This window comes from Pseudomonas sp. SJZ080 (assembly GCF_007828295.1).
Lineage (GTDB): Bacteria > Pseudomonadota > Gammaproteobacteria > Pseudomonadales > Pseudomonadaceae > Aquipseudomonas > Aquipseudomonas migulae_A.
Window position 1 is genome coordinate 401451 of the sequence record NZ_VIUK01000002.1, and the last position, 57354, is coordinate 458804.

51 protein-coding genes and 4 pseudogenes (2 of these 55 running past the window's edge) are annotated in these 57354 nt (G+C 59.6%); 24 read left to right on the forward strand and 31 right to left on the reverse strand.

Features of this window, described 5'->3' with window-relative positions; genetic code table 11:
* Positions 1-822 carry the 5' portion of a tyramine oxidase subunit B gene (locus tag FBY04_RS04265; protein ID WP_111449697.1) on the reverse strand. The gene continues 318 nt to the left of window position 1, outside the view, so the window shows 822 of its 1140 coding nt (coding positions 1-822); it begins with the start codon at positions 820-822; its stop codon lies beyond the left edge, outside the window.
* Positions 823-1007: 185 nt separating this feature from the next.
* Between FBY04_RS04265 and FBY04_RS04270 the strand changes: the two genes are divergently transcribed.
* Entirely contained in the window at positions 1008-1835 is an 828-nt protein-coding gene (locus FBY04_RS04270; protein WP_145314602.1) for a helix-turn-helix domain-containing protein, read from the forward strand.
* A 193-nt stretch (positions 1836-2028) separates the two neighbouring features.
* Here FBY04_RS04270 and FBY04_RS04275 read toward each other — a convergent pair whose 3' ends face one another.
* From FBY04_RS04275 to FBY04_RS04315, 9 genes and pseudogenes are all read right to left on the reverse strand, one after another.
* Positions 2029-2970 carry a helix-turn-helix domain-containing protein gene (locus tag FBY04_RS04275; protein WP_145314603.1) on the reverse strand — a complete coding sequence of 314 codons (942 nt, stop codon included), beginning with the start codon at positions 2968-2970 and terminating at the stop codon, positions 2029-2031.
* 75 nt (positions 2971-3045) lie between these two features.
* Positions 3046-3825: a 2-keto-4-pentenoate hydratase gene (locus tag FBY04_RS04280; protein WP_145314604.1), complete on the reverse strand. Its 780-nt coding sequence runs from the start codon at positions 3823-3825 to the stop codon at positions 3046-3048.
* A complete protein-coding gene (locus tag FBY04_RS04285; protein ID WP_145314605.1) occupies positions 3822-5429 on the reverse strand; it encodes a bifunctional 3-(3-hydroxy-phenyl)propionate/3-hydroxycinnamic acid hydroxylase in 1608 nt (535 codons plus the stop codon). The genes FBY04_RS04280 and FBY04_RS04285 overlap by 4 nt, the downstream gene beginning before the upstream one ends.
* 62 nt (positions 5430-5491) lie before the next feature.
* Positions 5492-6094, reverse strand: coding sequence for an amino acid synthesis family protein (locus FBY04_RS04290; protein ID WP_145314606.1), 603 nt, complete (start codon positions 6092-6094; stop codon positions 5492-5494).
* Positions 6095-6104: 10 nt separating this feature from the next.
* Positions 6105-6563 carry a VOC family protein gene (locus FBY04_RS04295; RefSeq protein WP_018927858.1) on the reverse strand — a complete coding sequence of 153 codons (459 nt, stop codon included), beginning with the start codon at positions 6561-6563 and terminating at the stop codon, positions 6105-6107.
* Between the two features lie 11 nt (positions 6564-6574).
* Positions 6575-7615, reverse strand: coding sequence for a YCF48-related protein (locus FBY04_RS04300; RefSeq protein WP_145314607.1), 1041 nt, complete (start codon positions 7613-7615; stop codon positions 6575-6577).
* A 12-nt stretch (positions 7616-7627) separates the two neighbouring features.
* Positions 7628-8422, reverse strand: coding sequence for an SDR family NAD(P)-dependent oxidoreductase (locus tag FBY04_RS04305; RefSeq protein WP_145314608.1), 795 nt, complete (start codon positions 8420-8422; stop codon positions 7628-7630).
* 26 nt (positions 8423-8448) lie between these two features.
* Positions 8449-9941 (reverse strand): annotated as a pseudogene (locus FBY04_RS04310) (aldehyde dehydrogenase family protein).
* Positions 9942-9949: 8 nt separating this feature from the next.
* Entirely contained in the window at positions 9950-11491 is a 1542-nt protein-coding gene (locus FBY04_RS04315; protein ID WP_145314609.1) for an acetolactate synthase large subunit, read from the reverse strand.
* Between the two features lie 248 nt (positions 11492-11739).
* Here FBY04_RS04315 and FBY04_RS04320 point away from each other — a divergent pair, with 248 nt between their 5' ends.
* A complete protein-coding gene (locus FBY04_RS04320) occupies positions 11740-12498 on the forward strand; it encodes an IclR family transcriptional regulator (protein ID WP_145314610.1) in 759 nt (252 codons plus the stop codon).
* Positions 12499-12547: 49 nt separating this feature from the next.
* Here the strand turns inward: FBY04_RS04320 and FBY04_RS04325 are convergent, their stop codons facing one another.
* The 3 genes from FBY04_RS04325 to FBY04_RS04335 all read right to left on the reverse strand — a co-directional run bounded on the left by FBY04_RS04325 (position 12548) and on the right by FBY04_RS04335 (position 16848).
* On the reverse strand, positions 12548-13873 hold the full coding sequence (locus FBY04_RS04325) for a hypothetical protein (protein WP_178118251.1): 1326 nt from the start codon (positions 13871-13873) through the stop codon (positions 12548-12550).
* 3 nt (positions 13874-13876) lie between these two features.
* Positions 13877-15310 carry an aldehyde dehydrogenase family protein gene (locus FBY04_RS04330; protein ID WP_145314611.1) on the reverse strand — a complete coding sequence of 478 codons (1434 nt, stop codon included), beginning with the start codon at positions 15308-15310 and terminating at the stop codon, positions 13877-13879.
* A gap of 89 nt (positions 15311-15399) precedes the next feature.
* Complete coding sequence (locus FBY04_RS04335) at positions 15400-16848, reverse strand: APC family permease (protein WP_145314612.1); 1449 nt, start codon at positions 16846-16848, stop codon at positions 15400-15402.
* A 343-nt stretch (positions 16849-17191) separates the two neighbouring features.
* Here FBY04_RS04335 and FBY04_RS33130 point away from each other — a divergent pair.
* From FBY04_RS33130 to FBY04_RS04345, 3 genes and pseudogenes are all read left to right on the forward strand, one after another.
* Positions 17192-18385 (forward strand): annotated as a pseudogene (locus FBY04_RS33130) (HAMP domain-containing protein); the annotation flags it as partial.
* 327 nt (positions 18386-18712) lie between these two features.
* A pseudogene (locus FBY04_RS33135) lies at positions 18713-19243 on the forward strand (methyl-accepting chemotaxis protein); the annotation flags it as partial.
* Positions 19244-19330: 87 nt separating this feature from the next.
* Positions 19331-20839, forward strand: a complete 1509-nt coding sequence (locus FBY04_RS04345) for an MFS transporter (RefSeq protein WP_145314614.1) — start codon at positions 19331-19333, stop codon at positions 20837-20839.
* Between the two features lie 41 nt (positions 20840-20880).
* On the opposite strand, the gene FBY04_RS04350 is transcribed toward FBY04_RS04345, so the two are convergent.
* From FBY04_RS04350 to FBY04_RS04360, 3 genes are all read right to left on the reverse strand, one after another.
* Positions 20881-22329 carry an APC family permease gene (locus tag FBY04_RS04350; RefSeq protein ID WP_145314615.1) on the reverse strand — a complete coding sequence of 483 codons (1449 nt, stop codon included), beginning with the start codon at positions 22327-22329 and terminating at the stop codon, positions 20881-20883.
* Positions 22330-22518: 189 nt separating this feature from the next.
* On the reverse strand, positions 22519-23259 hold the full coding sequence (locus tag FBY04_RS04355; protein WP_145314616.1) for an IclR family transcriptional regulator: 741 nt from the start codon (positions 23257-23259) through the stop codon (positions 22519-22521).
* Between the two features lie 60 nt (positions 23260-23319).
* Positions 23320-24294, reverse strand: coding sequence for a helix-turn-helix domain-containing protein (locus tag FBY04_RS04360; RefSeq protein WP_145314617.1), 975 nt, complete (start codon positions 24292-24294; stop codon positions 23320-23322).
* 217 nt (positions 24295-24511) lie between these two features.
* On the opposite strand from FBY04_RS04360, the gene FBY04_RS04365 reads away from it, so the two are divergent.
* From FBY04_RS04365 to FBY04_RS04375, 3 genes are all read left to right on the forward strand, one after another.
* Complete coding sequence (locus tag FBY04_RS04365; RefSeq protein WP_145314618.1) at positions 24512-25888, forward strand: aspartate aminotransferase family protein; 1377 nt, start codon at positions 24512-24514, stop codon at positions 25886-25888.
* A 33-nt stretch (positions 25889-25921) separates the two neighbouring features.
* Positions 25922-27376 (forward strand): aldehyde dehydrogenase, encoded by a 1455-nt coding sequence (locus FBY04_RS04370; protein WP_145314619.1) that lies wholly within the window; start codon positions 25922-25924, stop codon positions 27374-27376.
* 105 nt (positions 27377-27481) lie between these two features.
* The gene (locus FBY04_RS04375) at positions 27482-28045 is read left to right on the forward strand and encodes a cytochrome b (RefSeq protein ID WP_145314620.1); all 564 of its coding nucleotides are present in this window, start codon (positions 27482-27484) and stop codon (positions 28043-28045) included.
* Between the two features lie 250 nt (positions 28046-28295).
* Here the strand turns inward: FBY04_RS04375 and FBY04_RS04380 are convergent, their stop codons facing one another.
* Both FBY04_RS04380 and FBY04_RS04385 read right to left on the reverse strand, forming a co-directional pair.
* Positions 28296-28748: an IS3 family transposase gene (locus FBY04_RS04380; RefSeq protein ID WP_178118252.1), complete on the reverse strand. Its 453-nt coding sequence runs from the start codon at positions 28746-28748 to the stop codon at positions 28296-28298.
* A gap of 78 nt (positions 28749-28826) precedes the next feature.
* Positions 28827-30119, reverse strand: coding sequence for an alginate export family protein (locus FBY04_RS04385; protein WP_256666752.1), 1293 nt, complete (start codon positions 30117-30119; stop codon positions 28827-28829).
* 15 nt (positions 30120-30134) lie between these two features.
* Between FBY04_RS04385 and FBY04_RS04390 the strand changes: the two genes are divergently transcribed.
* From FBY04_RS04390 to FBY04_RS04430, 9 genes are all read left to right on the forward strand, one after another.
* Positions 30135-30293: a hypothetical protein gene (locus tag FBY04_RS04390; RefSeq protein ID WP_178118253.1), complete on the forward strand. Its 159-nt coding sequence runs from the start codon at positions 30135-30137 to the stop codon at positions 30291-30293.
* Positions 30290-31222 carry a metal ABC transporter solute-binding protein, Zn/Mn family gene (locus FBY04_RS04395; RefSeq protein ID WP_145314623.1) on the forward strand — a complete coding sequence of 311 codons (933 nt, stop codon included), beginning with the start codon at positions 30290-30292 and terminating at the stop codon, positions 31220-31222. The genes FBY04_RS04390 and FBY04_RS04395 overlap by 4 nt, the downstream gene beginning before the upstream one ends.
* A complete protein-coding gene (locus FBY04_RS04400) occupies positions 31219-31926 on the forward strand; it encodes a metal ABC transporter ATP-binding protein (protein WP_145314624.1) in 708 nt (235 codons plus the stop codon). Before FBY04_RS04395 ends, FBY04_RS04400 begins: the two co-directional genes overlap by 4 nt.
* Positions 31923-32828 carry a metal ABC transporter permease gene (locus tag FBY04_RS04405; RefSeq protein ID WP_145314625.1) on the forward strand — a complete coding sequence of 302 codons (906 nt, stop codon included), beginning with the start codon at positions 31923-31925 and terminating at the stop codon, positions 32826-32828. The genes FBY04_RS04400 and FBY04_RS04405 overlap by 4 nt, the downstream gene beginning before the upstream one ends.
* 35 nt (positions 32829-32863) lie before the next feature.
* The gene (locus FBY04_RS04410; RefSeq protein WP_145314626.1) at positions 32864-33820 is read left to right on the forward strand and encodes a metal ABC transporter solute-binding protein, Zn/Mn family; all 957 of its coding nucleotides are present in this window, start codon (positions 32864-32866) and stop codon (positions 33818-33820) included.
* Positions 33821-33850: 30 nt separating this feature from the next.
* Positions 33851-34174: a hypothetical protein gene (locus FBY04_RS04415; RefSeq protein WP_178118254.1), complete on the forward strand. Its 324-nt coding sequence runs from the start codon at positions 33851-33853 to the stop codon at positions 34172-34174.
* A gap of 8 nt (positions 34175-34182) precedes the next feature.
* Complete coding sequence (locus FBY04_RS04420) at positions 34183-35013, forward strand: DUF4198 domain-containing protein (RefSeq protein ID WP_145314628.1); 831 nt, start codon at positions 34183-34185, stop codon at positions 35011-35013.
* 63 nt (positions 35014-35076) lie between these two features.
* A complete protein-coding gene (locus tag FBY04_RS33140) occupies positions 35077-35295 on the forward strand; it encodes a hypothetical protein (protein WP_371850927.1) in 219 nt (72 codons plus the stop codon).
* Positions 35296-35506: 211 nt separating this feature from the next.
* Positions 35507-36490, forward strand: coding sequence for an LLM class oxidoreductase (locus FBY04_RS04430; RefSeq protein WP_145314629.1), 984 nt, complete (start codon positions 35507-35509; stop codon positions 36488-36490).
* Positions 36491-36541: 51 nt separating this feature from the next.
* Here FBY04_RS04430 and FBY04_RS04435 read toward each other — a convergent pair whose 3' ends face one another.
* A complete protein-coding gene (locus FBY04_RS04435; RefSeq protein ID WP_084321422.1) occupies positions 36542-36853 on the reverse strand; it encodes a putative quinol monooxygenase in 312 nt (103 codons plus the stop codon).
* An 85-nt stretch (positions 36854-36938) separates the two neighbouring features.
* The gene (locus tag FBY04_RS04440) at positions 36939-37946 is read right to left on the reverse strand and encodes a zinc-binding alcohol dehydrogenase family protein (protein ID WP_145314630.1); all 1008 of its coding nucleotides are present in this window, start codon (positions 37944-37946) and stop codon (positions 36939-36941) included.
* A 110-nt stretch (positions 37947-38056) separates the two neighbouring features.
* Between FBY04_RS04440 and FBY04_RS04445 the strand changes: the two genes are divergently transcribed.
* Entirely contained in the window at positions 38057-38947 is an 891-nt protein-coding gene (locus FBY04_RS04445; RefSeq protein WP_084321426.1) for a LysR family transcriptional regulator, read from the forward strand.
* A gap of 20 nt (positions 38948-38967) precedes the next feature.
* Here the strand turns inward: FBY04_RS04445 and FBY04_RS04450 are convergent, their stop codons facing one another.
* Positions 38968-40749, reverse strand: a complete 1782-nt coding sequence (locus FBY04_RS04450) for a monovalent cation:proton antiporter-2 (CPA2) family protein (protein ID WP_010459454.1) — start codon at positions 40747-40749, stop codon at positions 38968-38970.
* Positions 40750-41325: 576 nt separating this feature from the next.
* On the opposite strand from FBY04_RS04450, the gene FBY04_RS04455 reads away from it, so the two are divergent.
* Together FBY04_RS04455 and FBY04_RS04460 are read left to right on the forward strand one after the other, a co-directional pair.
* On the forward strand, positions 41326-42081 hold the full coding sequence (locus FBY04_RS04455) for an SPOR domain-containing protein (RefSeq protein WP_256666755.1): 756 nt from the start codon (positions 41326-41328) through the stop codon (positions 42079-42081).
* Between the two features lie 70 nt (positions 42082-42151).
* The gene (locus FBY04_RS04460; RefSeq protein ID WP_145314631.1) at positions 42152-42442 is read left to right on the forward strand and encodes a DUF6388 family protein; all 291 of its coding nucleotides are present in this window, start codon (positions 42152-42154) and stop codon (positions 42440-42442) included.
* A gap of 103 nt (positions 42443-42545) precedes the next feature.
* On the opposite strand, the gene FBY04_RS04465 is transcribed toward FBY04_RS04460, so the two are convergent.
* Both FBY04_RS04465 and FBY04_RS04470 read right to left on the reverse strand, forming a co-directional pair.
* Entirely contained in the window at positions 42546-43400 is an 855-nt protein-coding gene (locus FBY04_RS04465) for an AraC family transcriptional regulator (protein ID WP_145314632.1), read from the reverse strand.
* Between the two features lie 188 nt (positions 43401-43588).
* Positions 43589-44560, reverse strand: a complete 972-nt coding sequence (locus FBY04_RS04470; RefSeq protein WP_145314633.1) for an XdhC family protein — start codon at positions 44558-44560, stop codon at positions 43589-43591.
* Positions 44561-44650: 90 nt separating this feature from the next.
* Here FBY04_RS04470 and FBY04_RS04475 point away from each other — a divergent pair, with 90 nt between their 5' ends.
* The gene (locus tag FBY04_RS04475) at positions 44651-45436 is read left to right on the forward strand and encodes an alpha/beta fold hydrolase (RefSeq protein WP_145314634.1); all 786 of its coding nucleotides are present in this window, start codon (positions 44651-44653) and stop codon (positions 45434-45436) included.
* Here FBY04_RS04475 and FBY04_RS04480 read toward each other — a convergent pair.
* From FBY04_RS04480 to FBY04_RS04510, 7 genes are all read right to left on the reverse strand, one after another.
* A complete protein-coding gene (locus FBY04_RS04480) occupies positions 45429-46781 on the reverse strand; it encodes an MFS transporter (RefSeq protein ID WP_145314635.1) in 1353 nt (450 codons plus the stop codon). The genes FBY04_RS04475 and FBY04_RS04480 overlap by 8 nt on opposite strands.
* Positions 46782-46964: 183 nt before the next feature.
* Positions 46965-47768, reverse strand: a complete 804-nt coding sequence (locus FBY04_RS04485) for an enoyl-CoA hydratase/isomerase family protein (protein ID WP_084321440.1) — start codon at positions 47766-47768, stop codon at positions 46965-46967.
* 19 nt (positions 47769-47787) lie between these two features.
* A complete protein-coding gene (locus tag FBY04_RS04490; protein WP_145314636.1) occupies positions 47788-49326 on the reverse strand; it encodes an AMP-binding protein in 1539 nt (512 codons plus the stop codon).
* A 5-nt stretch (positions 49327-49331) separates the two neighbouring features.
* Complete coding sequence (locus tag FBY04_RS04495; protein WP_145314637.1) at positions 49332-49832, reverse strand: (2Fe-2S)-binding protein; 501 nt, start codon at positions 49830-49832, stop codon at positions 49332-49334.
* Positions 49833-49834: 2 nt separating this feature from the next.
* The gene (locus FBY04_RS04500; RefSeq protein WP_145314638.1) at positions 49835-50641 is read right to left on the reverse strand and encodes a xanthine dehydrogenase family protein subunit M; all 807 of its coding nucleotides are present in this window, start codon (positions 50639-50641) and stop codon (positions 49835-49837) included.
* Positions 50638-53637, reverse strand: coding sequence for a molybdopterin cofactor-binding domain-containing protein (locus tag FBY04_RS04505; RefSeq protein WP_145314639.1), 3000 nt, complete (start codon positions 53635-53637; stop codon positions 50638-50640). Before FBY04_RS04505 ends, FBY04_RS04500 begins: the two co-directional genes overlap by 4 nt.
* A 163-nt stretch (positions 53638-53800) precedes the next feature.
* A complete protein-coding gene (locus tag FBY04_RS04510; RefSeq protein WP_145314640.1) occupies positions 53801-56011 on the reverse strand; it encodes a bifunctional diguanylate cyclase/phosphodiesterase in 2211 nt (736 codons plus the stop codon).
* Positions 56012-56232: 221 nt separating this feature from the next.
* Here FBY04_RS04510 and FBY04_RS04515 point away from each other — a divergent pair.
* The 3 genes and pseudogenes from FBY04_RS04515 to FBY04_RS04525 form a co-directional block, all read left to right on the forward strand.
* Positions 56233-56443: pseudogene (locus FBY04_RS04515) on the forward strand (LysR substrate-binding domain-containing protein); the annotation flags it as partial.
* A 336-nt stretch (positions 56444-56779) separates the two neighbouring features.
* Positions 56780-57076 carry a hypothetical protein gene (locus FBY04_RS04520; protein WP_084321451.1) on the forward strand — a complete coding sequence of 99 codons (297 nt, stop codon included), beginning with the start codon at positions 56780-56782 and terminating at the stop codon, positions 57074-57076.
* A gap of 21 nt (positions 57077-57097) precedes the next feature.
* Positions 57098-57277, forward strand: a complete 180-nt coding sequence (locus FBY04_RS04525) for a hypothetical protein (protein ID WP_371927699.1) — start codon at positions 57098-57100, stop codon at positions 57275-57277.
* A 21-nt stretch (positions 57278-57298) separates the two neighbouring features.
* On the opposite strand, the gene FBY04_RS04530 is transcribed toward FBY04_RS04525, so the two are convergent.
* Positions 57299-57354, reverse strand: the 3' portion of a protein-coding gene (locus FBY04_RS04530; protein WP_084321453.1) for a LysR family transcriptional regulator. It continues 844 nt past the right edge of the window; only the last 56 of its 900 coding nucleotides appear in the window; its start codon lies beyond the right edge, outside the window; the stop codon is at positions 57299-57301.

Sequence of the window (57354 nt, forward strand, 5' to 3'; positions counted from 1 at the left end):
CTTGCGGACGTCGCGCTGTTCCATCCCGTCGTCAAGGGAGCAGGAGGCAGGCATCGCCAGGAAGGCACCTGGCTTGACCCATTCGCGCTTCACAATTGGGTAGGTCGTGGGATCGCCCACCTCACCGGAGCTACAATAAGTAACAAGGTCGGAGTCGCGGACCACCGCTTCAAGGGTGTCGACCACTTCGATCGTGGTTATCTGCGGATAGGTTTCCTTGACCCAGGCGATAAAGTTATCGAGGCTCTTCTGGCCACGACCTTTGATCTTCAGTGTGTCGATGTGCGGGCATACCGCGATGAATGCCGCCAGCGTAGTCTTGCCCATCACACCCGGGCCGAGCAGGCCGACGACTTTCGAGTCCTTGCGTGCCAAATGGCGCGCGCCCACGCCGGGAATCGCACCGGTGCGGTACGCGGACAGCAGGTTGGCCGACATATGGGCCAGCGGGGCGCCGGTGTCGGGGTCGTTCAAGGTAAACATCAGAATCGAGCGCGGCAGGCCTTTTTCGCGGTTGGCGATATTGGAGCCGTACCATTTCACGCCCGCGGTGCAAAAGCTGCCGCCCAGGTAGGCAGGCATGGCCATCATGCGTCGGTCAGCCGTGGGCTTGGGCATGTTCGGGAAGGGTGAGTCCTGCGGGAAGATCACCATCGCGCCATGGGAGTCATTGTTCGGACCGGCCATGCGATAGTCACCGGCATAGAGCAGGCCGAACATCTCCTCCATGGTGTTCACGCACGCCAGCATGTCAGTCACGCCCGCGCGGATCATGTCCTGCTCGGAGAGGTAGATGAAGTCGATTTTTGTATTTGTAGACATAGTTATTCTCGGGCTGAAGGTGATATCGCTGCGGTAGGCGCAGCTCCACGCTGTCGACCTCGAGTATCAGGGCGCGCTTTTCGGCGGTATTGTAAATTTCGGACATGCCCGGTTGGTCGACGCGCAATAGTTGGCGTGATTAATGCGTGAAAAATCCCGTATCGCTGCTCATCGAAGGTGCAACCATGATCAAACAGTGCGCGCCGCCTCCCAGGCACCACACTGCGAACGAACAGCCCTGGTTCGTGCTCAACTCTTCACGGTATTCGGTCATGCCCTCCGAACACCCGGCGATCTCGCATTTCTATGCTTTCGATGTGGCTCAATCAGCCAACCTGCTGGCCGTGCCGGACGGTTGCGTGGATATTGTTTTCGACTGTGATGCAACTCGCCCTACCGCCCGGATCTGTGGCACGCCGCTGGCTGCCCAAGCGGTCGAGTTACACCAGAACCATCACTACTTTGGCGTGCGCTTTTCACCGGGCGTCATTCCCGGATTTATCAATGTGCTGGCCGAAGAATTGACTGAAAGCGAACTCGACTTGCTGGAGGTCTCGGGGTTCGCCCAGCGCATCTTCGAAAGTATCGTTCAAGCACCGCTGCTGAGCGATCAGATGCGGTTGTTCAACGACTACCTCGCCCCCCGCCTGATGGGTAAAACGTCAACGCTCACGGCCATGGTCATTCAGCAGGCGCTGCGCCACCGCGGCGATATCCGTATTCAGCAACTGGAAGACCTTAGCGGGTACACCAGCCGCACGCTGCACCGACAGTTCAGTCAGGACACCGGCATGTCACCCAAGACCTTTTGCCGAATCATCCGCTGCCAGGCCGCCCTGGACACCCTCAATACCCAACACGATGTGTCGTTTTCGGAGCTGGCCCTCGACCTGGGCTTTTCCGATCAATCGCACTTCCTGCGCGACTTCAAGAAACTGGTCAGTACAACGCCCTGCGACTATCAACGCAAAATGGCCCAGAACGCCTATACCGACCGGATCAACTACGCCTGACCCTCCCCTTCAAAAGCAAACGCGCGCCTTCATCACCCCTCGGTAATTCCCTGTGTTTCGAACACGGCAAGGCATATTCAGCGAGCCGAGTTGCCAGCTTCGCTTAGCGAAACCAACAATTCATGAGCGCTTGAATATCAGCCAGGAAAAAGGAAATCGGGTGGGAGGAAAGCGTCAGCCGCACATCAGGTCTTTAACGCATTGCCCTGAGCGTTTCGGACGGTGACTCACCAAACAATTGTCGGTAATGCGAGGCAAAGTGGCTCAGATGAAAAAAGCCCATTGCCATCGCGATCTCACTGATGTTGTGAGTGCAGGCAGAGGTTGTGATCAAGCGGCGTCGCACCGCGTTGAGACGTAGATTGCGCAGGTATTCGACCGGACGCATTCCGGTCACTGCCTGAAAACTGTTCTGCAGAGTCCGGCGACTCACCCGCAGGTGTTCGCACAGGTCGAGAATGCTCAGTGGAGTATCACCACTGGCATCGATCAGCTCTTGGCAACGCTTGACCAGGTAAGCACTCACGGCGAAATTACCGCGACGACAACGTACCTCATCGGTGGCGTGGCTGAACAAATCGAGGAACGCGCCGAGCAGTTCTTCCTCCAGCATTTTCTCGGCGGTTGAGTTGATAGCGTCCGTCTGTTCCAAAAGGTGACGAAACAGCGGGTGAATGCGCTGACGTATCCGCAACAGCAACGCGTCATCCACGCTGAGTTGGGACGTGGTCTTCAGGCGCTTGAGCTGATCGTCAGACAATTCGAAGGCCGCCAGTTTGGCGAAGCGCACCGCGTCGACATTGAGCGCGAAGAAGTGCATGCCTTCAGGGGCGTGCAACACAAACTCCTCGCCGTCGCGCAACAGAACCACGCTGTGAGTGCCCACCTGTTGCCCCTGCACCACCGGCGCGCAGCCTAACGACATGGCCGCGCACAGCCGACCTTTCGGCGCATAGCCGCGCTGCACCACGCGTTTGTCCAGCACTTCCTGGAAGATTTGAAAGCGATCGGAGGACAACTGCCGCAGCTCGCTGGTCAGGCAGCCACGGCCGAGTTGGTCATACACTTGCCGCCAGCCCTGGATGGAGCCAGCGTGCTGTTGAGGGTCATTGAAGGTTCGAACTTCAGCGAGCATGGTCGTCGTTCCTCGGTGGCCCCGTTTGTTTATCGGCCTGAAAGGGACTCAGTCATCCGTGACGGCAGCTATCGTTCACACCGGGGCGGCGTCCGCCGTGAAAATCAAAGCCAGTTCCATGCCAAGCATGTGCAGGCTGTACGTGGCGGGCTGGATATTCATCGGCGGCAACAACGCCCCGGACAGCACGACTTGCCCAGCCTCCACACGTTGACCGTCGGCCAACAGACGCCGAATCAGCCAGCACAGATTGGCCAGCGGACTGTCCTCCCGATCGCGTGTATCACCACTACCGCAGAGCGCGCCGTCACACTCCAGGCGATACGCTACGTTGACGTGGTGTACAGGATCGAAAGGGATGCGCGGTCCGAGACAATAAAGCCCCGCCGCCGCGTTGTCGGCAAGAAAGGCGCCCACGCCGAAATCCCAGCCCTGCCAACGACAGTCGGCGATCTCGAACGCGGGTGCCACGTCGCCGATGGCTGCCAGAATATCCTCGTCACGGTAGTCTCCCGGCACCAAGGTACGCCCCAGCACAAATGCCAATTCGATCTCCAGCTTGGGCTGGATCAACCGCGAGAACGTCACTGCCGTATCCGGCTCGACGATCATGGCATCCATCAGGCCGCCATACACCGGTTCGTCAAGGCCAAAGCGTTTTTGCGCGGCGCTGCCGGCGAAGGCGACCTTCCACCCGCTCAATCGCTCACCTGCGGCCTCGCGGTGCTCCAGCGCTTCGCGCTGCAGCGCATAACCCGCAAGCCGATCTATCGCCTCGGGGGCCAGTGGCGCAATGGCTTGCACCGTGCGCGTTGCCTGATGCAGCCGGTCAAGTAGCGCGTTACCGCTGTTCATGACAGTTGCTCCGCCAGTTTGCGCAGCACACCTTCAAGCCTCTCTGGTGTGGTAATGGCGGCGACAAACCGGTCCGGGCGCACCACCACGATGCAGTCACGCACCTTGGAGAACCATTCTCCCAGGCGATTATCCACGTCCTCCACACTGATGGCGTCCGAGGCCGTCAACGGCTGGCCACGTCCGATGCCACTGCGCGAACGATTGACCTGAATAAAACGCGTGTCCCAGCGCGCCCAATAAGCAGCCATTTCCTCGCTGAGTTGCTCGCGCGGGTTCACCCGATAACCCAGCACCGCATAGGAATTGCCAAGCACCTCATCCAGGCGACGACGCTGGCCCTGGGCGTCTTCGATGTACGGTTGAACAAACAGCTGGCCGACCAGATCGTCCTCGCGCAACTCGGCACGCTCGTGATAGACCAAGCCCTTGGTGATGGTGGCCTTGGGTTTGAATTTGAACTCCAGCAGGTGCGAGCGCAGGTTGTCGACAGTGTTCACCGCCTGGAACAACCAGTCGCGCACGCCGGCCATCAGCGGGTTGGTCATTCCCAGTACCGCACCCATGTTGTCGGCCAGAGCCACCAGCTCGGTGGCATGCCCACGGCGCTCCTGGTCGTAGCTGGCAAGGATCGAGTGCGAGGCACGGCCCTGGATGATCGCCGCCAGTTTCCAGGCCACGTTGGCCACGTCCCTCAGCCCGGAATTGAGGCCCTGCCCGGCCCAGGGTGGAGAAATATGCGCGGCATCGCCCACCAGCGCCACACGCCCTTCGACAAACCGCACCGCGACACGGGAGTGGTGGGTATAGGCTCGGATGCGGATGATGTTCAACTGATCGACCGCGTTGCCGATATGCCCACGGATCAAGTGGCGAATGGTGCTCTCGTCACACATCTTCGCCTCATCTTCGCCCTCCAGGAGCATGAACTCCCAGCGGCGTTGCTGGTACGGCAGATAGATGCACACGAAGGGCCGTTCCGGGTCGGCATGCAGTGCGGTGTAGGGTGCATCGAGGGTGTCATTGGCCGTATCGACCACCACCCATTTGCGCGCATGTGTCAGCCCCGACAGCTCGATACCGAGCTTTTTACGCACAGTAGAGCGTCCGCCATCGGCGCCGATGACATAGTCAGCCCGCAGTTGATAAATCTCGCCTTGAGCATCGCGTACCTGCAATGTCACGCCCTGCCCGTCCTGCTCGAGCTCGAGCATTTCATGGCCTTGGCGCAACACAACGCTGGTACGCTGCTCCAGGGTTTCGCGCAACGTGCCTTCCAGCAACTGTTGCATGAAAATATTGCGCATTGGCCAGCCGTAATGGGCGGTACTCGGCTTGACCTCGGCGAAACACACACCGCGAGCATTGTAATAGCGCAGCGGTACATCGCAGATCATGTCGCGCACGGCGAGTTCGGCGATGCCGATCCCCTGCAACACGCGCAGTGCTTCATCATCCATGCCCACTGCGCGAGGGTAAGGCAGTACGCCGTCGGCAAGTTCAAGGACGACGCAGTCGATACCGTACATCCCCATATAGTGCGCGGCCGTGATCCCGTTAGGGCCGCCGCCGACAATGACAACTTGGGTCTTCTCCTGCTTCATCTCTATTCACCGCTTTCTTGTTGTGTTTTTAATCCGACGCCGCTAAATCCATGCGCCTGAAATCAGTGCAGTCCATCAATACCTTTGACGTCTGCCGCCTGCAGACCGCCCAGCCGCGCATGCAAGCGCCCGCGCGTGGCGAAGGCCCAGATCACGATCACCTCATCCGGCGCGGGGCCGTCGCCAAACATCAGGGACATGCTGTCGTAATGGGAGCGTACATACAGTGCATCCTTGTGGGCCAACGGCACATCAATGGTTGAACCCGGGGCGCCCCGTTTGCCGGTGGACGGCACCCAGGATTTTCCTCCGCCCAGCGCCAGACGCACCGGATCGGCAGCCGGGTTGGTCAGGAACGCATTGCCGTGTTCGTATTCGCCCTGGCTGCCCACCATGCAAGCTTTACCGTAGCTGACAATATCCCGTGAGCCGGCCAGCGCCTGAATGCGACGACCGAACTCTTCGCCCAGCAGCGGCGACGGTTCTATCAGCTCTGTCAGCGACTCGCTGTAGCGGCCGGCATAGGGGTTGGCGATCACGGCGGCGACGGCATATTTGAACAGCGGCTCGCCATCGGCCAACTGGCCACTTTCGTTGGCCAGGGTTTCTTCGACAAAGCTGTACCACTTGCGGATGTGATACGAAGCAAAATTCGCGGTTTTCATCTGGGTTGCCTCAAAGCGGGTCTAGTGGATCTAGATTGAAATGTCGGCTTGGCGCGCCAGCGGCCTTGAACCGGGCCTTGCCGCGCGCATCGTCGTGTTCGGTCTCAAGGAAAAATTCCATGCGATTACCGTCAGGATCGTTGAAATACACACCATGGCCGATTTCGTGATCGGTGATCTTCACCACCTCGACGCCCTTGCCCAGCAACATGCCGTAGAGCTGGCGCAAGGTGGTCATGTCCCCGGCGATTTCCAATCCATAGTGTTGCAACCCCAACCCGCCCTGATGGGCGCCGGGCTCTGCACGAAGCAAGGCGATGTCGTGATGTTTGGTGCCAAACGCCATCATGACCCAGCTTTCGCCCCGGGCACTTTCATGCATGCCCAGGATGTCGGCGTACCAACGCGCCGACACATCAGGATCACTTACCGAGAGCGATAAGTGAGTACGAAGGATTTCGACTTTCATCGCGTGATACCTCAGCTTTTTTTGACCACGGATTGATGCCCTGCCTTGATCTGCGCCACCGCTGGGGTCCAGAGCACGTCAGCGATCTCACTGAATTCGCGCCACTGTTTCTGCCAGCCATCACCACCATTTTCGGAGGTGAACAAGTGCCCATACTTGGTTCCCGCAACGATCTGCCGTGGATTTTCCGGATTGAAGGCAATGGCCCAGACGCAAGAATTGGGTTGTTGCGACAGGGGCAGCACTTCCCAGCTGAGCGCAGCATCACGGGACACCAGGATCTTGCTGGTGGTACCGGGCGTGCCATCGGAAATACTCAAGTACAGGTCGCTTTGCGTGCCCAACGGTGCGTTCATGGCGCGCATGTAGTAAAGGCCGAACGCTTCTCGACCGATAATGCCGGTCCAGGTCAGCCCTTCATCCAGGCTGCGGTAGACGGCGTTGACGCAGACCACCACGATGACTTTCTGGCCATGATTGGGCAGTACCAGAATGTTGTGGACATCCGAGTTGTAGTCCCACAGCAGCCGATCATCGACGCGTGTCCAGCTGTCGCCACCGTCACGGGAGTGGAATAACCCACCCTCCTCAAGACCAAACCATAGCTGGTTGCGGTCGGTCGGGTCATAGGCGAAAGCCAGCAGCCGTGGGCGGCTGACCCCGTCGCAGAACTCAGGGATCTCGACCGGCGCACGATCCCAACTGAGACCACCGTCCAGGGTCCGCCACAGTACGGCGCGCGAAGGTGCGCCAGTGCCGACGAAAATCCGTTGCGCGTCCTGCGGATCGACGGCGACTTTCCAGACGGTCTGACCGTTGAACGGCGAATCGACCCGCTGCCAATGGCCGCCAGTGTCGCGGCTGACACACAAACCTACGTCCGTACCGGCGTAGATCACCTCAGGCTCGTCGGGGTGCACACTCAAGGATCGGGTGATTGCGTCGAACTCCAGATCCTGGCCCAGGCCCAGGCGATGCCAGGTCCGACCCTCGTCGGCGCTGCGGATCACCGCTTGGCCTACGGTGGCCACTAAAAGGGTTCCGTTACTCATCGCTGTTGCTCCTCAGATGAAGATGCCGCGGGTCAGTCCACCGTCAATGCCGATGGATTCGCCGGTCACGGCGCTCGCCTTGGGCGACGCCAGGAAACCAATCAGCCAGCCCATTTCCATCGGTGCCAGGGTGCGGCGAATCGGCGTCGCGTCGATGTAGGCCTGCTCAACCTGTTCCGCGGTCTTGCCTTGCTTGACCGCTTCGCGCTCGTACAAATCCTGGATGTGCGGGGTGTCCACCACGCCGGGGTGGATCAGGTTGACCGTGATGCCCGAAGGGCCCAGCTGGTCGGAGAGGGTTTTGGTCATGTGGGCGATCGCCAGGTTGCGCATCCCCGAGAGGACTTTGCTGCTGCGCCCGGTGAGGCCGCCGATGTTGATGATGCGACCGAAACCGCCGGCCTTCATGTGCGGAGTCACAGCCTTGGCGCAGCGGAAGTAGCCGATCACCTTAGTGTTGAGATCCGACAGCAACTCATCGTCGCCGGCATGTTCGATGTCATTGCGCACCACTCCGGACGGCGCTGCTGCACCGTTGACCAGGATGTCGATGCGGCCGAAGTGTTTGTGCGCAGCTTCGACCATGTCAGACACGGCCGACATCTGATTGGTGTCACAGTACAGCGGCAGTACTTCGTTGCCGGTCTGCGCAGTGATCTCTTCGGCAGCCTGTTGGAGAAACTCCATGCGGCGTGCGCAGATCACCACCTTGCAGCCTTCTTCGGACAGAAAACGTGCGACTTCCTTGCCGATACCCATACCGCCGCCGGTGACGATAGCCACGCGGCCTTTCAATTCCAGATCCATAGCATTTCCTCTTGTGATTATTCAGTTCAGGCCAGATCGACGAAGACGCTCTTGGTCTCGGTGTAGGCATCGATCACGTTTTTACCCATTTCCCGGCCCCAGCCGGATTGCTTGTACCCGCCGAACGGCGAAGCCGCGTCGACCACGTTCCAGCAGTTGATCCACACCGAGCCAGCCTTGAGCTGCGCCGCCACGCGGTGCGCCGAGCGCAAGTCGCGGGTCCACAGGCCTGCCGCGAGGCCATAAGGCGAATCGTTGGCGCGCAGTACCAGGTCGTCGATTTCGGTCCAGCTCATGACGGTCAGCACCGGCCCGAAGATCTCTTCGCGGGCGACACAGGCACGTTCGGCGCGATCAAGGAACACGCTGGGCGCAATGAAGTGGCCGCGCTCCAGGTGGGCGGGACGGCCGCCACCGCAGATCAGTTCGGCGCCCTCCTCCTGACCACGTTGCAGGTAGCCTTTGACCGTGCTCAATTGGCGGCCCGACACGAGTGGGCCCATGCTGGTGGCCGGGTCCAAACCATTACCGAGCACGTGGGCGGTGGCATGCCGCTCCAGCTCTTCGAGCACCTGATCGAGCACACTGGCGTGTACGTATAAACGTGAGGCAGCCGTGCACACCTGGCCCTGGTTGTAGAAGATGCCGTCGGCGGCACCTTTGGCGGCGCGCACGATATCGGCGTCCGGCAAGATGATGTTCGGCGACTTGCCGCCCAGTTCCAGCGAGACTTTTTTCATGTTGCTGGTGGCCGCCTGAGCGATCAGCCGGCCGACCTGAGTCGAGCCGGTAAAGGCAATTTTGTCCACGTCAGGATGCTGCGCCAGCGGTGCGCCCGTTTCAGCGCCAAGGCCGGTGATCAGGTTGACCACCCCCGGTGGAAACCCGGCGGCCTCGATCAACTGCACCAGCCGAATCGCGACCAGCGGCGTTTGCTCTGCGGGCTTGAGCACCGCGACACAACCTGTCGCCAACGCTGGGCCAAGCTTCCACACGCACATGTTCAACGGGAAGTTCCACGGCACGATCAGCGCGCACACACCCACCGGTTCACGCAAGGTGTAGTTGAGCATCGGCGCACCGCTGGCCGGCGATACAGGCAGCGTGCTGCCTTCAATCTTGGTCGGCAGCCAGCAAAGTAGCGAATAATGGTCGCCGCGTTGGCCGCTTCCCCTCGAGCGGCTGAGATGGGTTTGCCGTTCTCCAGCGTGATCAACTGCGCCAGCTCCTCGCGGTGCTGATCCAGCAGATCCGCCAGACGAAACAGCAGCAGACCGCGCTGGGCGGGAGACTGCAGCGCCCAGGCGCCGCTGAACGCTGCGCGGGCTGCCGCTACGGCCGCATCCACATCGCGCGCGTCGCCCTGGGCCACTTCCGTCAGGGTTTCTTCAGTCGCCGGGTTTTCCACGGCAAACCGTCGGCCAGCGGCGGCGTCCTGCCAACTGCCACCGATAAACAGGCGTCCGGGCTGAGACAAAAAGTGTTGCACAGCGGGTAGCACTTCAAACTGTTTCATCATCGACTCCTTCACAGCGCCATTTCGATCAGGCAAGGACCGCTGTCGGCATTGGCATTGGCCAGCGCCTGTTGCAGTTCGGCATTGGTGTGCACCGTGCAGGCCGGCACACCGTAGCCCTTGGCCAGAGCCTTCCAGTCAATTCTCGGGCTATCGAGTACCGTCAGGCGCAGGGCTTCGGGGCCCATTTCAGTCATGCCGAAACGGCGCAGTTCGTTCTGCAAAATGGCGTAGCGATGGTTGGCGGCAATCAGGATCACCACCGGCAACTGCTCACGGGCGATGCTCCACAGGGTTTGAATGGTGTACTGGGCACTGCCGTCGGATTGCAGGCAGAACACGCGATTGCCCCGCTCCGCCAAGGCGGCGCCGAACCCCACCGGAATGCCCTGGCCGATCGCGCCACCGGTATTGGTCAACACCCGGTGCCGAGCGGCGCCAGCGGAGGCGGTGAAAAACGGATAGCCGCAGGTGCCGCCTTCCACGGAGACAATGCTGTCGTCCGGCAGCGATGCGGCTAAAACCTGGCCGATGGACTGAGGTGTGAGCTCGGCATGGCCTGGCGGCAGTTCGATGCCCATCGGTGTCGGCACGTAGGCCGGTGCATTGAGGGCATCGGCCAGCGCCGTCAGCGCGCCGGCTACATCGTCACCGACATCGGCCAGCGTCAGCAGACGCTCACGCTCGGCGAGGCGCGAGGGGATGCCTTCGTAGCCGAAATAACTGATGGGCTCCGGCACCCCGGCACACACGACCTGGTCGTACTGCTCGAGGATTTCAATGGCCACTTCCGGGAAGTACGGCAGGCGATCCAGATCCGGCAAACCACCACCACGGTAGCTGAGCCGTGGAAAGGTCTCGGCAAACAGGCGCACGCCAGGCAGTTGGGCCAGGCGCCCCGCTGCTTCCAGACCCGCGACCGACAACCCCTCATCCCCGACAATAAACACCAGGCGCTGCCCGTCACGCAGGGCCTGCGCCACCGTCTCGACCCGGTCACCGGCAAACCGGCGAACCGGCGCCCGCATCGGGGCGAACACACCGTTGTGCGTCACCGCACTGGCTTGCAGGTCCATCGGCAAAATCAGGCTGGCGATCTGCCCTTTGGCCTGCCAGGCCGACCGCACCGCTTCCTGCAAATCTTCGCCGATACCCGACGCCGTACGCGAGGTACGCACCCAACCGGAGACCGTCCCGGCCAAGGCCTGGATGTCACTGGCCAGCGGCGGATCGTAGTTGACATGCCATGACGCGTGATCGCCGATCACGTTGACGATGGGGGTATTGGCACGACGCGCGTTGTGCAGGTTGGCGATGCCGTTGGCAAACCCGGGGCCCAGGTGCGTCAGGGTCATCGCCGGCTTGCCGGCAATCCGGCCATACCCATCCGCCGCCCCCGTACACACCCCTTCGAACAACGACAACACCGGCTTCAGTGCAGGTGCGCTGGCCATGGCCGCCACCAATGGAATTTCGGTGGTTCCGGGGTTGGCGAAGCAGTATTCGATACCGCTTGCCGCTGCCGCATTCACTATCAGTTGCGCACCATTCATTTTCAGCCCTCTTGCTTGAGCATTTGCAGTGATGAGATTTATCACACACAAACACTCAATCAACAAGCATTAAATTCATGCTTGTCTCGTTTTGTGAGATTTACGTGATTTTATTTGCGCCAAAACGACTGCCGAGATTGCGTTTTTCTCTCACTGAGGTAGTGTTGCGCCAGCGCTTGGCGCTTCTGCAGGATGTCTGGTCTACGCCAGAACGAAGCACGCGCCCTCCCCCCGTCTTTAGGAACGAAATGAGTAGCCTGAGCAAATTGCTGAGTGTCCTGGACCTGTTCGGTCCACAGACATTGAAGATCGACCCCGACACCATTGCCGAGCGCATGGGCCTGTCACGCGCGACCGTATACCGCTACGTCAAGGATTTGTGCGACGCCGGCCTGCTGACCCGCGTGAACGCCGGCAGTTATGGTTTGGGGCCGCGAGTCATCGAACTGGACTGGATGATGCGTCAGTACGACCCTATCCTCCTTGCCGGGCGCGAGTTGATGCACGAGCTGTCCGCGCAAACCGGTCTGGCCGTGTTTGCGAGCGTTTTTTATGACGGTCGCATCATCAACACCTACATCGCCGAACCCACCGATACCTACCACTTTGCGTTCGGACGCGGGCAACCGCTGCCGTTCTTTCGCGGCGCGCAATCCAAGGTGTTGATCGCCTTTCAGAAAGGTCGCCGTTTGCAACGCTTGTTCGACGAGCACATGGCCAACGACCCGGACTGCCCTTATGACTGGCCGAGCTTCTCCAAGGCTGCGAAAAAGATTCGCAAGGACGGTTACTGCCTCACCCATGATGAACTCAACCTGGGCTTGACCGGCATCGCCGCGCCCATCATCCAGGCGGACATCGACGAAGTGGTTGGCAGCCTGTCCGCCGTCGGCAGCACTCAGAGCTTCAAGCTGCTGCGTCAGGAAACAGTGATCGAAATGGTGATGGATACCACTCGGCGCATTGCCGAAAACATGCGTAATCAGTCGAATACCACAGCGCCCTAGCCTATGGATAAGCCGCCGGTCCCTTGCCGTGGACGCGGCGGATGTGCGGTCAGAACGGAACAGCCACCGACAATTGGCTGTATACGTTGGTGCCGTTGCCGCCGACTTGATTGCCACCCGTGGTTGAGTCCTGATCGGGTTTGTAGAGGCCAATCAGCGGGGTAATGATCAAGTGCGGGTTGACTGCCCATTCCGCGTAGATATCCAGCTCACGGGCATTAAGGTTCAGCGCGTTGCTTTTACGCACCGTGTCGAAATCGAAGTACAACGCGCCCAAGGTCAGGTTTTCCAGCGGGGTTGCCTTCAGCCCGATGTGCTGAATGCTGGTATTGCTGTTGAACGGCCCGGCGTAGTTGCCGGCGACTTCGCCCTGAAACCAGGTGCCGTAGCCCATGCTCAAGCCAGTGAACAGCGGATCCCATTTCTGTGAATAGCGGGTATAGCGATAGGTCACCTTGGGCGCCCAGGCGGTATCGGCGAAGGTGTAGCCCGCTTCGCCGTACCAGGCTTTCTCAGGCCCGGCGTCCTTGTCCTGCCAGGCGTATTCGAACGCCAGGCTGACGTTCTTGATGCCTGCATCGCCTTCACCGCGAACGCTGTAGACGTTCATGCCTTTGCGCTGGCGCTGAAAGTCGCTGGCCCATTGATCGCTCACGTCGATGCCGTGTACCCAGGTCAACCCGATCGTACCCGGCTGGGTGGTGTAATCCAGCGTGCCGGCGGCCAGTTCGGTTTCGGCCTGGACGCGGTTGTCGGATTTGAGCCACACCAGGCTGCCGTGCAGGCCATCTTGCCCACCCAGGCGCAACAGCGCGGTTTGATCGAACGCATGCCGTGCAGCCAGGTAATAAGCGCCCCCACGGTTCATCCTGCCATCGGCCGGGCCCTCGCCCAGGTTCAGTCCGTCATCATTGATCAGGAACCCTCGGCCCAGCTTGACCACCTGGCGCCCGCCGGAAATATCAACCCCGTCCTTGCCTAAGGCAGGGAAAAGGTCGCCGGAGCGCCAGCCCAGGTAGGCGTCTTCGATCTTTGTTGTGCGCTCGGTTCCCAGGGAATTGCCGCCCGGGTCGCCGTCGCCCCAAGTGGCGGAGCTGACCAGGGCGAATGCCCCATATGCAGTGCCATTGCCCGCCAAGGACTGGTCGCCACTCAAGCCGTATTTGATAAAGCCTTCACGCCAGGTAGATCCCCCGGGCGTGCCGTCGTAGTTCTTGCGACTGTTGAACTGACCGAACACGGCGGTCATGTCTGCGTTGAGATGACGGCCCTCATCACTGTACAACTCATAGGCCTGGGCCTGATTGATGGCGCATAGCACCAATGTGCACACAAGCGTGCTACCGAACACGGGATGACGTGATGGATTGCGCATGGCTCAAGCTCCTTTTGGTGCGCCTTTGAAAGGGCGGACAAACAGCAGTTGCTGGCCAGTGAACTCCAGCAGCCCCTCAAGGCCGAACTCGACGCCAAACCCGGACATCTTGCTGCCGCCAAACGGCGTGTTCGGCTGAATCTGCGCGTGGCAATTGACCCAGGCAACGCCGCTCTCCAGACGGCTCGCCAATGCCTGGGCCTGCTCGACATCCGGTCCCCAGACCGATCCGCCCAGCCCCATGTCACCGGCATTGGCGCGCCGCAGCACATCCTCGACATCTTGGTACGCGATCAAGGGCAACACGGGACCAAACTGCTCCTCGTCGACCAGACGCTGGCCATCTGTGACGTCCGCGACCAGGGTGGGTAGATAGAAGAATCCGGGGCGATCCAGACGCGCGCCGCCACACAGCACGCGCGCGCCTTGTGCCCGCGCGTCAGCGACCAGCGCGTCGACAAGCTCCAATTGCTCAAGGTTTTGCACCGATCCAAAGGTGACGCCAGCTTCCAGGCCATCGCCCACCACTTGGCGCGTCGCAATCAGGGTCAGCGCATCAGCAAAGGCCTGGTACTGCGATTCGTGGATATACAGGCGCTTGAGGGCCGCGCAGGTCTGGCCCATGTTGAGAAACGCCGCCTGGAAAATCTCCTCGACCACCGCCTCGACCGGCGTACCGGGCAGAACGATTGCCGCGTCGTTACCACCCAGTTCCAGCGTCAGGCGCTTGAGGTTGTTGGCGGCGCCGCGCATGACGCTTTGTCCGGTGGCGGTCGAGCCGGTGAACACAATCTTCTGAATGCCAGTGTGCGAAGTGATTGCGCTGCCGAAACCTTGCTCACCCGTCAGGCAATTGATCACGCCGTGAGGCACATGGCGGGCGATGATCTCCACCAGGCGCAAGGTGCTCAGCGGGGTCAGGCTAGACGGCTTGCTGATCACACAGTTACCGGCTCGCAGCGCCGGCATGATGTGCCAGACGGCGATCATGAACGGCCAGTTCCACGGTGTAATCGACGCCACCACACCCAAAGGCTTGCGATGCAGCTCGATCCGCTGAGTGGGGGTCTCTTCCACCAGCTCCACGGCAATCTCCTGCCCGGCCGCATAGCGGGTCCAGGCGGCGGACCCCATGACTTCGGAAAACGCCAGTTCCAGCGGTTTACCTTGTTCCAGCACAATCAGTCGGGCCAGTGACTCTGCCTCCCGCTCGATATCCGCCGCAATTGCCAACAGGCGCTCGCAACGGTCTGCGTGGGTGCTGTGCCGCCAGCTTTTGAACGCCGCCTGTGCAGCGTCGACCGCCTGGTCGAGTTGCGCCAGCGAGCCGGCGGGGCATTGGGCGAATGCAGCACCAGTGGCCGGGTTGATCACGTCAAACTGGCCCTGTTCACCGGCGACCTGAACGCCATTGATGAGCATCTTGTAGTTGTGCATTTGAAACCTTCCTTTCACACACTGACGAGCCATGCCGAGCAACGGCAGGCGGATATTGTCTGGTTAGTCGAGCTGTAACGAGTACGGCCTTAAAGCTTGTGGCTGCCCAAGGCGTGAAACCGTTGCGGGGAGATCTTGCGCAATCTCGCAGCGAGAATGACGCCGATGATCAGGGCCGCGGGAATGATCGCGCAGAGCCCGTAGGACAACAGCTGGCTGGCCCCGGTCAGCACGTCGAAATGCACCACCGCCAGTACCAGCACGAGCACTAATGCCAAGGAGGAGAAAACAGGCAAGATACGCCCGCGCCAAATCCCGACGTTAAGCTCGGGATGACGCTGAAAGTAGACGCAGACCGCTACCGACGTCAGCGCCATCAGTAAAATGACGCAGAGGGTGGCGAGGTTGGAGAACCAGGCGAACAGTTGCAGGATCGGGTCCGCATCCAATGCAGCGAAAATCAGTACCACCACGGCGGCAATCAGGCTCTGCAACACCGAGCCCATATGAGGACTCTGGTGCACGCGGTGAGTGGTGCCCAACAGACTGTGCAACAGGCCGTCACGGCCGATCGCGTAAAAATAACGCGCCGCGGCGTTATGAAACGCCAGCAGGCCGGCATAAATACTGACCATGAACAGCACCCGGATAATCTGAGTCAGCCAGGGGCCGACAAAGTGGTCGGACATGCCGTAGATAAACGTCGTGGGATCCTGCAGGGCCTGCAGCATCGGCACGATCTTGTCCGCACCGACACCCACTACCATCGACCATACCGACAGCGCGTAGAACCCGCCGATCAGCAGCACCGAACTGTAGGTGGCAATCGGAATGGTACGTTTAGGGTTGATGGCTTCTTCACCATAAATGGTGGTGGCCTCGAAGCCGATAAATGCCGCAAAGCAAAACAGCAGGCCGATGGACGGGGTGCCGCCGAGCACATGGGCGCGGTCGAATGCATCAAGGTTGATGCCGCTGTCGCCGCCGGATTTGAGGATGGCAAAATCCAGGATCAGGATCGCCAGGTACTCGGCGATCACCACCACCGACAGCACCCGTGCCGACAGGTCGATCTTGCGATAGCCCAGAATCGCAATGCTCGCCATCGCCATCAGCGAGTAGGACCACCACGGCAACACCAGCCCGAAGACACTCTCCATGGTGCCACTGACCACCCCACCGAACATGCCATACAACCCGACCTGAAGAATGTTATAGGCAAACATTGCCAACACCCCGGCCGCGCCACCTGCCAGGCCACCCAAACCACGTGAGGTGAACGCATAAAAACCACCGGCATTGGTCAGGTGCCGGGACATGGTGGTGTAGCCCACCGAGAACGCGAGCAGCACCAGCAACGCCAGGATCAGCAACGCCGGAGTACCGGCACCGTTACCCAGCATGATGCCAATCGGGAAGCCACCGGCGATGACACTTAAAGGGCTCGCCGCCGACACCACGAAGAAGATGATGAAACCGACACCCAGGGCGCCACGCTTGAGCTCCGTGGAGCTGTTGATCGAGATAGGTACACTCATGTTGTTGACCTTATTGTATGAGGCAGTCGCTGTTGGGGTGGCCCGATTGAATTCCATCGGCACCAATTAGCGTTTTGTTTTAGTTGCGCGCTGAATTCGATCCTATGCCCGCCCCTGAACCGCTCGCTATCCCAAATCGGTAGCATCCGAGGGTCCGCCCCAAAACAGGTCGATGCGACACCTGCAATCCGGCAGTCCTTGCCGATTCGGGATAACCGGCTGGCCACTCCCTCCCGCATGCTAGCGTCACCCGCTCTATACCCAGATGCCGGCACTGATAATAAAAGCGAGGGCCTGGTCCACAGCCCATCGCAGCCAAAGCCCTCTGCAGGAAGCCTCAGTCATGCGTTTAGCTCATCTCACTATCCAATGGCGGATCACACTCCTGAGCGGGCTGTGCCTGCTGGCTGTCGTTGGCGCGCTGGTAGGCGCCTCGGTGTACCAGAACCAACAAAGTGCAAAATTGCTGAAGGAGCAGAGCAGTCACCTGCTAGGGCAAGCCGCTGTAGAGCGTTTGCAAGCCCAGGCCGTTGCCCATGGCCAACACGTCGAACGCTTTTTCAACGAAACGGCGCTGTATGGCGAAGGGTTCGCGCAACAGGTTTTGCAACTGCGCGATCAAACGCTCAATGGACGCCTCACGGCTGCGCAATTGCGCGAAGCGCTGATCAGCGTGACCCGTCAGACACTGCTCAAACGCGAAAAAGTGCTCGGCCTGTACGTCATACTTCTGCCTGACGCGTTGGCGGGCGCAGACGCCAATTTCGTCGGGCAACGAGCACTGGCGAGCAACGAAAAAGGCCGCTTTGCGCTGTATTGGTCACAGAGCCAGCCGGGACAATTGGTCCAGGATGTGCTCACCGAGACGCAAATCTTCACCGACACTGCGCCACCCGGCGGCGAACCGACAAACGTCTGGTACACCTGCCCTCAAGCTCAAAGGCGCACGTGCGTGGTGGAGCCCTACACCAGTGAGGTGGAAGGCCAGAAAGTCCTGATGAGCAGCGTTTCTGTCCCTCTGATCGCCAATGGCAAGATCCTCGGCGTGGTCGGCATGGACATTGGCCTCGATACTCTGCAAAAGCTGGCTGCCGACCTCGGCCAGGACCTGTATCAGGGCAACAGCGAAGTCGCCATTGTGTCGCCCACCGGCCAGGTGGCAGGACGCAGCGGCGAAGTCTCCGGGTCTACCCTCGATATACGCCAGGCTCTGCAAACCGTGCCAGGCAATCCACTCTGGCAACTGGAGATCAAGGTGCCCCAAGACCTGGTGCAGGCTTCCGCTCGGCACATGCAAAGCGAACTGGACAACAAAAGCCACCAGGCCAACTGGCTCAACCTTTGCCTGGGGGTACTGGCCAGCTGTCTCGGCATGCTGCTGATCTGGCTGGCCGCCTACGGGGTGACACGCCCACTGCTGAAGGTGGCGGGTCTGCTTGATGCCATCGTCGATGGTGATGGTGATCTCACCCAACGCCTGCCCGCCGGGCGGCGCGACGAACTGGGCCAATTGGCCAATGGGTTCAACCGTTTTCTGGACAAGTTGCAGCCGATTATTCGCGACATTCAAACCGCCTCCCTGGATACCCGCAACAGCGCCAATACCTCCTCGGGGATTGCCCGGGAAGTCAGCGCAGGGATGCAACGCCAGTACCGCGAAGTGGAGCTGGCCGCGACCGCCCTGCATGAAATGAGTGCCAGTGCCCAGGAAGTGGCGCGCCACTCCCACGGTGCCGCCGACGCAGCGACAGCCGCCGAAAGCGCGAGCCGATCAGGCCAAGCGGTGTTCTCCATCGCCGAAAGCGGCATCGAAAGGCTCGATCAGCGTCTGGACACCACCCTTAAGCAAGTGCATGCCCTCGCCGATAGCAGCACCCAGATCGGCCAGGTGCTGGACGTCATCAGCACCATCGCGCAGCAGACCAATTTGCTGGCGTTGAATGCGGCCATCGAAGCGGCCAGAGCGGGCGAACAGGGGCGCGGCTTCGCGGTGGTGGCCGATGAAGTCAGGCACCTGGCCAGCAACACCCAGAGCTCGGTCGAGCAGGTCCGCACGGTGATAGAGATGTTGCAGCAGTTGAGCCAGGAGGTGGTGCACAGTACCCAGCTAAGCCGTGAGCAAGCCGGCAACAGCGTGATCCAGGTGCAACAGACCCGTACGGCGCTGGAGAGTATTTCCCAGGCCGTGGATGTGATCGAACAGATGAATCAGCAGATCGCCAGCGCAGCCCTGGAACAAAGCACAGTCGTGGAAGATATCAGCCATCGGGTCAGTGACATTCGCAGCATCAGCGAAACACTGAACAAACGGATGAGCGATGCCTCAACGGCCAGTGACTCACTCCATGAAATGGCCAACCATCAACAGCAGCTTGTCGGCCATTTTCGCGTGTAAAGGGGCACGGCAGGCTACCTGCCGGTGCTGACGTCTTGACTGAGTTACAGTTGCCGGCTTTCGACCAACGTTCATCGAGCCCCCCCCATGATTCCCCCGCGACGCTGGCTGATTCTGGCCATTATTTCCAGCGCATTGCTGCTGATCGTCATTGATATGACGGTGTTGTATACCGCCCTGCCGACACTGACCCGTGAGCTCGATGCCTCGGCCTCGCAAAAGCTCTGGATCATCAACATCTATGCATTGATCGCTGCCGGGCTGCTGTTGGGCATGGGCACACTCGGTGACCGCCTCGGGCACAAACGCCTGTTTATCGGCGGACTGAGTGTGTTTGGCCTGTTCTCGCTGATCGCGGCCTTCTCGCCATCGGCCAGCGTATTGATCGGTGCCCGCGGCTTTCTGGCTGTCGGCGCGGCGATGATGATGCCGGCTACGCTGGCCATTGTGCGGTTGACGTTCGCCGACCCGCGCGAGCAAGCCATGGCATTCGGCATCTGGGCATCGGTTGCTTCAGGGGGCGCTGCGTTCGGCCCGGTAGTGGGCGGCCTGCTGCTGGAGCATTTCTGGTGGGGCTCGGTGTTTCTGATCAACGTGCCCATTGTGCTGGTGGCACTGGTCCTCGGCGCGGTGTTGATCCCGAATCACCCGGGGGATGCTCAAAAGCGATGGGACTGGCTGGGTTCGCTGCAGGTCATGATCGGGCTGATCAGCCTGGCGTATGCCGTCAAGGAACTCGGTAAACGAGCGCCCTCCTTCGACGGCATGCTGGTGGCGGTCGTGCTGGGTTCGCTATTCCTGACGCTGTTCATTCGACGCCAACGCCGTGCCGCACAGCCGATGCTCGATCTGGCGCTGTTCACTGCACCGGGCTTCAGAAATGCCGTCATTTCAGCAGTCGTGTCGGCCGCTGCGTTGATCGGCATGGAACTGGTGTTCAGCCAGCGCCTGCAACTGGTGCTCGGCATGTCGCCGCTGGAGGCGGCATTGTTTATCCTTCCTCTCCCACTGGGCTCCTTCGTCGCAGGGCCGCTTGCCGGTTACTACCTGCCGCGCCTGGGAAACCGGCGGATGCTGTTCTGGACGTTGCTGCTATCGTCCGCCGTGATGCTGAGCTATCTCTTGCTGTACAACGCTGCGGTTTACCTGCAAGTCGCCAGCCTTGCCCTATTGGGCTTGACGATTGGCGCTGCACTGACCGTTTCGTCCAGCACCATCATGCTCAGCGTGCCCGCCGATAAAGCCGGCATGGCCGCCTCCATTGAGGAAGTCTCCTTTGAACTGGGCGGTGCTGTGGGTGTGACGCTGGCGGGCAGTCTGTTATCGGCGATTTATGCGTATTCGGCGGGCCTGATGATTCCTTCATGGCTGACCCGAAACCCCGCGACATTCGAGAGTCTCGACGACGCGCTGGTCGTCGCCGAGACGTTGTCACCCGAAGGCCGCGCGATGCTGAGCGCATTCGCCCGTGCGGCGTTCGATGCAGGCTTTGTTGCCGTGCTGGCAGCGTCGGCAGTCCTGCTGTTGATCGCATCGCTGCTGGTCAAGTTGAGCAGACAGGCGCAGCCGCGCGAGGTCGCAGACCATCCTTGGTAAGCAAAGCGCAGATTTGGTTGAACGGTTTTCTGCGTGGGGCCTTAAAGCTTGTGGCTGCCCAATGCCAGGTAACGCTGCGGCGACGCCTTGCGAAGTCGAGCCGCCAGGAACACGCCACCCAGCAAGGCCGCGGGAATGATGGCGCAGAGACTGTATGACAAGGCCAGGCTAGCGCCCGTCAGTACATCGAAATGCACCACCGCGAGTACCAGGACCGCCAATAAGGCAATGAAAGAGAATCCGGGGAAAATCCGCCCACGCCAGATCCCGACCTTGAGTTCGGGGTGACGCTGGAAAAAGAAGATTACCGCTGCGGAAGTGAGTGCCATCAACAAAATCACGCACAGCGTGGCCAAGTTGGACAGCCAGGCAAACAGCTGCAGGATCGGATCGGCATCCATGGCGGCGAAAATCAGTACCACCACCGCCGAGATAAGGCTCTGCAACGCCGATCCCATATGAGGACTCTGGTGCACGCGATGGGTAGTGCCCAAGCGGTGCGGCAGCAGGCCGTCACGCCCAATCGCGTAGAAGTAACGGGCCGCGGCGTTATGAAATGCCAGCAGGCCGGCATAGATACTGACCATGAACAGCACCCGGATAATCTGAGTCAGCCAGGGGCCGACAAAGTGGTCGGACATGCCGTAGATAAACGTCGTGGGATCCTGCAAGGCCTGCAACATCGGCACGATCTTGTCCGCACCGACACCCACCACCATCGACCACACTGACAGTGCGTAGAACCCGCCGATCAGCAACACCGAGCAGTAGGTGGCAATCGGGATAGTACGCTGGGGGTTCTTGGCCTCTTCGCCGTAAATAGTCGTCGCCTCGAAGCCGATGAATGCCGCGAAGCAGAACAGCAAACCGATTGACGGTGTGCCGCTGAACACATGACTGCGATCAAACGCATCAAGGTTGATGCCGCTGTCGCCGCCGGATTTGAGGATGGAAAAATCCAGGATCAGGATCGCCAGGTACTCGGCGATCACCATCACCGACAGTAGCCGCGCCGACAGGTCGATCTTGCGATACCCCAGAATCGCAATACTCGCCATCGCCATCAGCGAGTAAGACCACCACGGCAGTACCAGGCCGAACATGCTTTCCATGGTGCCACTGACCACCCCACCGAACATGCCATACAACCCGACCTGAAGAATGTTATAGGCAAACATTGCCAACACCCCGGCCGCGCCACCTGCCAGGCCACCCAAACCACGTGAGGTGAACGCATAAAAACCACCGGCATTGATCAGGTGCCGGGACATGGTGGTGTAGCCCACCGAGAACGCGAGCAGCACCAGCAACGCCAGGATCAGCAACGCCGGTGTGCCGGCGCCATTGCCCAGCATGATGCCAATCGGGAAGCCACCGGCAATGACACTTAACGGGCTAGCCGCCGACACCACGAAAAAGATGATGAAACCAACACCCAGGGCACCACGCTTCAACTCCGTCGAACTGTTGATCGGGATAGATACGCTCATGTTCTTGACCTTATTGTATGAGGCAGTCGCTGTAGGATCGGTGGAGCAAGCCGTTCACCGTCACCGATAGAGCTTGTCGCTTTTATCGCACGCTGGATTCGATCCTATGCCTCACCGTGAACGCCCCGGTATCCCAAATCGGTAACCTGTAACGCCCTCACCTGAACAACGCCATCCTCCACCCTGATCTCACTGCGAAGCGAGACGCGCCGTCAGTTCCGACGCCGCGCCGGTCACCAGGTCGCACAGATAGCCTTGCTGAAACGCACCGAACCGCTCACTGCGCCCCACCAGGGTCATGCTCCCGAGGACGCGCTGCTTTTCGTCGAAGATCGGCGCCGCGACGCCACTGCGTCCCGGGTGCAGCTCGCTTTCGCTGATGCAGTAGCCCTGTTTGCGGATGGCGAGCAGGCTCTTGATGAACGGCTTCCACTCCAGCCCCAGATGCTGCAATTCGGATGGCTTCACGTGCGCGTCGTAAACACGTCGGATTTGACGCGGCAGCAGATAAGCCAGTACGACCCTGGAGGTCGCGCTGTGGAAAAGATCGATCGACCGCCCCCTGCCGCTACCGACCGGTCCAGCATCGGAGCCACGATGAATCAGCACGTTGACCACGGAGTCGCCATGCCACTCACTGACCAGCGCGTCCAGGCCGGTGTCGACGACCAGGTTGTCGACCAGGTCCCGGCTGCATGCCAACAACGGATCGTAGTTCGTCATCAGATGCTCCAGCGTGACGATTCGCGGGCCGAGCGCGTAACCGCGCGGCAATCGCTTCAAAAAGCCCGCATCGCCGAGTTCGCGCAGATAACGATAGGCGGTGGCGGACGTGTAGCCGAGCTCCCGGCAAATGATGTCCACATCGATGACCGGTTGTTCCGGGCGGAACAGGTCGAAGACCATGAGCAGACGGCGCAGGCTATTCATCTTTATCTACATCCTTGTGAAGCCAACGGTCACCCCACACTGCTTTCAACAGGCGGGTGTTCAGGCATGAGCGCAAACGGTGATGGCCGCGCGGGGGGTATGGGACGGCAACTCTGCGAACAGTTCCTGGTACTCCGCCGCAAAATGGCTTAGGTGAAAAAAGCCCCATTGGGCCGCGGCATCGCCGATCGAGAGGTGCGACGCGCGTGTGGACATCAAGGTCCGGCGTACACCGTTGAGCCTCACAGAGCGCAAATAATTCAGCGGCGTCGTCTCGGCAACCGAGCGAAAGCTGTTCTGCACGGTACGCCGACTGACCTGGAGTCGCTGGCACAACTCGATCACGCTGGGCACGTCGATCATCTCCGCGGTCGCCAGACGGTGGCATTTCTCGACAATGAAGCTGCGCGTGGAGCTTGCAGAGCGTTGTTGCTTGTCGCAAGCCGGGTCGGTCATGAGTTGCAGCAACTCGCCGAGCATCGCCTGTTCCAGTGCCAGCTCGCGCTCCCGATCTCGCGTGCTGTCGAGTTCTTCGTACACCAGGGCCTGGGAGAACATCGCCAGCAATCGGCGACGAGCGTCTGCAAAGCGCGGCGTGGAAACCTTGATCACCGGCTGACGCAGCAACAGGCTGACCTCCTTCGCCGAAGCCGTTTGGGCCAATGCCTGCTCGAACAATTCACGTTCAAAGGTGATCGACAGCAGCTCCATGCCCATCGGCATATGGAACATGAACTCCTCGCCACCGTGAAGAAAGAACAGACTGCTATCGTCCGCCTCCCGTCCCTGCATCCGAATCGAACCCGGGGTGGTGATCGGCACGGCAAAGCACATCTTGCCTCGGGGAGCCACGCCGTGCTGCACGACACGCTGGTTGATCTGCTCGAGAAAGACGTGGACACCCGCTGTCGACAACTGCATCAGCGAACTCTCAGCAGAGCCTGCCGTTAGCTGACTGTAGTCCTGGCTCCACTCCTGGACGGTGGCCGCATGGACATGGACGTCTCTGAAATGGCTGATGGTCTGATTTTTCATGATGTCGAAAGCCTCTGCCAATTTTCTTGTTTTTAGATCGCCTTCCCATGCGATATTCGCACATAGTGAGAATTATGCATATTTCTTTATGGGATCTTGAATTCACTACTGGAATGTGCGCTCAGGGCGGTCCATCCATGTGCCAATTCGGGCTACCGGCCACAGACACGTCGCGGAGATGATCAGCACACTTAAATCGATATTCAGAGAGAACGTCATGAGTGAAGCCAAACTTGAATCCCTCCACTTCGCGGATGCCCCTCGGATTACCTCCAGCACACTTCCGGGCCCCAAAACCAGCGAAGCCCTGGCGTTGTCGGCGCGTACCGAGTCGATGGCGCGCGGTGGCGGACGCATGCCGGTGGCCATGGATCGTGCCTTTGGCGCTACCTTCAAGGACCCTGATGGCAACACCTACATCGACTTGTCCGCCGGCGTAGGTGTCAGCAGCGTAGGCCGCTGCCACCCGAAGGTGGTGCAGGCGATCCGCGAACAGTCCGAAGTGCTGATGCATGCCCTGGAAGTCAACAGCACCCGGCGCACCGAACTGGCGGCCAAGCTCTCCGAGATCGCGCCCGACGGCTTGCGTGGCGACTGCATCACCTTCTTCACGCAAAGCGGCAGCGATGCGCTTGAAGCAGCCATCAAGTTCGCCAAACGCATCACCGGGCGGCACCAGATCATCGCCTTTCATGGTGGCTACCACGGCGTGTGGAATGCCTCGGGATCCCTGACCACAGGCACGGCCTACCGCAAGGGTTACGGTGCCCAGATGGGTGGGGTCATTCACGCCCCCTACCCTTATGCCTACCGCTTCCCTTTCGACACCACTCACAAAAGCGCCGAGCAGATCGCCGGCGAGTACGTGGACTACCTGTTGAACACCCCCTACACCGCCGCCGATGACGTGGCTGCCGTTATCGTGGAGCCGGTGCAGGGCGAAGGCGGCTACGTGCCCCCATCGCCAGAGTTCCTGCAGTTGTTGCGCAAGGCATGCGACCGTAGCGGCACGCTGCTGATCGTCGATGAAGTGCAATCCGGCGCAGGGCGCACCGGCAAGATGTGGGCGGTCGAGCACTCAGGCGTGAAACCGGACATGCTCACGTTCGGCAAAGGCATCGGCAGCGACCTGCCAATGGCAGGCCTGATCATGCGTTCGGACCTGGCGGCCGCGATTCCTGACGGATCGATGCCCAACACCTTTGCCGCCAACTCGTTGTCCGCGGCGGTGGCGCTGACCAATATCAGCATCCTGCAGGACTCGGAGCTCGATCTGCTCAACCGCGCGCACACCCTGGGGCTGGAGGCGCAGGAACGTATCCGTGGCTTCAACAGCCCGCTCGTTGGTGAAATACGCGGCCGCGGCCTGATGATCGGTATCGAACTGGTCGAAGACCCAGCCACCAAGGCTCCCCTAGCGCCCGAAAAAATCGGCCAGCTCATGGGCTATCTGCTGAACCACGGCGTGCTGATGATTCCCTGCGGTCGCTACAGCAACGTGATGCGAGTCATGCCGTCGCTGACGATCTCACGCTCGCTGTTCTTCAAGGCACTGGACATCTTCGGCGACGCCCTGGCCTCCCTCGAGGCGTGATCCGACCACTCCACATTACTCATGGATCCCAAAATGACTGAACACTTGAATCACTTCATCGAAGGCGCGTCCTTCGAAGCCTCCGACGGCCGTCGTATAAACCTCGTCAACCCCGTGACAGAACAGGTGTACGGCAGCTCCGCACAGGGCACGACTGAGGACGTGGACCGTGCAGTGACGGCCGCGCACCGCCAACTTGAGGGTGGCGCCTGGAGCCAGCTCGACGGCGCGCAGCGCGGTCAATTGCTATCGAAACTCGCTGACCTGGTTGAACGCGACAGCGAAATGCTGGCCGACATGGATGCCAACGCCATCGGTCGCTCACCCATCGAACCGCGCCGGATGGACTTGCCCAACGCGATCGCCAACCTGCGTGCCGCCGCCGGCTGGGCCAACCAGCTTGAGGGGCGCACCATTCCCACCGGTGGTTACTTCGGCACCAAGACCCTTTCGTACACGGTACGCGAGCCAGTGGGTGTGGTCGGCGCCATCGTTCCCTGGAATTCGCCGTTGATGATCACTGTCTGGAAGCTCGCCGCGTTGCTGGCGGCAGGCTGCACCGTGGTCATCAAACCTTCGGAAGAAACGCCGCAGTCTGCCCTGCACCTGGCGGTGCTGGCTCAGGAAGCGGGCTTCCCTGACGGCGTGATCAACGTGGTCACCGGCTACGGTAATGAGGTGGGTCGCGCCTTGTGCGAACACCCGCTCGTTGCCAAGATCAGCTTCACCGGCAGCCCCGAGGCCGGACGCGAAATCCAGCGCACCGCCGGTGTGCTGTTCAAGCGCGTGGCATTGGAGCTGGGCGGCAAGAGCCCACAGATTGTCTTCGACGATGCCTCTTTCGAAGACGCCCTGCGCGGGTGCGCACTCGGCCTGTTCGCCAACCAGGGCCAGGTCTGTGCAGCCGGCTCGCGCATCCTGGTGCACCGCAGCATCGCAGATCGCTTCGGCGCAGCGCTGGCCGATGCCGCAAAGGCAGTCAACGTGGGCGACCCTCGCCAACCCGGTGTACAGATGGGACCGGTGGCCAAGAAAGCGCAATTCGATCGCGTTAACCGATACATCCAACTGGGTATAGACCAAGGCGCCTCGCTGCTGGCCGGCGGTGTATCGACGCCTGAACGGGGCTGGTTTGTCCGGCCGACGATCTTCACCAACGCGAACAACGCCATGGCAATCGCCCAAGATGAAATCTTCGGGCCCGTCGGCACGCTGATCACATTCGACAGCGAAGAGGAAGCTATCGCACTGGCCAACGACTCCTCCTACGGCCTGGCGGCCACGGTCTGGACGACTGACCTGGTGCGAGCGCACCGCGTAGCCGCTGCGGTGAAGGCCGGTGCCGTGGGTATCAACTGCTGGAGCCCGCTGGACGCCAACCTGCCCTGGGGCGGCGTGAAGACCAGCGGTATCGGCCGTGAAGGCGGGTTTGCCGGCGCGGTGGCCTACACCGAAGAGAAAGTCATCACCGTGCTGCTGCCTTCCTGAGCACGATCCCTGTCCTGACCGAATCACCCTCCGGCCTCTGTGTCGCGAGGGTGACCGTTCAAAAGTGCATCCCTGATGCCGTTGATAATCAATGGAGAGACTACGATGAACCCGATAGAACAACAAACAACCGATCGGTATCCGACGTCCCTGCGAATGTTGCACTGGGTACGCGCCGTGCTCATCGCAGGCCTCCTCTGGGCAGGCTGGCATATGACCGGTCTGAATGACGAAGTGGCGAGCAAGTACGAGCTCTATTACCCGTGGCACAAATCCTTTGGACTGTTGGTGTTTCTGGTTGTCCTGACTCAGATCGCCCTGCGTTTTCAGCCCCCCGTGCTTCCGCAGCCGCTGGAAACGCTGGCGAGCTATGAAAGGTTCCTGTCAAGGCTTACGCAGCGTGTCATGTATGCGCTCGTCGTGATCGTGCCGTTGATGGGGTACTCAATGTCGAGCACCTACACAATGAGCGACGGGGTTTTCTTTTTTGGAGTCAACCTGCCAGAGCTCCTTCCGAAAAATGACAATTGGTTCGTCGTCTTCCAATGGCTGCACAAAGTGCTCGCCTACACCCTGCTCGGACTGATCCTGTTGCATGTCGTGGGCGCTTTGAAACACCGGTTTTTCGACCGGGACCCTCGTAACGATGTCCTGCGCCGCATGCTGTGACTGCGTGGAGCGTTGACGCATGCAGTGGTCAACTAATTCCAGACACCTCGATAGGTGATTTTGACGCCATCGCCCGCTCATAAACGGTCGGTGGCAGATTCCCCAGTTTCGAGTGCAGCCGTTTGTTGTTGTAAAAACCAACGATACATTCAGTGATGTCACAGATCGCCTCAGTGTGGTTGGCGTAATCGCGTCGCCATACCCGTTCAAGCTCAGAAGAGCGTTCCATCACCGAGTTGACGCTCCTATGTCAACCGACGTGCCTCGATTCATTTAAATCGGCCACTATCTTGCGTGAAAACAATTCCAACACTACCGCCAGATAGAGCCAGCCGCGGCGAGTCCGAATGTCGGTAATCTCCGCCACCCAGGCCTTGTTCGCAGCATCGGGTTCGAACTGATGGCTCAACACATTCTCGGCAATCGGCAGGTCATGGATGCTATCGGTCGTGTGCACAAACTTACGCTTCCCGGCCGAGCGCAGGTCATTGGCACGCATCAAGCGGCGGATTTTATAAAGGCCTGTTTTCATGCCTTTGGCCCGCAAGGCCTCACGCAACGGGCGACTGCCGTAGCCGCCGCCACTCGCGGTAAACGACGCCTTGAGTTGCACAATGACAGGGCAACTCTGCCGAGCAGGCGCTGCAGTGCGCTCCAGGGCCTCGTAGAAGCCGGATCGACTGATGCTCAGTAAACGCCTCATGGGTTGGACCGGAGGGGCCCGAAGGCCCCTGGTCAAAATACCTGAAACAGACTCAGTCATTACGGGAAGAGCAGCGGCTTAGAAGGCCACCCATACGATGAACTGGAAGTAAGTGTTCGTTGATGCGCTCCCACTCTGCAGACCACCGTCCCCGAGCCACTTTTCGGGCTTGTAGAAGCCGACCAGAGGCGAGAGTGTGACGTTATCCGTCACCATCCAATCCAGAAAAAGATCGACCTCACGTGCAGCGAAGTCCTGCTCATGCGTACGAGAGAGCTGGTGGTAGTTGAAGGCCATTGCGTTAAGGGTCAATGTCTCGGTCGGTTTGACGGAGAGGAGCACGTCGTTGATCACCATGTTCGAGGTCACTGAACCTGCGTAATTGGCGGCGACTTCACCTTGGTATCGCTTGCGAAAACCTCCCTGGAACAGAAAGTCGTAACCTTCGGAGTAGCGCGAATATCGATAGCTCACCGTCGGTTGCCATTTCGTATCGGCGAAGGTGTAGCCGGCGTCGAAGAACATCGCCCGCTGCGACCCTGAACGTTTTTCCTGACGCACCACTTCGAACGCAAAGTCGGCATTCTCGATCCCGGCATTGCCCTGCCCACGAATGCTGTAGACGTTCATGCCCTTGCGCTCAAGCCGATCACCAAAGGCATATCGCTCGTCAACATCAAGGCCGTGCACGTACGTCGAACCGATCGAGCCGACGGGCGTCGTGTAGTCGACGGTGGCGGCAGCCACTTCGGTCTTCGACTGCCCGGGGTTATCGGATTTGAGCCATATCAGGCTACCGTGAAGGCCCTCCTGACCACCCAGTTTCAAGACTGCCGTATTCCCGAACGCCAACCGCGGGCCAAGGTAAAAGGCGCCACCACGATTGAATCGGCCATCCCTTACGTCCTCGATAGGGTTGAAGGCCTTCCCGGGGGCGAACCCGTCATCAGTGATCAGGAAGCCGTCCACCGTAACGAGCTGGCGGCCAAAAGAGAAATCAACGCCGTCCTTGCCCAGTGCGGGAATCAGGTCACCTGACTTCCAGCCCAGGTAGGCGTCTTCCACAGCCGTTCTTCTTTCATCCCCGGCGGTGATCCCTCCCGCGTCCCCATCGCCAAATGATCCCGTACTGATCCAGCTGAGTCCGCCATAGACGGAACCGGCATTGATCTTGTCTGTCGTGCCGTTGAGACCGTATTTGGCGAAGCCTTCTTGCCACCGCATTCTGCCGGGCTCCCTCTCAGGGTCGCCGATGTAGTTTTTCTCGCTGCCAAACCAGCCAAACGCCGCCGACAGGTCGGCGTTCAGGACGGTTCCACCATCGTCTTCGCTGTAGAGCTGGTAGGCGTGTACCTGCTCGTCATCGGTCATGCACATGCCGGTGTCATGTGGGCCAACCAAGCGACGATCTGGGTCCACCGCGACCCGAACGCGCCCTACCCTGGCATCGTCAAGCCCGAATCGCTGGTCGGCGATGGCTGGCGCCAGGTCATCCCTTACAACGGTGCCAGCGAAGTCGAACGCGTAAAAGGAACTCAGCCATGACCGTTTCTACGAAACACCGCGCACTGTGGCGCCTATGCATCGCGCTATTGCTGCTGATACCCGCCATCGCACTCGCCAGCCCGGCGCCCTCTTCGGGCAAGAAGCTCAAAATCGGCGTCACACTGCATCCCTACTACAGCTTCGTGGCAAATATCGTTGGAGATCGGGCGGAGGTCGTTGCGCTCATCCCGGCGGAGGCGAATCCGCATAACTACCAGCCGCAGCCCGATGACATCACCCGCGCGATGAATATCGATGTTCTGGTCGTCAACGGCATCGGACACGATGAATGGGCCTTCCAGATCATCAAGGCCGCTGGCCGCGGGGCGACCCTGCCGATCATCCAGGCCAATGCCTCGGTTGCGCTCATTCCAATCGGCGGCGGCCAGGACGGCGTCAAGGTGGTCAATCCGCATACCTTCGTATCCACCACGGCAGCGATACAACAGGTCTTCGAGATCACTCGCCGGTTGGGGGAACTGGACCCGGACAACGCTGCGGTGTATCGACAAAACGCCCTGGCGTATGCCGCGCGTATCCGGGAGCTAAGGGCCGGTTTCATGACCCGTTTCGCCGCGCTGGATCTGTCTTCGTTCCGGTGCGCGACAACGCACGCGGGCTACGACTACATGATGCAGGAGTTCGGCCTGTTCGTGAGCGCCGTGATTGAGCCGCGTCACGGCGTCGCGCCGACTGCACGCCAGTTGGCTACCACCATCGACGCTATCAAGAAGGCCAATGTACGTGTGCTTTTCGCCGAGAAGAATTTCTCCCTCGACCTGGCCAAGCCTATCGAGGCAGCCACCGGCGTGAAGGTATTCGCGCTCTCTCACATCACCGGCAGTACCTACAGCCCGGACGAATTCGAAGTAGCAATGCGCGAAAACCTCGAGACCTTGGCCGAAGCCGTCGAGTTTACGCAGCGATGAACGCGATGAAGGAGGAACAAGCGATGCGCGGCCCCGCCATAGTGTTCGACAACGTCTCCCTGCAACTGGGAGGTACGCAAGTGCTCGACAAAGTGAGCTTCCGGGTAGAGGCCGGTGCGCTGCACTGCCTGGTAGGCCCGAACGGCGGAGGCAAGACTTCACTGGTGCGCGCACTGCTGGGCCAGATGCCGCATTCGGGGACGGTCCGGTTCGAAGGCGAGGTCACGACACCCATGGGGTATGTCCCGCAATTGCCAGACTTTGACCGCAACGTGCCGATGACGGTCAACGACATCATGGCCCTTCTCGGCCAGCGCAGGCCGGCCTTCCTGGGCTCAAGCCGATCCGCCAAGGCGGCCAATGCCCAAGCACTGGAACGTACCGGCGTGGCTGGAATAGGCGCAAAACCGTTTGGCAGCCTGTCCGGTGGCCAGCGTCAGCGAGTGCTGCTGGCGCAGGCGATCAGCCCGGCGCCCTGGCTGCTGATCCTTGACGAACCGACCGCGGGCATCGACGAACCGGGTGTGCGCCTGGTGGAGGCGCTGGTGGCCGAGCTGAACGGCCGCGGCGTCACCATCCTCTGGATCAACCATGACCTGGAACAGGTCAGGCGCATCGCTCAATCGGTGACCGTTATCAACCGGCGGGTGCTGTTTCATGGCCCGCCCGACGAGGTCGCCTACCCACTGGAGAGTACTCAATGAGCGCCCTGTACGAATTGATTCGCAACCAGCTCCAGGCGCTCGCCGCGAGTGGCATCCTGCCGCAACCATTCGAGTACGAGTTCGTGATCAATGCGCTGCTCTGTGCAGTGCTCATCGGACCGCTACTGGGCGTGCTGGGCTCGATGGTGATGATCAAGCGCATGGCGTTCTTCAGTCAGGCCGTCGGGAATGCGGCGATGACCGGCGTTGCCATTGGCGTGCTGATCGGCGAGTCCTACACCTCTCCCTACTTCTCGATGTTCGGCTTCTGCCTGCTGTTCGCCCTGACGCTGAAGTACACGCAGCACCGCACCACGCTGGCCAATGACACGCTGATCGGCGTGTTCTTGTCCATCTCGCTGGCGGTCGGGGCCTCGTTGCTGCTGTTCGTGTCGGCGAAGATCAACACGCACGTAATGGAAAGCGTGCTGTTCGGTTCCATCCTGGCGGTCGACTACACCGACATGAACGTGCTGCTTGTGGTAACGGCGACGTGTGCTCTGCTCGGACTGCCAATGTACAACGGCATGCTGTTGGCCAGCCTCAATCCGAGCCTGGCACAGGCTCGCGGCGTGCGAGTGCGAAGCGTCGAGTACCTGTTTGTCGTACTGGTCACCCTGGTGACGGTAGCCTGCCTGAAAATCATCGGCGCAGTACTCGTCAAAGCCCTTCTGCTCATACCGGCAGCGGCAGCACGCAACATCAGCCACTCGCTCCCTGGGCTGGTCACGCGCGCCATCCTGATTGCGACTTTTTCCTGCGTGGTCGGCATCCTGGCCCCCATGCAATTCCACATCCCCGTACCGACAGGTGGCGCAATCGTGATCGTCGCCGCGTTGGTGTTCGTCGTCACCACCGTCATCCGCGCTACCGGGTCCCGGTTCAGAGGTGCCAGCGTATGAAATGGCTTTGCATGTCACGTCGATCCTGGCTAGCGATGCTGGTACTGCTGCTGGGCAGCCCGCTTTTTGCCTTCGCGGATACCGGCAGGCAGCAGGTGCTTGTCGCACTGCCCGCGGTGTATGCGCTCACCTCGATGCTCAGCGACGGCACGACCCTCAAAGCCGTCCGCCTTCCGGCAGACGCTGCCGTGCCCATGGAAAGCCAGGCCAACGCGCTGTCGCGCCTGGAGCCCGCCGTGTTCCAGCAGGCCACCGCTGTGGTTACCCTGGGCAACCTCTGGCGCGCGGACCCGCTTTACACCACGGCACGTCGCCACAATCTGCGAATCGTCGAGATCGATGCCTCGCACTCATGGGACACCGTCAAGCCCGGTGTGGCCGCGGCCCGCGTGCCGTCGAATGACGTTCCCTGGGCAACCGAGCGCGACGTCGATGGCGGACTGTCGCCGTACGCCTGGCTCGGCCCCGTCAATGCCATGCGCATGTCGGCGATTATCGCTACCGACCTGGCACGCCTGTCCCCCTTGGATGCACCTCGGATAGAGCGCAACCTCGCCGCACTCGAAGACCGATTGCGCCAGCTCAAGGCCAACTACGGTGCCCGGCTGCTGGCAGTGCCGGACCTGCGCGTGCTGTCGCTGGCCGATGAATTCACCTACTTGTTCGGCGAGTTCGGGATTTTTGTCGACGGCTGGTTCGTCCGACAGGACATCGACTGGAGCGATGCCGACTGCACCGCACTGACCCGATACCTGCGCGAGCGCGACATCCACGTGGTGGTCCACAAGTGGGTTCCGGACGCCAGGATTACCAAGGCCATCGAGGACGGCGGCGCACGGTTATTGATACTGGATGCCGGCAACCCGGGAATGCTCGCCGACGCGGCCAACGGGTACGAAGCACTCCTGAGCTCGAACCTGGATTCCTTACTGACGGCCTTCGCGCCACCCGGCCCCAATACGAGCGGCGATCACAAATCGTCGCTCCAATGATCAACCTCGACCGTGGAGATCGAAGACCTTATGAAACCCCTAGGCTCAGCACATCGGATACTGATCGCCAGCACCCTGGTGTTCTGCCAGGCAGCCTTCGCCCATGGCCCCGTCTTCGACTGCTACATCGAGAGCGATGATCTGGTGAAGTGCGAGGCGGGTTACACCGACGGCAGCTCCGCTGCTGGCAGAAAAATCCATGTCCAGGACACCCGCAACAAGGTCTTGCTCGAAGGAAGCGTCGATAAAGACAACAGCTACACCTTCCAGCCTCCCGCCGGAAAATACTCCGTTGTGTTCATGGGCGGAGACAACCATCAAGCCACGATTCAGTCCTCCGACATTTCAAGGTGAAATCGACCATGCCGATCCAACGACGACTGCTCCAAGCACTTGCCGCTGTAACATTAGGCTGCCTGACAGGCGCTGCACAGGCCCATTTCCAGATGCTCTACGTCGAGGAAACGGCGCTGCCGCGTGCGGATAAACTGGAGTTCGCGCTGGTGTTCACACATCCCTTCTCCGGCGGCCCCACCATGACCATGGATGAACCCCGCGCCTTCAGCCACATCAGCTCGCACGGCGGAAAAAAAATAGATCTGCGCCAATACTTACGCCCTGTCCAGTGGCAGAGTCGCGATAACCAAACGACTGCCTATCGTGCGTCGATCCCACGGGAGTTGGTGCGTTCACTGGGTGACCATATCTTCGTACTCGAGCCCGAGCCCTACCTGGAAACCGAGGAGGACGTCTACATCCAACAGTTCACCAAGCTGATCGTGAACGTGGGCGGCGTACCCAGCGACTGGGCAGAACCACAGGGCTTACCGGTTGAGATCCAGCCCCTGAGCAAGCCCTATGCAAACTGGACCGGCGGCGTATTCCGCGCGTTGGTGCTGGCCGACGGCAAGCCCGTTCCTTTCGCCGAGATCGAAATCGAATACGTCAACCATTCCGTCGATATCAAAAACAACGCCTTCGGCAAGCAGGACTATGTCACGGCCCCCCAAGCCTCCTTCAAATCCCTGAGTACGTATTCGGATGCCCAAGGAATCGTCACCATCGGCCTGCCCCGTGCCGGCTGGTGGGGCATTGCGGCGCTCAACATTGGCACAACGAAAACCCATAAAAGCAAACCCCTGTCGCAAGACGCCATACTGTGGGTGCAGGCCAGAGACATGAAATGGCAATAGGCCGTTCGGGGGGAAGTGCTTGGATCCACGGCAGCTCGACCAAAATGTGAAGAATGAGCCTCCTTGAGGCATTCAAGCCAAACGCATGGGCTGGGTTGTGATTGCCGGGATCGAGGCGTTGTCGAACTGCCCTGCGCGAACGGCTATCTCGTGAACCCGTTCATTTGCGCCCACACCAATCGTCGTGACAACAAATATGGTTGTTCACTGCAAAACCGCCTACGCTTGTTGAATGATCCCCAAGCCTTTGCTCAGATGATGTATCGGGCTGGAGCGATCTGATTTCTTTCTACCGTCCGCTCATCGCCGAATCCGGACCTGCCCGCGCGTATCGCCAGCAACTGGCCCCTCGATCCGGTCGACCCGACCAGCATGTACGGTGCAACGGGCGAAGACTACACCCATTACCCCACCTGTCGTTCTCAAGCGACCGATGCCGCAGCACCTCTGGAAACGGGGCGCTGTTCACGTTCTCCCATTGAGGAAGATGAGTATGTATCGGCCGAGCACGATTCCTTATCAGCAGCATCGAGGGTTCAGCCGAACCTTCACTCAGGGTCATTTGAGCCTTGGATTGTTCTTTCCTTTGGAGGCCTTCGATGGGGACACTCCGAGCATGCTCAATCAGGTCGCACTGGCCAAACAAGCTGAGGCGCTGGGCTTCTGCGCGCTCTGGTTCCGCGACGTGCCGCTTCGGGACCCTGGTTTCGGCGATGTGGGCCAAGTGTTCGACCCCTGGGTTTATCTGGGCTATATGGCCGCTCATACGTCGGAGATAGCGCTTGGCACCGCCTCCATTGCCATCCCTTTACACCATCCTCTGCACACGGCCAAGGCATCAGCCAGCGTCGATCAGTTGAGCGCAGGTCGCTTGATACTGGGGGTTGCTTCCGGCGATCGTCCTGTGGAGTTTTCGGCTTTTGGCGTCGATCCCGAGAGACGCGGAGAAATCTTTCGAGAACACTACGAGGTGATTCGCCAAGCCCACAGCACCAGCTTTGAGCCCATTCGCTGGAGCGGTGGAGAGATGCGGGGCGCAGACCTCATTCCGAAACCCACAACCCAAGTCATTCCAATGCTCGTGACCGGGAATAGTCGCCAGTCACTGGATTGGATCGCACGCGAAAGCGTCGGATGGATCAACTATCCACGTATACCGAACATGCAGCGACTGATCGTGGAGGATTGGCGGCAGGAGGTCATGAAGCAATGTGGCTCCGTCTATAAGCCCTTCACTCAGTCGCTTTACATCGACCTCGATGAGAACCCGTCGACGCCGCCCACTCGCATTCATTTGGGGTTCAAACTGGGACGCTACCATCTCCGGTTTTTGCTGGAGTCGCTTGAGGAAATCGGAGTGGACCACGTTATCCTGAATCTCAAATACGGAAAGCGCCCTGCTGCGCAAGTCATTGAAGAGCTGGGCACTCACATCGTTCCGCAATTCGGAGTACAGCCGCGTCCTGAAGCGAAATGATGCGCCGGCCGCCTCCATGCCGGCCGAGGTGGTGCGGTTCAACAGGTCGAATCATCCGGCCGATACCTGCTCAAGGAATATCAGTTGCAACGGCTCTTCGAGCAGGTCATCTGCCGTGGCGGCAAAGCGCTGAAAGTAAGGCATCGAAAAATGCGCATCCAGCGCCGCCTGGTCCCTGAAAGCCTCGCGCATGTAGAACGTGCCCTGCTCGTCACGCAGCTTGAACAACACATAATCGAGATTGCCCGGCTCTGCGCGGGTCGGCTCTACCAGCGCCAGCAATTCTTGTTTCAATGCCAGTTCTTTGCCTGCCTTGGCCTTGAGCATGGCAATCGATACCAACACGTTACTGGACGTATTCACCGTCAACGCTCCAACATTAAAAAATCGAAAGTGATGCCGCAGGCGGTTCAGCGGGCCCGCAAGCGAGCACGCCTGATGAGTAAAATCAGAAACCTTCGAGAACGATCTTGCCCCGGGCCTTGCCGCTTTCGACCAGCGCATGGGCACGACGCATGTTTGCCGCATTGATCGCACCGAAGTGCTCGCCCACGGTGGTTTGCAGAACGCCTTGGTCAATCAGAGCGCTGACCCGATTGAGCAGGTGATGCTGGTTGATCATGTCCGGAGTTTCATACAGCGAGCGGGTGAACATCAGCTCCCAATGCAACGACAGCGACTTGCGCTTGAGCGGCATCACGTCGAGGCTTTCGGGATCGTCAATCACAGCCAGACGCCCTTGCGGCTTGAGTACATCGATCAGTTGTGCAAAGTGCTGTTCGGTGTGAGTCAGGCTGGCGACATAGTCGATCTCCGGCACGCCGAGGGCTTGCAACTGTGCGAGCAGTGGCTGGCTATGATCGATCACGTGATGCGCGCCCAACTGCCGCACCCAATCAGCGGTTTCCTGTCGTGAGGCAGTTCCGATGACGGTAAGGCGGGTCAACTGTCGGGCCAGTTGCACCAGCATCGAACCGACACCCCCAGCCGCTCCAGTGATCAACAGGCACTTGCCCTCCCCCGATCCCTCTGCGACCCCGAGCCGGTCAAACAACAATTCCCAGGCAGTGATCGAGGTCAACGGCAACGCTGCCGAATCGGCGGCACTCAATGACCGAGGCTTGTGCCCGACGATCCGCTCATCGACCAGATGGAATTCGCTGTAGCTGCCGGTGCGGGCAATCGAGCCGGCATAGAACACTTCATCGCCCGGCTGAAACAACGTCACTTCAGAGCCGACCTCGCGGACAATGCCTGTGGCATCCCAGCCGAGGATTTTCGGTTCTTTTGTGAAAGTTCCGGCGCGCACCTTGGTATCGACCGGATTCACTGATACCGCGCGAACTTCAACCAGCAGATCCCGTGGGCCAGGTGTGGGCACCGGGAGACTGATGTCAATCAATGCTTGTGGATTGTCGATGGGCAAAGCGTGTTCGGTGAAGGTGATGGCTTTCATGGACACTCGCTGTCTGAAGGGTTTGTGCATTCGCTTGCAGCCATCTTCGACTTCCCATGTGCAAAGAAAAACAAGCAGAATGCGCCAACACTTTCACTGCAGGAGTGAAAATGATCCGTATCGATGATCTTGGTTTATTCATCCGCAGCGCCGCGCTGGGCAGTTTCACCGCAGCGGCGCTGGAGGCTGATCTTCTGCCTGGTCAGGTCGCCGCCGCCATCAAACGTCTGGAACGCGAGCTGGACGTGCGCCTGTTCGCCCGCACCACTCGCAGCCTGCGATTGACTGCCGAGGGCGAGCAATATCTGCCCACCGCCCACGCAGTGCTTGAGACCCTGAAGCAAGGCAAGGAAAACCTGCGTGGTGAGAACGCCACGCTGCGAGGTGTACTGCAAGTGACAGCGCCGTCCGATCTGGGGCGCAACATACTGCTGCCGTGGTTGACGCAGTTCCGCCGTCAGCATCCAGAATTGACGTTGCGTTTTTTCCTGTCGGACCAGATGGCCAATCTGTTTCGCGACCCGGTGGACGTGGCGATTCGATACGGCCCGAACGAAGACGCCAACTATGTGGCACTGCCGCTTGCACCGTGGAACCAGCGGGTGCTGGTTGCCTCGCCGGAGTATGTGCAACGCTGCGGTTCTCCCCAAACGCCGGATGACTTGAGCAAGCATCCCTGCCTGCTCTATCTGCAAAATGGCCGGGTCTACGACAAGTGGAACCTTGGCGGGCAAACCGTTCAGGTTTCAGGACCGTTGTTCAGCGACGACGCCGATGTCGTGCGGCGCTGGTCATTGGAGGGTGAAGGTATCGCCAACAAATCCTGGCTGGATGTCAGTGCCGATATCGCTGCAGAGCGTCTGCTTGTGCTGCTGCCGGATTACCCTGGCGAAGCGTCGCCGTTGAGCCTGGTGTGCCCGCATCGCAAGCAGATCAGCCCTGCGGTTTCGCAGCTTTATACGTGGTTGAGGGGCCAGTTTTCTGCTCTAGAGCGCAGTTGAGCCGACACTGTGCCTGATGCTCACCGAGCCTCCCGCGCCTCAGGGTTCGGCGGCTCGATGCGCTCAATATTTCCCAGCACCAACGCTCGCCCGGCAAACAGCCCGCCCGATGTTTCCAAGGCAAAACGTTCGGCATCGCGTTTGCGCACTTCGTCGATCACCGCGTCGGCTTCGTGCTCCGACGCACCCAGAGTCACCACGGCCTGACGGCCGAGCAGCAGGGCGGCCTCAAAGGTTTCCCGCACTATGTAGTCGGCGTCGTGTTTGACCAATTCCAGCGCATGTTCGCGGTCAAAAGCGCGTACCACCAATTTCACCTGCGGGCAGAAGTGCCGCGTACTTTCGACAATGCGAGTCGCGGCTTTTTTATCGTCCACACAAACAATGATGGCGCGAGCGTGATGGGCGCCAGCGGCGTGCAATATTTCATGGCGGGCGCCATCGCCGTAATAGACCTTGAAACCATAGGGTGTCACGGCGCGGATGACCTCTGGATTTATATCGATGATGGAAATTTTCGCTCCCTGAGCGAGCGGCGCCTGGCAGGCAATCTGCCCCACACGGCCAAAACCGATGATGAGTACATTGCAGCGCAGATTCTGTGCGGCTTCCACGCCGTCCAGGGAAACGGTCCGCGCGCGAGCAAACCGTTTGTACAGCAATAAAGTCACCGGCGTTATGACCATGGAGAGCACCACAATAGCCGTCATATTGGCGTTGACTTCAGGACTGATGGCCCTGAGTTTGAGCGCTTCGGCAAACAGCACAAAAGCAAATTCGCCACCCTGCGCCATCAGCAAGGCGCGATCCAGCGCGTCGTCATGACCGCTTTTCGCGAGGCGCGCGACCGCATAAATACACAGCGCCTTGACCACCATCAGCGCCAGCACGCCGGAGATGATGAGCTTCCAGGCCTCGGCCACCAATTGCAGATCCAGCGACATGCCGACGCCGAGGAAAAACAGCCCCAGCAGCAGGCCGCGAAACGGCTCGATGTCGGCCTCCAACTGGTGGCGGAAAGTGGATTCGGACAGCAGCACACCGGCCGCGAAAGCCCCCATCGCCATTGAAAGACCGCCGAGTTCCATCAGCAACGCTGCGCCCAACACAACCAGCAGCGCAGCGGCAGTCATTACCTCGCGCGCCTTGACTTGGGCCAATACCCGAAACAGGGGATTGAGCAGCCACAATCCGATGGCCACCAATGCACCCAAGGACAGCGCTGCGATACCTATGCGTTGCCAAAGTGGAGACGTGGGTCCATTCGCCAACTCCGTGGGCGCCAGAAATGCCACCACCGCCAGCAAAGGGGCTATCAACAGGTCTTCAAACAGCAAAATGGACACGACGTGCTGCCCTCTCGGCTCGGTAATGTCACCGCGTTCCGAGAGAACTTGCATAACCAGAGCCGTGGAGGTGAGTACAAAACCCGCTGCGCAGACAAATGACACCTGCCAAGAGAATCCGAAAGCCATGCCGACAAAAGTGAGCAGACATGCACTGACCACCACCTGCAGGCTGCCCAACCCAAAGATCTGCCTACGCAGGTCCCATAGGTGAGAGGGTTTCATCTCCAGGCCAATCACAAAAAGAAACATGACCACGCCCAACTCGGCCACCTCAAGGATGGTGTGGGGATCATTGAAAAGTTGCAGTCCGAAGGGGCCAATGATCAGGCCCGCCGCCAGGTAACCGACCACTGAGCCGAGCCCGATGCGTTTGAACAGCGGCACTACCAGCACGGCGGCGGCAAGCAAAATGACGACGCCCAATAATTGTCCTGCATTGCCTTCAACGGCCATAGCATTGACCCTCATCCCACATCAGGACCGGTAATGCTTCTACGGCCAGGCGTGTTGAGCAGAGCTTTCAAGCTGAGCGCTCAGTTCTGCAAATTCTTCAGGACCAAGCACGACGTCTGGAGCGTTCACCAGGAACTCTCCAGGGTAGGAGTGGCACCTGAAGTGTAGTGCAGGACACCCGCATCGTTTGAAGGGGTGACAAAAAACTCAGTAACAACTTCCTCTCCGTACCGAAAAGGGCCGGCTAACAATCCTTTCATTTTTACCGAACGCGTAGGTAGCCTGAATCTTGGACAAGGTACTTTGCCCACGATATCAGCCTTAAATACAAGTGTTTTAATGACTCATCTTCAAATCCATCTGATACGGTTTTTTTTCGATCACCTGAGCCTTTTTCGTTAACCAACACTCTATAAAGTGCATGCCCGATGCTCTTTAAAACAACAAAAAAGCAGCCAACTAGTTTTGGCTCTTGGGCACACTGACGCGCTCGAGAATTTAGACCATCCCAGGATCAACAATAGAACCCCGCTTTATCAAAGAAATGGGCCAAATAACTATTCATTTGATTTGGAGATGGCCGCTGTGCGAAAGCTTGGCTTCGGCTTACTGGTAACTGGCGTTTTGGGGCAACTATCAGCGCTTATATGGGCCTACGTGTCTACAGGACCAACTTGTCAAAATAACGTCGACAATTCATACATCCAGCAAAAAGTGACAGCGTTCGAACAACTGGCCGATGACACCGCTAATAAAGTTGTGACAGAGTTCAGTACAAAACATTCCGATGGGGTCGTCGCACCCTTTGAGAAAAAGGGATCCCATGTACCCGATTCAATGGAGGCGGACGCCGTACAGTTTCTGATCGATCAGTCAGAAGAAATGCCAGAACTTACACTGCCTTCATTGCCCGCACAGGCACACAATTGGACGATTGTTCTCAGCGGTCTGATTACTTTTATCGGTCTGCTCCTGGCACGCTTCGCCCGCAAAAGAACCATTGATCCGCAATGGCATGTCTTTCGCACCGTGCCAGGATCGCTCATTACGCTGGAACGCCCGTGTTTGACGTGCTGCGGCTATATTCTCCACACTAAAAAAGACGCTTCAACCACGCCTTCATCCGGCCTGTGGGTGGTCGAAATCGCATTGAACACACCCCACCGCCATCACGCCGTAAAGGCCATTCAAAAGATGGAGTTGCCGGTAGCACGTAAAGAAAACAACTTTGTCGTCATCGGCCCGTATAAACAGAAGCAGGACGCAGCTCGAGTTGTGAAAGAGCTGAGTGAAAGTCATGGCGTTCGAGGATGGATGATGGCAGGAAATTGACATAGTCAGACTTGGCGCTGGGCCGACTTTGAACAACCAGCTACTTACTGCATGCAACAAGAGAGCACTCATGATCGCAAAAGAACTTAGAGCCGAACTCGCCCTGACGAAATTCCTGGACGCCAACTTATGGATCCAACTTGAACTCAGCGAATTGAACTACGACCTCGCTGTAAACTGTGGACTTTCGCCAGAAGAATATCGCCTTAAATTTCTGCAAGAAGCATTTGAAGCAGAAGCGGACGCTCACGACTGCGATTACTGGGACTTCATTCTGCAATGGACAGCCGAAACCGAGGAAGAACTTGAGTTGATGCGTGAAGAACGCATGAAAGAGATTTATGACTTTCTGGACAATTAGCTAACCCTACAACTTTCGTAACCGTTAAAAGTCGCCAGCTTCAAGATGAAAGACTAACTTCATCAACGGGAGTATTGCCCAATACCCCCGCCCTCCTCTCAGTTCAAACCGTCACATAACAATCCACTACGCGCCGATACTGGCTGGGTGAGGCTCCGATGTGCTGACGGAAAAACCGTGTGAAATGACCTTGCTCGGAGAACCCGAGATTCTCCGACAACAGGCCCAACGTTCCACTGCGCTCACGCTCCAGCCAGGCAAAAGCCCGGCGCATGCGTGCGTCGTTCAGCAAAAGGGTCGGCGTCATGCCGGTATCTTTCTTGAACAGCGCAAAGAAGTGCGCCCGCGACAGACCACAAGCCCGCGCGGCGTTGTCGATCGGGTTCGGATCATCGAGGTGCTCAAGCAACCAGGCGGTGCCACGGCGCACGCGCGCATCCCGGAACTCACCTGAGTTCGGCGCACCCAGTTGCGACAAATGCCGCCAGCTGGAAAAGTCCTCGATCAGTTCGATCAGGAAGTCGAACAGGATGAATTCCATGCGTTCTTTCGGCACGATCCCGCAGCCATGCGCTTCGGCGACCAGGATGTCGGCCAAGGTGCGATTACGACTCGACAGCTCGATGCACGACTGGGCAAAAAAGTCCGGTCGACCGCTGAGTGCCAGCGACTGCTGGGCAGTGGCCAGCCAGGCGGGCTCGATGTAGAGCGCCAGAATTACGGTGGCACCCGCACCCGGCTGCGGATCGTAGAAATGCGGCTCCCAGGCGTTGACCAGCACCGCCGTGCGATCGCTGAGCGGAACCCGCCGACCGTTAACGTTGAAGTAAGTGTCCTCACCGGACACTTTGACCAGCACATGGCATTCGGAATGGGTATGGGTGACCAGCGAACGATCCATGTTCAGCAAGGCGACCCGGCCAAACCTGCCGTGGAAAACCCGTTGAGCAATCGACATCAGATTCCTCCGCTCGCTTGAAGCGATATCGTTATCGGCCTCAATGCATATCATCGGGGCGTCTATCTATTTCTCAAGCCCGTCGATCGGTCCATGGTTCAGCAACACTTGGCTGACCACTATCGCGCGCGAATGACCGAGCGTCTACCTCGACTTTCGCAGCCCCCACGTTCGTCGGAAAAGCCGTTTTACAAGGCATGGCGCTCTTTCCCGTGATAAACGCGCAGGATATCCGCCACCACCGCCAGAGCGATTTCCGCCGGGGCCTTGCTGCCCAGATCAAGGCCGATGGGCATGTGTAAACGGGCGATCTGTTCATCCGTCAGACCACCGATGCGTTTGAGCCGCTCGGCGCGCTTGGCCGAAGTGGCCTGAGAGCCCATGGCGCCGATGTAAAACGCCGGGGTGTGAACCGCTTCCATCAGCGCCAGATCATCGATTCGCGGATCGTGAGTCAACGCCACCACCGCGGTCGCTGCGTGACAACCTCCGGCGGCGATAAACATCGAGGGCAGCACACGCTGCATTTCCACGCCTTCAAGATTTAGATGCAGCGTCTCTTCCCGGGGGTCGCAGGCGATGACTTCGCAACCGATGGCGCGGGCGAAACTGGCGCAGACTTCCGCGACCGGCGAGAGCCCCGCCAGAATCAGGCGTAACGCCGGGCCCACGCTGATGCGCACCGTCTCGTCGACGACTTGCACCCGCTCGCTGCCGTGTCCGATGTCCGGGTCCAGGCGCAACGCACCGCTGCTCAGCTCGATATGACGCTGCAGACGTCGCTGGCCGAGCAACGCCGCTTGCAGACTCTCCAGGTGCGCGATCCATTCGAGACTGGCAGCGCGGTGCTCGACCAGCACGATCAGCACACCACCACAGGGCAATCGCAGACGGTGGCGTTGCTCGACGCTGTCGCCATAACTGACGATCTGCGCCGGTTCGCGTAATTCACCGCGTGTCAGGCTTTCGAGGAACTCCTCCTCGACGCAGCCACCGGACAGCGAGCCAACGTGTTCCCCCGCACCATTGGTCACCAGCATCGCACCCGGCGCACGCGGCGCCGAGCCATAGGTGGAGAGCACCGTGCACAACCATTGGACCTGCCCGGCGCGAGCCCATTGCAGTGCCTGGTCGATCACCTGAACATCGAGATGGCGCATGTTTTCTATACCTCAAGCAAAGCGTGTTACTGCATGCGGGGTTACGTTTACGGTAACCTGCGAGCAACCTTGTTCAATCGTTGATTCAACATGTCGCCACAACAATTTTTGCAACTTGGGCCGCTGCGCCTGGAATATCGCCAAATCCCTGCGGCTGACCCATCGCGACCGACGCTTGTGCTGCTGCACGAAGGCCTCGGCAGCAGCGACCAATGGAAAGACTTCCCCCAGCGCCTGGCCCAGGCCAGCGGTTGCGGTGTGGTCACTTACAGCCGTCAGGGTTATGGGCAATCGAGTCCGGTAACCCTGCCGCGTCCGCTGAACTACCTGAGCAGCGACGGCCCTCGGGAACTGCGGCAATTGCTTGATGCCTTGCAACTGCCGCAAGTGGTCTTGCTCGGTCACAGTGACGGCGCATCCATCGTCCTTGCCTATGCCGCCGCCAACGATCCACGCGTGTTGGGCAGCATCGCACTGGCGCCTCACGTGATTGTCGAGGCCGAGAGCCTCGATGGCATTCGCCATACCACCGAGGCCTGGCATCAGGGCGAATTGCGCGAGCGCCTGGCACGCCATCATGGGACCAATGTCGACGGCGCTTTCCACGGCTGGAGCGACAGCTGGCTACACCCCGACTTTTCCCTGGACGATCTCGAAGCGCAGTTGGCTTGTATCGAAAGGCCGCTGCTGGTCATTCAGGGTCGCGACGACCACTACGCCACGCCCGAGCAACTGGTGGTCATCCAGCGACAGGTCGCTGGACCGTGCCGCTGTGTGCTGCTGGATGACTGTCGACACTTTCCTCAAACCGAAGCGCCCGAGCGGACTTTGCAGCTGATCGGCGAATTCCTGGAGCACCTCCCCGCCGTTATTTGAAGTTGCCTTGGGTTTCTGGAATCACCACGCTGCCGATCAGGTAGATCACCGACAGACCGACGGCAAACATCGCCAGCACCATGGGGATCTGCGCGGGGCTGCCGCTGACCAGGGACACAAAGGTCGGCATGGTTCCGCCGAGGGCGAAACCGATGTTCCAGGACAATCCGGTGCCGCTGGCTCGCAGCTCGGTGGAAAAGCGTTCGTTGAGAAAGATCAGAATCGGCGCGATGATCGCCCCGCCCATGAAGCCTATGCCCACGCAATACAGCGCAGTACGGGTCAGCGAACCCGATTCGGCGACACCCAGAAACATCATCGGCAGGCTCACCAGGTTGATCACACCCAGCAGCATGAAGGTCTTCTTGCGACCGATCAGGTCGCTCAGGTAACCAAAGGCCAGTGCTCCGACAATGGTTGCCACCGACCCGTACATGAGCAGCTGCGAAGTCTGCGCATGAGGCACTTTGGCGACCACGTTGAGCAATGTCGGCAGATAACCGCAGGCCAGGTAATACGTGGCACCGCCTCCGAACGTAATCAGCAGATTGACCAGCATCACGCCGCGGTACTCGCGACCGAACAGACGCTTGAGCGGCGACACGACAACTACTGCCGGCCCCTTGGTTTTACGCGCTTGTTGCAGTTGCTGCCAGACCGGGGTTTCTTCCAGGTAACGGAACATCACCAGACCGAAAAACGTGCTGAGCAGGCCGCAGAAGAACATGAAGCGCCAGCCCCAGACGTCAAATTCCTCCCCGGGAAAGATCTCCGACAACACCAGATAAGTGAATGACGCCAACAGCGCGCCCATGCCGGCGCCGGCACCACCGATCAACCCGGACATCAAGCCGCGATAGCGCGGCGAGATGGATTCGGTGCCGATGGTGTGAGTGGAGGCAACGATGCCGCCAACGAAAATGCCCTGAATCACCCGCAAGACCAAAAACAGTATCGGGGCCAATATGCCGACCTGGTGAATGGTCGGCAACGCACCAAACAGTGCCGTGGAAATACCGACGCCGACCATCGATACCATCAGCGCACGCTTGCGACCGTGTTTGTCGGCATACGCGCCGAAGATCGCCGAGCCCAGCGGACGTACCAGCAAGGCCACGGCGAACGAGGCGTACACGGCGGCCAGCGACAGTGTCGGGGTGTCCGAGGGGAAGAACAGGCGGCCGATGATCGGCGCCACGTAGAGCAGAATGAACAGGTCGAACAAATCCAGCGCCCAGCCGAACGTCGAGGCAAATGCCGCGAGCAAGGCCTTGCCCGGTGGAATCTGCGGTGTATCGATAGCGGGGCTGGCGGGTGATGCAGTTATTGTTGTTGTCGTAGTCATGGTTGCCTCACACAAACGGTGAATCGAAACGTTCTGCATCCCGGTGCGCGGGGTGCGAGTAATCAGCAGGTCAGCGGTGATGCCTTGATGTGCCCTTCGAGTTGCATTGAAGGGGCGGCAGACCCTGTTCCGTGAGGCGTACGCTGTTACCAACATACTCCCGGGCCTGCTCGCCGGTACGATTTACTCGCCGATAAACACGGCCTCACGCTTGCTGTGAAACGCTTCAACGCCTTCCTTGAAGTCCTTGGAGCTACGCAGGCGGCTGTAGCAGTGACCTTCCATTTCGATCGCGACGGTCAGCGGCGCATCTTCGTTGTCGTTGATCAGTTTTTTCGCCGTGCGCTGAGCCAGCGGCGAGAAGCGACGCAGTTCGTCGACCAACGCATCGACGGTGCTTTCCAGTTCGGTATCCGGCACGACCTCGGTCGCGATACCCCAGGCGTAGGCCTGGTCGCCGGTGATGCGTTTGGCGCGCATCACCATGTGCTTGGTGCGAGTGATGCCGATGATTTTCTGCAGGCGCGCGGAGCCACCCGAGCCCGGGATCTGCCCCAGGTTCTGCTCAGGCAAGGCGTAGCGAGTGGTTTGCGAAGCAATGCGGAAATCGCAGGCCAGGGACAGTTCGAAACCGACGCCGAATGTGTAGCCACGGTTGGCCACGATCACCGGTTTTTCGCAACGTGCCGGTGCCGCGACGTTCCAGGCCAGCTTCGATACGTGCTCTGGCGATGCTTCGAGGAAACCCTTGATGTCGCCACCGCTGGAGAAGTGTTCACCCACCGAGCGCAGCACGATGACGCGCACGCCTTTGTGTGCATCGAGGGCTTCGAAGACCAGGCGCAGTTCATCACGCTGCCCCATGGAAATGACGTTCAGCGGTGCCCGGTTGAGGATGATGTCGGCGCGCTCGCGGGACACATCGACTTCAACCTGGAAGCCATCGAACTGAGTGTCGAGAAATTGCTGGATCGCTTGCTGTTGCATGAGAGTGTCCTCTGGATGATTAGCTGATGGCCTTCAAGGCCTGTTCCTGAAATTGGGCCAGCAGTACGCGCCGCAGCACCTTGCCCACTGGAGATTTGGGAATCTGGTCGATGAACTGGTAACGCCGTGGCCGCTTGAATTTGGCCAGGCCCGAAGCGATGCAATGGGCATCGAGGTCGCCTTCCGAGACCTCGGCGCGCAGCTTGATAAATGCGGCAATGATCTTGCCCCACTGCTCGTCGGGCAGACCGACCACCACCACTTCTTCTACTGCCGGGTGCAGAGAGAGCATGTTTTCGATTTCTGCCGGGCTGACGTTTTCGCCGCCGGTGATGATCAAGTCATCGACACGACCGGTGACGAATAGATCGCCCTCCAGATCGAAGTAGCCGATGTCACCGGTGAAATACCATCCGTCACGCAATGCCTTGGCGGTCGCTTCGGGGCGGTTCAGGTAGCCTTCGAACGCCTCGTCACTCGCCAGGTCGGCGATGATCTGGCCCTCTTCCAATGGGTTGACCTGCACGTCCGCCGTTTCAGCATCGATCGGCACCACGCGCACGCGCTGGTTCATTGCACTGCGCCCTGACGAACCGGGTTTGCGGCTGGCTTGCTGGTCGATGGTGAAGGTGTAGATCTCCGAGCTGCCGTAATGATTGACGAACAATTGCGGCTGGAACGCCTGCTCGACGCGACGCATCAAACCGTCGCTCATCGGCGCACCGGCAAAGCCTATTTTCTCCACACTGGCGACTCGCTCGCGGGCAAAGGCCGGGTGTTCGATGAGCATGTGGTAGAGCGTCGGCACCAGGTACAGGTTGCTGACCTTTTCCCGCTCGATGGCCTGCAGCGTGGCTTCCACGTCGAACTTCGGCACACAGACGAAATGTCCGTCGATCAGCGCCATGGACAGCAACGAACGCACGCCCATGGTGTGGTAAAGCGGCATGACGCCCAGCGTGCACTCGTTCTGGCGGTAGAGGTTTTGCGCTACGTGGGCAACCGCCGCGGCGCGTTCGCTGCGGTGCCGACGGGGCACGCCCTTGGGCTTGCTGGTGGTTCCGGAGGTGTACAGCAGCAGTGAAAAGTCTTCGGCGTCGGCCTGCAAAATGATGCCGGAGGGGGTCTGCGAACACAGTTCCTCGAAACTCAGGTCGGTGTTGGCGGCACGCAGACCGGTGGCTATCCGTGGCAACCTTGTGGCGGCGCTGCAACCGGCCACGGCGGTCATGGTCGCGTCGTCGTAAGCCACTGCCCGAATTTGCGCATCTTCGATGCAGTAGCCCAGTTCATCGGCAGTCGAACGCCAGTTCAACGGGGTCATGACGATGCCCGCAAACTGACAGGCCCAATGCAGGGTCGCCATCTGCCAGCGGTTTTGCATCACTACCAGCAGTCGATCACCGCGTTGCAGCCCAAGGCATTGCAAGCCCCAGGCGGCACTCTGGATATCGACGAACCATTCTTCATAGGTTTTCTTCAACGCACCGTCACTGACCGCCACGGCGTGCGGCCGGCGTTCAACGGCAGCGAGGAAACTGCGTCCGAGATCGAACATTTTTGTTATACCCCTTTGTTCGTTTGGCGCTGGGCAGCGACTTCGAGCACGGCCTGGACGATGCCGGTGTAGCCGGTGCAGCGACATAGATGCCCCGAAAGCATGTCGCGTACCTGGGTCTCGTCCGGGTCGGGTACCCGTTCGAGGAAATCCACGCAGGACATGAGAATGCCCGCAGTGCAAAAGCCGCACTGCAAGGCGTGATGACGGCGAAAGGCTTGTTGCAGGTCGCTCAGTGTGTCGTCGTCAGCCAGCGACTCGACGGTCTCGATATGCCGCTCGTGCCCCTGTACCGCGAGCATCAGGCAGGAACGCATGGCGACTCCGTCCACCAGCACCGTGCAGGCACCGCAGACACCGTGTTCGCATCCGACATGGACACCGGTGGCACCGAGGTCGTGGCGCAGGAAGTCGCAGAGTTGGGTCCGCGGCTCAGCCAGGGCTTCGCGGGAGCGGCCGTTGAGTTCCAGGCGGATCGGAAAGGTTTGGTCGGCAGTTACACGCATGTTCAGACTCCTTCGATCAGCTGGTGACCCAGCTCGCGAATCAGTTGGCGGCGATAGGCAGCGCTGGCGTGCACATCGTCTTGTGCATCGAGCGACCAGGCGGTTTGATTGAGCGCGTCCGGCAGCTCCGCACCACGAGGCAGGCTGCGACGTTGCGGACGGTCCGCGACCCCGCCGATGCCGAGTTCGACCTGGTCCGCGCCGATGGCAGCGGCCAGGGAGACAATTGCAAAGTCGCCGTGGCGCATGGTGATCTCGCGGAAGCGATAGGTAATGCCTTCGCGCTTGAGCGGAAAGCGCACCTCGACGACCAGTTCATCCGCACGCTTGTCGGTGGTGAGAATGCCTTGGAAGAAGTCGGCAGCCTTGACAATGCGCTTGCCTTTTTTCGACTCCAGAACGATCTCGCCACCCAACGTCACCAGGCACAGCGGCAACTCGGCGCTCGGGTCGGCATGAGCCACCGAACCGCAGACTGTGCCGCGATTACGCGTCTGGAAGTGACCGATCCAAGGCATTGCCAGCGCCAATAAAGGCACCTCGTCCATCAGGGTCGAACGCGCCAGCAACTGCGCCTGTCGTACCCCGGCACCTACCGCCAGACAATCCTTGCGCAGTTCGATATAGGCCAGGTCAGCCACATGATTGATATCGATCAGCAACTTGGGCTGAGCCAGGCGCATGTTCAGCACCGCCATCAGCGATTGGCCACCGGCGATGATGCGAGCTTCCTGGCCGTACTCGGCGAGCAACTCAACCACCTGACGACGGTTGTCAGCCCGAACGTAATCGAAAGCAGCCGGTTTCATTGCGCACCTCCCTTGCCAAACAGCGCGCCAAGCGAGGCCCGCAATCGCGCCCACCACCCGGTGGAGATGGCTTGGCCGCTGACCCGTTGTGACAGGCGAGTAAATATTTGTCCGATGATCACTTTCGAGGCCCCTTGCAGCATTCGGCCGCCGACCGCGGCGACTTTGCCGCTGACCGCCACCTGGTATTGGTATTCCAGGCGTGTGTGGCCATTTTCCAGTTCAACGAAACGCACCTTGGCCTGCCCCTGGGCCGACCCCATCGAGCTGCTGCCGGAACCGGACAGACGCAATGAATGCGGCGGGTCCAGATCACTCAGGGCAACCTTGGCCTCGAAGCGCGCGCGGATCATGCCGACGCCGACGGTGACGTCCGCGCGGTAACGGTTTTCGCCTTCAAGCACGAGGTCGTGGCAACCGGGAATGATCGCCGCCAGCGTCTGCGGGTCGAGCAAGGTATCGAAGACCTGTTGCGGCGAAGCAGGAATCACCACCGAGTCGTTGGCCCGCAGTGCCGGTCCACCGGCAGGTGCTGCGTCGAGGTTTTCATCGGCCTCCATACCGGCGGGCCGTGGTGGCTCGTCGATGCCGATGAGCGTGCGTACTTTCGAGGGCGTCAGTGGCAGACGGATGTCCGATCGACCGAGGGCGTCGGCCACCGCGTTGGCGATACACACCGGCGTGCTCATATTGTTGCCCTCGCCCACACCCTTGGCGCCCAGTGGGGTGAAGGGCGATGGCGTTTCCATGTGCAGGATCATCGGTTCGATCACTTCCGGTGCGGTCGGCACCAGATAATCGGCGAAGGTCCCGCTCAGGAAGCTGCCGTCCTCGCCGTAGGCGAATTCTTCCATCAGCGCCGCGCCGAGGCCTTGGGTGAAGCCACCACGAATCTGGCCATCCACCAGCGCCGGGTTGAGCAGGCGGCCGGCGTCATGGCAGGTGACGTAGCGATCGATGTGGATCTCGCCGGTCATGCGGTCGATTTCCAGCCCACAGATGTCGAAGACAAAGCCGTAGCACAGCGAGCTGTTGACCTGATCCTTGTCGTCCGGTGCCTCCAATTGCGGCGGGCTCCAGAAGGCGGTTTCGCGCAGACCGCCGCTTTCACCTTCCGGCAGCAGGCCCGGCGACCAATGGGTCGCACCGGCAATCCGATGGAATGGCGCCACCGCCCCGCCATTGACCACAAAAATCTTGCCACCCGCGAAACGAATATCTTCGGGACTGGCCTGCAATTGCTCCGCGGCAATCGCGGCGAGGCGATCACGGATCTTCAGCGCGGCCTTATAGACGGCACCGGCCACAGCACCGGCGAAACGGCTGGAATAGTTGCCCGAGGCAATCGACCACGCGTCCTTCTGAGTGTCCAGCTCGACGTTGACCACGATGGATTCCAGCGCAACCCCAAGCACTTCGGCAACGACCTGAGCGACGGTGGTTTGATGGCCCTGCCCTTGCGGTGCCGAGGACACGTGCACACTGACGTCACCCAACGGGCCGACGTTAATGGTTGCGGTGGCGACAGCGCCGTTTTTCGGACCGGCCTTGCGCCGCTCTTCGGGCGTCATCGCGGTGGTGATGTAACCCATGTTGGAAATCGAGGGTTCGATGACCGCGGCATAACCAATGCCATAGATTCGGCCTTCGGCACGCGCCTGATCACGACGTTTGAGCAACTCCTCGAGTCCGCCATCAGCCGCCGCCAAGGCAATGCCTGCCTGGTAGTTGCCGGAATCGAGCAACGCACCGGCTGCCGCGCGATAAGGGAAGGCATCGGCCGGCACCAGGTTGCGGCGGATCACGTCCAACGGATCAAGCTTCAACTGCACGGCGATGTGTTGCAGCAGCCGCTCAAGGGCGAAATACACCTGCGGGCCACCAAAACCACGGTTCAGGCCGGAAGGGGTTTTGTTGGTCAACACCACGCGGTTGCGCACTTGCAAATTGCGGATCGCGTAAGCACCCGTCAGGTTGCCGTGCATACGGTAAAAAGTCGCAGGTTCAGGCGCTCTCAGGTAGGCGCCACAATCGTCGATCTGGTCATAACGCAAAGCGGTGATGTGGCCATCGGCTTCTACCGCCGCTTCAATTTCGGTCACCCGATTGGTCGCCGAAGAAGCCCCCTGAAGATGTTCCAGACGGTCCTCGACCCACTTCACTGGTGCACCGACCTTGCGTGACGCCAGGCCCATCATCACCACGTAAGGGAAGACCCCTTGCTTGATGCCAAAGCTGCCGCCGGAATCTTTCGGTGTGCGCAAACGCAAGCGGTTGCCGGGCACATTCAGTGCCCGGGCCATGACCGTGTGCAACGCATAGGGCCCCTGAAAATTGGCCAGCACGTCATAAATGCCGGTGGCGCGCTCGTACTGAGCCAGCACCACATAGCATTCGATGGGCGTGCAGGAACTGCGCGGAAACTTTACTTTGAGCGAGACCTTGTGCGGCGCCTGTTCGAAGGCCTGCTCCGGCTCGCCATAACGAAAGTGCCGCTCATTGACCACGTTGCTGCCGACTGCTTCGTGCAGGATCGGCGCCTGTTCGGCGGTGGCCAGTTCAGGATCGATGATCGGGGGCAGCGGCTCGTATTCAACGCGCACCACTTCGATGGCGTCCTCGGCCAGATAGCGGCTCTCGGCGATCACCACCGCCACCGGCTCCCCGACGTAACGCACCTTGTCGACGGCGACGCACCAGTGCTCCATCGGCTGACGCACACCCACCGGGAACGGCAGCGCCCAGCGTTTGACGTCTTCGCCGACCAGCACGCCGTGCACGCCTTTCATCAGCAGCGCACGGGAAAAGTCCACCGAGGTGATACGTGCATGAGCGTGGGGTGAGCGGATGATCGCCGCATGGAGCGTACCCGGAGGGATCGCAGCGTCATCGGCATAGCAGCCGAGGCCGCGCAACAATGCGGCGTCCTCGACACGGGTCTGACGGGCGCCGATGTGGCCGGTCTGGCTTTCGGTAGCAGGCTGGAAACTAGTCATTTTTTTCGCGGCTCTTGTTGTTGTGCAGCGCGATAGCGTTAGAGCCGAGTGTGTGAGAAAGGCGCGGGGAGCGCCTTGCCTGAGGAGAGGGAGTTCTGCGCTGGGGTCTGAAAATTTGCCTTAGCGTCTGATTTTCAGGTCTGGGTCCAGACAGAATTGGCGGTCAGGGATGGGACGCGGGATGGCTCAGGAAAGCTTCGATTTCTGCATAGGGCATCGGTTTGGCAAAGTAATACCCCTGAAAAACATCGCAGCGACTGCCCTTCAGAAAATCCACCTGAGACGCCGTTTCCACGCCTTCGGCGACCACCGTAAGGCTGAGGTGATGGGCCATGGAAATAATGCCTTGGGTGATCGCTGCATCGTGATGGTCAGTGGCGATTTCCTGGATGAACGAGCGGTCGATCTTGATCTTGTCGATGGGCAAACGCTTGAGGTAGCTGAGGCTGGAAAAACCGGTGCCAAAATCATCGAGCGCAATGAGCACCCCCAACGCCTTGAGCTGGTGCAACGTGTCGATCGCCTGTTCAGCGTTATGCAACAGAAGCGACTCGGTGATCTCCAACTCCAACTGCTCTCCACGCAGTCCATGTTTCTCCAGGCTGGCTTGGACACACTGGACGAAATGGCCACGCTGAAAATGCATCGGCGAAATATTCACCGCCATCGAAATGCCCGTGATGCCCTGCTCGCCTAGCTGGCGCAGCTGCGCGCAGGCCGTATCGAGTACCCAAAGGCTCAGCGGGATGATCTGACCACTGTCCTCTGCCACCGGCACAAACACCGCTGGTGAGATGAATCCTTTTTCCGGATGTTCCCAGCGCAACAACGCTTCGATCCCGACCACCCGACTCGTGAGCGCGTCTATCTGCGGTTGATAATGCAGCTTGAACGACTGAGTTTCGATAGCCTTTTGCAGGTCATTGCGCAGGCTCGCGTGCTCGCAAACGCGCTGATTAAGATCGCTGGTGTACCACTGAAAGTTATTGCGCCCTTGCTGCTTGGCTTTGTACATGGCCATGTCAGCCTGCTGGATCAGTTGCATCGGCTGCTCGATGTGACCATCGCTCAAGGTGATGCCGATACTTGCACTCACGTGCAGGTCAATGCCCTGGATGCAGTAGGGTCTGGCAATGCTGGCCATCAAGCGCTCGACCACCGGTACAACGTCCTCATCACGAAGCAGGTCCGGCAGCAGCACGATAAATTCGTCACCGCCCATGCGCACGACGGTATCGCCGGGACGAACCTGCCGGGTCATACGCTGCGCCACCTCAATCAGCACCTGATCGCCGAAGTAATGTCCGATCGAATCGTTGATGGATTTGAACCCATCCAGATCAATGCACATCACCGCCAGACGACGCTCACGCCGACGGCTGATGTGACAATCCAGAACAAGCCGGTCTTCAAGCGAAACACGGTTAAGCAAACCGGTCAGGCGGTCATGGCTGGCGTTGAAGCTCAATTGGCGCTCGAAATGCTTCTGCTCGCTGATGTCACGGGCAATGCCAAATACCCCGACGATCTCACCGTTGACCATGATCGGCAGATTAGAGATGTCCATGGTCAGCAGTTTTTGACTCTCGTCGAGAACCCGTGCCTCGAAGCGCTGAGGTTCTCCGGCGCGGGCTGCGGAAAAATGCTGACTGACCCGTTCCAGGTCTTCTTCGAGTACCAGATGGGAAAAGTGATGACCAATGAAGTCGGTCGCGGTGTGCGGTTTCAGCTTCAGGCCTGCCGGATTCACACTCTGGATGTTGCCGGCCAGATCGAGGGCGAACACCGGGTTGGGGTTGTAGGTAAACAATGAACGAAAACGTTGTTCGCTTTCCTCCAGACGTTGGCCGTCACGCTCATGCCGGATCGCAATGACTGCCAGCTGGGCCGCGCGGGCCAGTCGTTGAATTTGCGCCTCATCCGGCGCATTCGTGCGGTTCTGATACAGGGCAAACGTACCCAACACGCTTCCCAGATGGGAGAGCAAAGGCACCGACCAGCAGGAACGCAGGTTATGCCCCAGCGCCAGGCCTCGAAAACGCTCCCAGTTTGGATCTCGGGCGATGTCTTCGGTGACCACAAGCTCGCGCCGGAACGCTGCGGTGCCACAGGTTCCTTCATGTGGCCCAATCAGCATTCCATGAATCGCGTCACTGTATTCGACCGGGAGGCTGGGCGCCGCGCCGCTAAGCAAGCGTTTGCCCTCGGCATCAGTGAGCAGTATCGAGCAGAAGGTTTCGGGGGCCTGATCGTCAAGCATCTGGCAAATGGCGCAGAGTATGTCGACCAGATGATGATCGGTCGCGATCATACCGAGAATGTCACGTTGCGACTCAGGGAATGTCTTGCTGTGAAAACCTGGACGAGTATTCATGGTGGTTCCTGAAGACTCTCGAGGTCGTCCGGTCTTCAGAGAGCCTGGAATAGTAGGCGGCCGATCACTGTCCACTAGTGCGTCGGACGCGCACTCTATAGAGCACCGACCAACTAAAAAAAGGCTCAGATCCAACATAAAAAACAGTATCAGATTGCCGCCGTCTGGCTGACTTCGCTTTCTCGACTCGCGGCAATTTCTCGGCCAATTTCATCCACCTCCTGCCCACCCTGCGCGCAGCCGTCGCCGGCTGCGGGCTGGCTTTCCTGCCCGAAGATATGGTGCAGAAGGAAATTGCTGACGGGGGCCTGGGTGCGGGTGCTGGAGGACTGGTGCCAACCCTTTCCCGGGTATCACCTCTACTACCCTAACTGCCGAGAACATTCGTCTGCGTTTGGCGTAGTGGTTGATGCGCTACGTTACAAGCGCTGAGGAAGGGGCTATTGCTGAAGCCTGCTCTCGATTTAGGGAAGGGCTGGTTTTGGCTGTGGATTCAACCGGTCGAGAGGGACTGCTTTCGATTGTCCAGAGCGGACATTTCTTTGGTTCCCAGAAGCTACGCTGTCAGTTGCCGAGGGCTATGGATATCCAAATGTTCCTGCGGGGTCGGTTTATGGTTGAATAGTTTGCGTCTTTTGCGCCTTGCGAACAGACGCCACGTCTGCTTTTCGATTCCCCCCAGAGAGCTATTCGGCCTGTCGTATGCGCGCTAAAATGCGACTGTCAACCGCCTACTCGTTATCAGCTGATTAGAAAGATGGAGCTTTTGTGTTCGCAGCTATTCGCTTCCGCATTTACTGTTTCATCGGTGCGCTGGTATTCCTATTCGTTGCTTATGGGATGGGCCTGAATCTATATGACGCTCTGACCATTTCGGATTTCAATGCGGTAACGACATATCGTCCGCACACGATGATGGAAAACGTTGTATATGAAGAGCTGCAAAAGCGCTTCTTTTCGAATCTGTTGCTCAAGGCTTTTTCTTTCATTGTATCCGTCGCATTAACGCTCGCTATGCTATGGGGGGTACTGAGGGGACCGGGGGCCTTCAAGCGCCGGGATTAACAGCCTCCTGCTCGCCCTCTTTTGTTCGAGCCTTCAGGACGCCTGATTCGCGCCGACTGCTTGCCCCTCGACGAAACCTCGATCACCGCCCTGCAACACCTGACGGACTTCCTCCAGCGTTGGGACTTCATTCCCCAACGCTTCGATGTCCGCGACTGGATCGATCCGCGTCCGCTGGAGGAGGTTTGTCGGGTGATCTGAATCCGGTTTCACAAGACATGCTCAGGGGGCGAGTATTTCCTGAAGAAATTCTATGAACACATTGATGCGACTGGAGC

What these genes read in the sequence shown, in the direction of transcription:
- FBY04_RS04420 (WP_145314628.1), top strand. Translation starts at nt 34,183, where the DNA reads ATGCCGATCCAACGACGACTGCTCCAAGCACTTGCCGCTGTAACATTA.
- FBY04_RS04295 (WP_018927858.1), bottom strand. Translation starts at nt 6,563, where the DNA reads ATGAAAGTCGAAATCCTTCGTACTCACTTATCGCTCTCGGTAAGTGAT.
- FBY04_RS04350 (WP_145314615.1), bottom strand. Translation starts at nt 22,329, where the DNA reads ATGAGCGTATCTATCCCGATCAACAGTTCGACGGAGTTGAAGCGTGGT.
- FBY04_RS04505 (WP_145314639.1), bottom strand. Translation starts at nt 53,637, where the DNA reads ATGACTAGTTTCCAGCCTGCTACCGAAAGCCAGACCGGCCACATCGGC.
- FBY04_RS04410 (WP_145314626.1), top strand. Translation starts at nt 32,864, where the DNA reads ATGCTGGTACTGCTGCTGGGCAGCCCGCTTTTTGCCTTCGCGGATACC.
- FBY04_RS04380 (WP_178118252.1), bottom strand. Translation starts at nt 28,748, where the DNA reads ATGAGGCGTTTACTGAGCATCAGTCGATCCGGCTTCTACGAGGCCCTG.
- FBY04_RS04510 (WP_145314640.1), bottom strand. Translation starts at nt 56,011, where the DNA reads ATGAATACTCGTCCAGGTTTTCACAGCAAGACATTCCCTGAGTCGCAA.
- FBY04_RS04415 (WP_178118254.1), top strand. Translation starts at nt 33,851, where the DNA reads ATGAAACCCCTAGGCTCAGCACATCGGATACTGATCGCCAGCACCCTG.
- FBY04_RS04330 (WP_145314611.1), bottom strand. Translation starts at nt 15,310, where the DNA reads ATGCACAACTACAAGATGCTCATCAATGGCGTTCAGGTCGCCGGTGAA.
- FBY04_RS04315 (WP_145314609.1), bottom strand. Translation starts at nt 11,491, where the DNA reads ATGAATGGTGCGCAACTGATAGTGAATGCGGCAGCGGCAAGCGGTATC.
- FBY04_RS04270 (WP_145314602.1), top strand. Translation starts at nt 1,008, where the DNA reads ATGATCAAACAGTGCGCGCCGCCTCCCAGGCACCACACTGCGAACGAA.
- FBY04_RS04385 (WP_256666752.1), bottom strand. Translation starts at nt 30,119, where the DNA reads ATGACCGATGACGAGCAGGTACACGCCTACCAGCTCTACAGCGAAGAC.
- FBY04_RS04430 (WP_145314629.1), top strand. Translation starts at nt 35,507, where the DNA reads ATGTATCGGCCGAGCACGATTCCTTATCAGCAGCATCGAGGGTTCAGC.
- FBY04_RS04355 (WP_145314616.1), bottom strand. Translation starts at nt 23,259, where the DNA reads ATGAATAGCCTGCGCCGTCTGCTCATGGTCTTCGACCTGTTCCGCCCG.
- FBY04_RS04500 (WP_145314638.1), bottom strand. Translation starts at nt 50,641, where the DNA reads ATGAAACCGGCTGCTTTCGATTACGTTCGGGCTGACAACCGTCGTCAG.
- FBY04_RS04455 (WP_256666755.1), top strand. Translation starts at nt 41,326, where the DNA reads ATGGCCGCTGTGCGAAAGCTTGGCTTCGGCTTACTGGTAACTGGCGTT.
- FBY04_RS04320 (WP_145314610.1), top strand. Translation starts at nt 11,740, where the DNA reads ATGAGTAGCCTGAGCAAATTGCTGAGTGTCCTGGACCTGTTCGGTCCA.
- FBY04_RS04450 (WP_010459454.1), bottom strand. Translation starts at nt 40,749, where the DNA reads ATGGCCGTTGAAGGCAATGCAGGACAATTATTGGGCGTCGTCATTTTG.
- FBY04_RS04470 (WP_145314633.1), bottom strand. Translation starts at nt 44,560, where the DNA reads ATGCGCCATCTCGATGTTCAGGTGATCGACCAGGCACTGCAATGGGCT.
- FBY04_RS04395 (WP_145314623.1), top strand. Translation starts at nt 30,290, where the DNA reads ATGACCGTTTCTACGAAACACCGCGCACTGTGGCGCCTATGCATCGCG.
- FBY04_RS04375 (WP_145314620.1), top strand. Translation starts at nt 27,482, where the DNA reads ATGAACCCGATAGAACAACAAACAACCGATCGGTATCCGACGTCCCTG.
- FBY04_RS04445 (WP_084321426.1), top strand. Translation starts at nt 38,057, where the DNA reads ATGATCCGTATCGATGATCTTGGTTTATTCATCCGCAGCGCCGCGCTG.
- FBY04_RS04345 (WP_145314614.1), top strand. Translation starts at nt 19,331, where the DNA reads ATGATTCCCCCGCGACGCTGGCTGATTCTGGCCATTATTTCCAGCGCA.
- FBY04_RS04440 (WP_145314630.1), bottom strand. Translation starts at nt 37,946, where the DNA reads ATGAAAGCCATCACCTTCACCGAACACGCTTTGCCCATCGACAATCCA.
- FBY04_RS04290 (WP_145314606.1), bottom strand. Translation starts at nt 6,094, where the DNA reads ATGAAAACCGCGAATTTTGCTTCGTATCACATCCGCAAGTGGTACAGC.
- FBY04_RS04475 (WP_145314634.1), top strand. Translation starts at nt 44,651, where the DNA reads ATGTCGCCACAACAATTTTTGCAACTTGGGCCGCTGCGCCTGGAATAT.
- FBY04_RS04335 (WP_145314612.1), bottom strand. Translation starts at nt 16,848, where the DNA reads ATGAGTGTACCTATCTCGATCAACAGCTCCACGGAGCTCAAGCGTGGC.
- FBY04_RS04280 (WP_145314604.1), bottom strand. Translation starts at nt 3,825, where the DNA reads ATGAACAGCGGTAACGCGCTACTTGACCGGCTGCATCAGGCAACGCGC.
- FBY04_RS04405 (WP_145314625.1), top strand. Translation starts at nt 31,923, where the DNA reads ATGAGCGCCCTGTACGAATTGATTCGCAACCAGCTCCAGGCGCTCGCC.
- FBY04_RS04400 (WP_145314624.1), top strand. Translation starts at nt 31,219, where the DNA reads ATGAACGCGATGAAGGAGGAACAAGCGATGCGCGGCCCCGCCATAGTG.
- FBY04_RS04495 (WP_145314637.1), bottom strand. Translation starts at nt 49,832, where the DNA reads ATGCGTGTAACTGCCGACCAAACCTTTCCGATCCGCCTGGAACTCAAC.
- FBY04_RS04360 (WP_145314617.1), bottom strand. Translation starts at nt 24,294, where the DNA reads ATGAAAAATCAGACCATCAGCCATTTCAGAGACGTCCATGTCCATGCG.
- FBY04_RS04460 (WP_145314631.1), top strand. Translation starts at nt 42,152, where the DNA reads ATGATCGCAAAAGAACTTAGAGCCGAACTCGCCCTGACGAAATTCCTG.
- FBY04_RS04485 (WP_084321440.1), bottom strand. Translation starts at nt 47,768, where the DNA reads ATGCAACAGCAAGCGATCCAGCAATTTCTCGACACTCAGTTCGATGGC.
- FBY04_RS04465 (WP_145314632.1), bottom strand. Translation starts at nt 43,400, where the DNA reads ATGTCGATTGCTCAACGGGTTTTCCACGGCAGGTTTGGCCGGGTCGCC.
- FBY04_RS04325 (WP_178118251.1), bottom strand. Translation starts at nt 13,873, where the DNA reads ATGCGCAATCCATCACGTCATCCCGTGTTCGGTAGCACGCTTGTGTGC.
- FBY04_RS04275 (WP_145314603.1), bottom strand. Translation starts at nt 2,970, where the DNA reads ATGCTCGCTGAAGTTCGAACCTTCAATGACCCTCAACAGCACGCTGGC.
- FBY04_RS04300 (WP_145314607.1), bottom strand. Translation starts at nt 7,615, where the DNA reads ATGAGTAACGGAACCCTTTTAGTGGCCACCGTAGGCCAAGCGGTGATC.
- FBY04_RS04490 (WP_145314636.1), bottom strand. Translation starts at nt 49,326, where the DNA reads ATGTTCGATCTCGGACGCAGTTTCCTCGCTGCCGTTGAACGCCGGCCG.
- FBY04_RS04370 (WP_145314619.1), top strand. Translation starts at nt 25,922, where the DNA reads ATGACTGAACACTTGAATCACTTCATCGAAGGCGCGTCCTTCGAAGCC.
- FBY04_RS04480 (WP_145314635.1), bottom strand. Translation starts at nt 46,781, where the DNA reads ATGACTACGACAACAACAATAACTGCATCACCCGCCAGCCCCGCTATC.
- FBY04_RS04390 (WP_178118253.1), top strand. Translation starts at nt 30,135, where the DNA reads ATGTGGGCCAACCAAGCGACGATCTGGGTCCACCGCGACCCGAACGCG.
- FBY04_RS04285 (WP_145314605.1), bottom strand. Translation starts at nt 5,429, where the DNA reads ATGAAGCAGGAGAAGACCCAAGTTGTCATTGTCGGCGGCGGCCCTAAC.
- FBY04_RS04305 (WP_145314608.1), bottom strand. Translation starts at nt 8,422, where the DNA reads ATGGATCTGGAATTGAAAGGCCGCGTGGCTATCGTCACCGGCGGCGGT.
- FBY04_RS04365 (WP_145314618.1), top strand. Translation starts at nt 24,512, where the DNA reads ATGAGTGAAGCCAAACTTGAATCCCTCCACTTCGCGGATGCCCCTCGG.